The sequence below is a fragment of the Actinoplanes subtropicus genome, assembly GCF_000721705.1.
GTDB classification, from domain to species: domain Bacteria; phylum Actinomycetota; class Actinomycetes; order Mycobacteriales; family Micromonosporaceae; genus Actinoplanes; species Actinoplanes subtropicus.
This window is the reverse complement of record NZ_JOJL01000011.1, coordinates 113282-168524: the sequence shown is the minus strand read 5'-3', so window position 1 is coordinate 168524 and position 55243 is coordinate 113282. Positions and strand designations below refer to the sequence as shown.

At 72.6% G+C, this 55243-nt stretch carries 54 protein-coding genes and 3 pseudogenes (2 of these 57 cut by a window edge); 29 read left to right on the top strand and 28 right to left on the bottom strand.

The genetic code is table 11. The annotated features are described in order from the left end of the window. From IH26_RS55885 to IH26_RS0117205, 6 genes and pseudogenes are all read right to left on the bottom strand, one after another. Positions 1-124 carry the 5' portion of a YidB family protein gene (locus IH26_RS55885; RefSeq protein ID WP_051808221.1) on the bottom strand. The gene continues 284 nt to the left of window position 1, outside the view, so 124 of the gene's 408 nt are visible here — the first part of the coding sequence; it begins with the start codon at positions 122-124; its stop codon lies beyond the left edge, outside the window. A 35-nt stretch (positions 125-159) separates the two neighbouring features. After that, positions 160-717, bottom strand: coding sequence for a GTP-binding protein (locus IH26_RS0117220; protein ID WP_425394385.1), 558 nt, complete (start codon positions 715-717; stop codon positions 160-162). Positions 718-1542: 825 nt separating this feature from the next. Next, positions 1543-2979, bottom strand: a pseudogene (locus tag IH26_RS63900) (SAV_2336 N-terminal domain-related protein); the annotation flags it as partial. Positions 2980-2981: 2 nt separating this feature from the next. Then, the gene (locus IH26_RS0117215) at positions 2982-3974 is read right to left on the bottom strand and encodes an AAA family ATPase (protein ID WP_030437219.1); all 993 of its coding nucleotides are present in this window, start codon (positions 3972-3974) and stop codon (positions 2982-2984) included. Beyond that, positions 3964-5808 (bottom strand): VMAP-C domain-containing protein, encoded by a 1845-nt coding sequence (locus IH26_RS0117210; protein WP_030437218.1) that lies wholly within the window; start codon positions 5806-5808, stop codon positions 3964-3966. The genes IH26_RS0117215 and IH26_RS0117210 overlap by 11 nt, the downstream gene beginning before the upstream one ends. 13 nt (positions 5809-5821) lie before the next feature. Continuing rightward, on the bottom strand, positions 5822-6133 hold the full coding sequence (locus tag IH26_RS0117205; RefSeq protein WP_051808220.1) for a CU044_2847 family protein: 312 nt from the start codon (positions 6131-6133) through the stop codon (positions 5822-5824). A gap of 184 nt (positions 6134-6317) precedes the next feature. Here IH26_RS0117205 and IH26_RS0117200 point away from each other — a divergent pair, with 184 nt between their 5' ends. Continuing rightward, positions 6318-6641 (top strand): hypothetical protein, encoded by a 324-nt coding sequence (locus IH26_RS0117200; protein WP_030437216.1) that lies wholly within the window; start codon positions 6318-6320, stop codon positions 6639-6641. Between the two features lies 1 nt (position 6642). Here the strand turns inward: IH26_RS0117200 and IH26_RS64220 are convergent, their stop codons facing one another. Next, entirely contained in the window at positions 6643-6735 is a 93-nt protein-coding gene (locus IH26_RS64220) for a DUF6766 family protein (protein ID WP_342668288.1), read from the bottom strand. Between the two features lie 7 nt (positions 6736-6742). Between IH26_RS64220 and IH26_RS64215 the strand changes: the two are divergent. Continuing rightward, positions 6743-6994: pseudogene (locus tag IH26_RS64215) on the top strand (alcohol dehydrogenase catalytic domain-containing protein); the annotation flags it as partial. 89 nt (positions 6995-7083) lie between these two features. Here IH26_RS64215 and IH26_RS53635 read toward each other — a convergent pair. Continuing rightward, positions 7084-7584, bottom strand: a complete 501-nt coding sequence (locus IH26_RS53635; protein WP_051808219.1) for a MarR family winged helix-turn-helix transcriptional regulator — start codon at positions 7582-7584, stop codon at positions 7084-7086. Positions 7585-7666: 82 nt separating this feature from the next. Between IH26_RS53635 and IH26_RS0117180 the strand changes: the two genes are divergently transcribed. From IH26_RS0117180 to IH26_RS0117160, 5 genes are read left to right on the top strand one after another with little or no spacing between them, the layout of a single operon-like run. Further along, on the top strand, positions 7667-8089 hold the full coding sequence (locus tag IH26_RS0117180) for a nitroreductase family deazaflavin-dependent oxidoreductase (protein ID WP_030437214.1): 423 nt from the start codon (positions 7667-7669) through the stop codon (positions 8087-8089). Positions 8090-8131: 42 nt separating this feature from the next. Next, on the top strand, positions 8132-8434 hold the full coding sequence (locus tag IH26_RS0117175) for a hypothetical protein (protein WP_030437213.1): 303 nt from the start codon (positions 8132-8134) through the stop codon (positions 8432-8434). After that, complete coding sequence (locus tag IH26_RS0117170) at positions 8434-8847, top strand: MerR family transcriptional regulator (RefSeq protein WP_030437212.1); 414 nt, start codon at positions 8434-8436, stop codon at positions 8845-8847. The genes IH26_RS0117175 and IH26_RS0117170 overlap by 1 nt, the downstream gene beginning before the upstream one ends. After that, positions 8844-9107 carry a hypothetical protein gene (locus IH26_RS0117165; protein WP_030437211.1) on the top strand — a complete coding sequence of 88 codons (264 nt, stop codon included), beginning with the start codon at positions 8844-8846 and terminating at the stop codon, positions 9105-9107. The genes IH26_RS0117170 and IH26_RS0117165 overlap by 4 nt, the downstream gene beginning before the upstream one ends. Then, complete coding sequence (locus IH26_RS0117160; protein WP_030437210.1) at positions 9104-9436, top strand: YnfA family protein; 333 nt, start codon at positions 9104-9106, stop codon at positions 9434-9436. Before IH26_RS0117165 ends, IH26_RS0117160 begins: the two co-directional genes overlap by 4 nt. A 1-nt stretch (position 9437) precedes the next feature. Here the strand turns inward: IH26_RS0117160 and IH26_RS0117155 are convergent, their stop codons facing one another. Further along, positions 9438-10451, bottom strand: coding sequence for an NADPH:quinone reductase (locus IH26_RS0117155; RefSeq protein ID WP_030437209.1), 1014 nt, complete (start codon positions 10449-10451; stop codon positions 9438-9440). Between the two features lie 50 nt (positions 10452-10501). Continuing rightward, positions 10502-10738, bottom strand: a complete 237-nt coding sequence (locus IH26_RS0117150; RefSeq protein ID WP_157437229.1) for a hypothetical protein — start codon at positions 10736-10738, stop codon at positions 10502-10504. Positions 10739-10945: 207 nt separating this feature from the next. Between IH26_RS0117150 and IH26_RS57930 the strand changes: the two genes are divergently transcribed. Continuing rightward, positions 10946-11524: a YciI family protein gene (locus IH26_RS57930; RefSeq protein WP_084598875.1), complete on the top strand. Its 579-nt coding sequence runs from the start codon at positions 10946-10948 to the stop codon at positions 11522-11524. Here the strand turns inward: IH26_RS57930 and IH26_RS0117135 are convergent. Next, on the bottom strand, positions 11487-13460 hold the full coding sequence (locus IH26_RS0117135) for a glycoside hydrolase family 32 protein (RefSeq protein WP_030437207.1): 1974 nt from the start codon (positions 13458-13460) through the stop codon (positions 11487-11489). The genes IH26_RS57930 and IH26_RS0117135 overlap by 38 nt on opposite strands. A gap of 150 nt (positions 13461-13610) precedes the next feature. On the opposite strand from IH26_RS0117135, the gene IH26_RS0117130 reads away from it, so the two are divergent. The 7 genes from IH26_RS0117130 (at position 13611) to IH26_RS0117100 (ending at position 20954) form a co-directional block, all read left to right on the top strand. Further along, the gene (locus tag IH26_RS0117130; RefSeq protein ID WP_030437206.1) at positions 13611-14624 is read left to right on the top strand and encodes a LacI family DNA-binding transcriptional regulator; all 1014 of its coding nucleotides are present in this window, start codon (positions 13611-13613) and stop codon (positions 14622-14624) included. Positions 14625-14711: 87 nt separating this feature from the next. Continuing rightward, positions 14712-16088, top strand: coding sequence for an ABC transporter substrate-binding protein (locus IH26_RS0117125; RefSeq protein ID WP_030437205.1), 1377 nt, complete (start codon positions 14712-14714; stop codon positions 16086-16088). Further along, positions 16088-17038 (top strand): carbohydrate ABC transporter permease, encoded by a 951-nt coding sequence (locus IH26_RS0117120; protein ID WP_030437204.1) that lies wholly within the window; start codon positions 16088-16090, stop codon positions 17036-17038. The genes IH26_RS0117125 and IH26_RS0117120 overlap by 1 nt, the downstream gene beginning before the upstream one ends. After that, positions 17035-17853 (top strand): carbohydrate ABC transporter permease, encoded by an 819-nt coding sequence (locus tag IH26_RS0117115; protein ID WP_030437203.1) that lies wholly within the window; start codon positions 17035-17037, stop codon positions 17851-17853. Before IH26_RS0117120 ends, IH26_RS0117115 begins: the two co-directional genes overlap by 4 nt. 29 nt (positions 17854-17882) lie before the next feature. After that, entirely contained in the window at positions 17883-19277 is a 1395-nt protein-coding gene (locus IH26_RS0117110; RefSeq protein WP_051808218.1) for a glycoside hydrolase family 32 protein, read from the top strand. After that, a complete protein-coding gene (locus IH26_RS0117105) occupies positions 19261-20196 on the top strand; it encodes an ATP-binding cassette domain-containing protein (RefSeq protein WP_030437201.1) in 936 nt (311 codons plus the stop codon). Before IH26_RS0117110 ends, IH26_RS0117105 begins: the two co-directional genes overlap by 17 nt. Continuing rightward, on the top strand, positions 20193-20954 hold the full coding sequence (locus IH26_RS0117100) for an ABC transporter permease (protein WP_030437200.1): 762 nt from the start codon (positions 20193-20195) through the stop codon (positions 20952-20954). The genes IH26_RS0117105 and IH26_RS0117100 overlap by 4 nt, the downstream gene beginning before the upstream one ends. Here IH26_RS0117100 and IH26_RS0117095 read toward each other — a convergent pair. Beyond that, positions 20938-24063 (bottom strand): ATP-binding protein, encoded by a 3126-nt coding sequence (locus IH26_RS0117095; protein WP_030437199.1) that lies wholly within the window; start codon positions 24061-24063, stop codon positions 20938-20940. The genes IH26_RS0117100 and IH26_RS0117095 overlap by 17 nt on opposite strands. A 194-nt stretch (positions 24064-24257) precedes the next feature. Between IH26_RS0117095 and IH26_RS0117085 the strand changes: the two genes are divergently transcribed. Both IH26_RS0117085 and IH26_RS0117080 read left to right on the top strand, forming a co-directional pair. Beyond that, positions 24258-25145 (top strand): helix-turn-helix domain-containing protein, encoded by an 888-nt coding sequence (locus IH26_RS0117085; protein WP_030437198.1) that lies wholly within the window; start codon positions 24258-24260, stop codon positions 25143-25145. A gap of 84 nt (positions 25146-25229) precedes the next feature. Next, entirely contained in the window at positions 25230-26981 is a 1752-nt protein-coding gene (locus IH26_RS0117080) for an FAD-dependent oxidoreductase (RefSeq protein ID WP_030437197.1), read from the top strand. Here IH26_RS0117080 and IH26_RS0117075 read toward each other — a convergent pair. The 3 genes from IH26_RS0117075 to IH26_RS0117065 all read right to left on the bottom strand — a co-directional run bounded on the left by IH26_RS0117075 (position 26956) and on the right by IH26_RS0117065 (position 29562). Continuing rightward, positions 26956-27594 (bottom strand): 3-oxoacid CoA-transferase subunit B, encoded by a 639-nt coding sequence (locus IH26_RS0117075; RefSeq protein ID WP_030437196.1) that lies wholly within the window; start codon positions 27592-27594, stop codon positions 26956-26958. The genes IH26_RS0117080 and IH26_RS0117075 overlap by 26 nt on opposite strands. 127 nt (positions 27595-27721) lie before the next feature. After that, a complete protein-coding gene (locus IH26_RS0117070; protein WP_030437195.1) occupies positions 27722-28381 on the bottom strand; it encodes a 3-oxoacid CoA-transferase subunit A in 660 nt (219 codons plus the stop codon). Continuing rightward, complete coding sequence (locus tag IH26_RS0117065; RefSeq protein WP_030437194.1) at positions 28378-29562, bottom strand: thiolase family protein; 1185 nt, start codon at positions 29560-29562, stop codon at positions 28378-28380. Before IH26_RS0117065 ends, IH26_RS0117070 begins: the two co-directional genes overlap by 4 nt. Before the next feature lie 70 nt (positions 29563-29632). On the opposite strand from IH26_RS0117065, the gene IH26_RS0117060 reads away from it, so the two are divergent. From IH26_RS0117060 to ku, 3 genes and pseudogenes are all read left to right on the top strand, one after another. After that, positions 29633-30520 (top strand): LysR family transcriptional regulator, encoded by an 888-nt coding sequence (locus tag IH26_RS0117060; protein ID WP_030437193.1) that lies wholly within the window; start codon positions 29633-29635, stop codon positions 30518-30520. Between the two features lie 44 nt (positions 30521-30564). Continuing rightward, positions 30565-31155 (top strand): DNA polymerase ligase N-terminal domain-containing protein, encoded by a 591-nt coding sequence (locus IH26_RS0117055; protein WP_030437192.1) that lies wholly within the window; start codon positions 30565-30567, stop codon positions 31153-31155. A gap of 46 nt (positions 31156-31201) precedes the next feature. Continuing rightward, a pseudogene (gene ku / locus IH26_RS0117050) lies at positions 31202-31954 on the top strand (non-homologous end joining protein Ku); the annotation flags it as partial. Between the two features lie 202 nt (positions 31955-32156). Here the strand turns inward: ku and IH26_RS0117045 are convergent. The 3 genes from IH26_RS0117045 to IH26_RS0117035 all read right to left on the bottom strand — a co-directional run bounded on the left by IH26_RS0117045 (position 32157) and on the right by IH26_RS0117035 (position 34547). Next, positions 32157-32477, bottom strand: a complete 321-nt coding sequence (locus IH26_RS0117045) for a GlsB/YeaQ/YmgE family stress response membrane protein (RefSeq protein ID WP_245665253.1) — start codon at positions 32475-32477, stop codon at positions 32157-32159. 104 nt (positions 32478-32581) lie between these two features. After that, positions 32582-33496, bottom strand: a complete 915-nt coding sequence (locus tag IH26_RS0117040) for an EamA family transporter (protein WP_034215451.1) — start codon at positions 33494-33496, stop codon at positions 32582-32584. A 55-nt stretch (positions 33497-33551) separates the two neighbouring features. Next, entirely contained in the window at positions 33552-34547 is a 996-nt protein-coding gene (locus IH26_RS0117035; protein WP_030437188.1) for a radical SAM protein, read from the bottom strand. A gap of 43 nt (positions 34548-34590) precedes the next feature. On the opposite strand from IH26_RS0117035, the gene IH26_RS0117030 reads away from it, so the two are divergent. The 4 genes from IH26_RS0117030 to IH26_RS0117015 are packed head-to-tail and all read left to right on the top strand — an operon-like array spanning position 34591 to position 40529. Further along, a complete protein-coding gene (locus IH26_RS0117030; RefSeq protein WP_030437187.1) occupies positions 34591-35346 on the top strand; it encodes a glycosyltransferase family 2 protein in 756 nt (251 codons plus the stop codon). Beyond that, complete coding sequence (locus IH26_RS0117025; RefSeq protein WP_084598897.1) at positions 35343-36044, top strand: SDR family NAD(P)-dependent oxidoreductase; 702 nt, start codon at positions 35343-35345, stop codon at positions 36042-36044. Before IH26_RS0117030 ends, IH26_RS0117025 begins: the two co-directional genes overlap by 4 nt. A gap of 47 nt (positions 36045-36091) precedes the next feature. Then, positions 36092-39115 carry an ATP-binding protein gene (locus tag IH26_RS55880; protein ID WP_051808216.1) on the top strand — a complete coding sequence of 1008 codons (3024 nt, stop codon included), beginning with the start codon at positions 36092-36094 and terminating at the stop codon, positions 39113-39115. Positions 39116-39140: 25 nt separating this feature from the next. Further along, positions 39141-40529: an FAD-binding oxidoreductase gene (locus tag IH26_RS0117015; RefSeq protein WP_030437184.1), complete on the top strand. Its 1389-nt coding sequence runs from the start codon at positions 39141-39143 to the stop codon at positions 40527-40529. A gap of 42 nt (positions 40530-40571) precedes the next feature. Here the strand turns inward: IH26_RS0117015 and IH26_RS53630 are convergent, their stop codons facing one another. The 3 genes from IH26_RS53630 to IH26_RS0117000 are packed head-to-tail and all read right to left on the bottom strand — an operon-like array spanning position 40572 to position 41546. Beyond that, positions 40572-40829, bottom strand: a complete 258-nt coding sequence (locus IH26_RS53630; protein ID WP_034215448.1) for a YtxH domain-containing protein — start codon at positions 40827-40829, stop codon at positions 40572-40574. 25 nt (positions 40830-40854) lie between these two features. Continuing rightward, on the bottom strand, positions 40855-41124 hold the full coding sequence (locus IH26_RS0117005) for a DUF3618 domain-containing protein (RefSeq protein ID WP_030437182.1): 270 nt from the start codon (positions 41122-41124) through the stop codon (positions 40855-40857). Next, on the bottom strand, positions 41121-41546 hold the full coding sequence (locus tag IH26_RS0117000) for a phage holin family protein (protein WP_051808215.1): 426 nt from the start codon (positions 41544-41546) through the stop codon (positions 41121-41123). Before IH26_RS0117000 ends, IH26_RS0117005 begins: the two co-directional genes overlap by 4 nt. A 57-nt stretch (positions 41547-41603) precedes the next feature. On the opposite strand from IH26_RS0117000, the gene IH26_RS0116995 reads away from it, so the two are divergent. From IH26_RS0116995 to IH26_RS0116985, 3 genes are read left to right on the top strand one after another with little or no spacing between them, the layout of a single operon-like run. Continuing rightward, entirely contained in the window at positions 41604-43562 is a 1959-nt protein-coding gene (locus IH26_RS0116995; RefSeq protein ID WP_030437180.1) for an SGNH/GDSL hydrolase family protein, read from the top strand. A gap of 28 nt (positions 43563-43590) precedes the next feature. After that, positions 43591-45045 carry a peptide MFS transporter gene (locus tag IH26_RS0116990; protein WP_030437179.1) on the top strand — a complete coding sequence of 485 codons (1455 nt, stop codon included), beginning with the start codon at positions 43591-43593 and terminating at the stop codon, positions 45043-45045. Positions 45046-45100: 55 nt separating this feature from the next. After that, the gene (locus IH26_RS0116985) at positions 45101-47698 is read left to right on the top strand and encodes an EAL domain-containing protein (RefSeq protein WP_051808214.1); all 2598 of its coding nucleotides are present in this window, start codon (positions 45101-45103) and stop codon (positions 47696-47698) included. Positions 47699-47712: 14 nt separating this feature from the next. On the opposite strand, the gene IH26_RS0116980 is transcribed toward IH26_RS0116985, so the two are convergent. Then, positions 47713-48891, bottom strand: coding sequence for an amidohydrolase family protein (locus IH26_RS0116980; RefSeq protein ID WP_030437177.1), 1179 nt, complete (start codon positions 48889-48891; stop codon positions 47713-47715). 181 nt (positions 48892-49072) lie between these two features. Between IH26_RS0116980 and IH26_RS53625 the strand changes: the two genes are divergently transcribed. Then, on the top strand, positions 49073-49384 hold the full coding sequence (locus tag IH26_RS53625) for a Gfo/Idh/MocA family protein (protein ID WP_051808213.1): 312 nt from the start codon (positions 49073-49075) through the stop codon (positions 49382-49384). Between the two features lie 308 nt (positions 49385-49692). On the opposite strand, the gene IH26_RS0116970 is transcribed toward IH26_RS53625, so the two are convergent. The 6 genes from IH26_RS0116970 to IH26_RS0116945 form a co-directional block, all read right to left on the bottom strand. Continuing rightward, positions 49693-50178, bottom strand: a complete 486-nt coding sequence (locus IH26_RS0116970) for a GNAT family N-acetyltransferase (protein WP_030437176.1) — start codon at positions 50176-50178, stop codon at positions 49693-49695. Positions 50179-50239: 61 nt separating this feature from the next. Then, positions 50240-51013 (bottom strand): ABC transporter permease, encoded by a 774-nt coding sequence (locus IH26_RS0116965; protein ID WP_030437175.1) that lies wholly within the window; start codon positions 51011-51013, stop codon positions 50240-50242. Next, on the bottom strand, positions 51010-52020 hold the full coding sequence (locus IH26_RS0116960) for an ATP-binding cassette domain-containing protein (protein ID WP_342668285.1): 1011 nt from the start codon (positions 52018-52020) through the stop codon (positions 51010-51012). The genes IH26_RS0116965 and IH26_RS0116960 overlap by 4 nt, the downstream gene beginning before the upstream one ends. 138 nt (positions 52021-52158) lie before the next feature. After that, entirely contained in the window at positions 52159-53037 is an 879-nt protein-coding gene (locus tag IH26_RS0116955; protein WP_030437173.1) for a permease prefix domain 1-containing protein, read from the bottom strand. Beyond that, the gene (locus IH26_RS0116950; protein ID WP_034215444.1) at positions 53034-53408 is read right to left on the bottom strand and encodes a PadR family transcriptional regulator; all 375 of its coding nucleotides are present in this window, start codon (positions 53406-53408) and stop codon (positions 53034-53036) included. Before IH26_RS0116950 ends, IH26_RS0116955 begins: the two co-directional genes overlap by 4 nt. A gap of 99 nt (positions 53409-53507) precedes the next feature. Next, on the bottom strand, positions 53508-54392 hold the full coding sequence (locus IH26_RS0116945) for a LysR family transcriptional regulator (protein ID WP_030437171.1): 885 nt from the start codon (positions 54390-54392) through the stop codon (positions 53508-53510). Between the two features lie 84 nt (positions 54393-54476). Here IH26_RS0116945 and IH26_RS0116940 point away from each other — a divergent pair, with 84 nt between their 5' ends. Continuing rightward, positions 54477-55243 carry the 5' portion of an MFS transporter gene (locus IH26_RS0116940; protein WP_051808212.1) on the top strand. 496 nt of this gene lie beyond the right edge of the window, so the window shows 767 of its 1263 coding nt (coding positions 1-767); it begins with the start codon at positions 54477-54479; its stop codon lies beyond the right edge, outside the window.

Below are 55243 nucleotides of genomic sequence, written 5' to 3'. Positions count from 1 at the left end.
TGGTCACGGCCAGCTCCAGCACGATCGCCCGCAGCCGGGCCGGCCGGTTGCCGGCCAGCCCGCGCACCAGGTCACGCACCTCGGGGTCGTCCAGCAGGGTGGCGAGCTTGCGGACGTCACTCATGATCGGTCTCCATTCGGTACGGGCTGCGTCGCCCGTCAAGACCGGACAGGCCCCCGATCTGTGACATCGCCGGATACCGGCACCGGGCGCAGGACGTGCTGGAGCAGCGTGATCAGCACGCGCCGCACCGCGGACCGGTCGCGGGCGTCGAAGGCGACCACCGGGACCTCCGGGGTGATGGCCAGCGCCTCACGGACATCCTCGAGCGTGTGGAGCTGCCGGCCGTCGAAGCAGTTGACGGCGATCGCGAAGGGCAGGTTTCGCTGCTCCACGTAGTCGATGAAGGGGAAGGAGTCGGCCAGTCGCCGGGTGTCGACGAGAACCACCGCACCCAGGCATCCGCGAATGATCTCGTCCCAGCTGAACCAGAAGCGGGTCGAGCCGGGCAGGCCGAAAAGGTAGACGACGATGTCGCGGTCCAGGGTCAACCGGCCGAAATCCATCGCGACCGTAGTGGTCACCTTGGCCGGCACATGACGATTGTCTTCCATGCCGTAGGAGGCGTTGGTCATGACGGCCTCGGTGGTGAGCGGCGTGATCTCGGAGATCGCGCCGATCGACGTGGTCTTGCCCACACCGAATCCGCCCAAGATCGTGACCTTGCAGGAGACCGTCTCGGACGGGCTCTCCGGCGGTTCCGGCGGCTGTTCCGCCCGGTTGGGGACGATGACGATGCGGTTCCCGGAACCGACCCGGGACGGCGGCACGCGGCCGCCGATCAGCGAAGCCCCGTGCAGACCGCTGTAGATGTCCTCGATCGAGAGCTGCGGCGGGCCGCCGGCCAGACCGTGGATCAGGAGGTGCTCGAAGTCGGCGATGTGGTGCGGCCGCGTGGACAGCTGATAGACCTTGCCGGACACGACGCCGCCCGGGCGCAACCGGAGGCCGTCGCCGGTGTGCATGACGACGGCGGCGCCGGTGACGCTTCGTTCCAGCTCGTCGAGCACCTCGTCCCAGTCGGCCGAGCCGTCACTGGTCGCGATCAGCCGGCGGCCGTCGCCCTGGTGCGCCGCCGGTGCGCTCCAGTGCACGAAGAGCAGACCCGAGGTCTCGCGGGCCGCCCGGCGCAGGCGATCGAGGAGCTGTGCCGTGGTGAGACCGGTCAACTGGGTGATCGCCTCCGGCCGGACCTGCGCGTGCTCGATCATCGTCTCCGGCAGCAGCCGCGGATACGTCGCGCTGTCGCCGATCAGCAGGACGCGGGAGCCGGGGTGCTGCAGGCTGGTGACCGGCGGCCCGGGCCGGCGTTCCGGTGTGGCCGCCACCTCCTCGGCGGCCTGGGCTTCCGTCCTGCCGTCGAGCCGCTGCAGAACCTGCGCCCGGACCCGGGCGAAGGGCCGGCTGAGCGGCGAGATCCGCAATGGTCCGTCCGGGCCGGGTGTCGCGATGGCCGGCGCGTCGGTCGCGGACCTGTCGATGTAGGACGACACGTCGTCGAGGACCTGGGCCACCTCGTCGGTGCGAAGCGTCCCGAGCAGGACGTCGCGTACGCCGGGAAGGAAGTCGTACATCGGCTCGGGGCCGGCGAACGGCACCGGCGTGACCAGGCCGCCGTAGAGCACCTCGGCGAGATGAGCGGGGTCCGGCGCGGGCAGCATGATGCCGTGGACCAGGTGCATGACCGCCGGGTGCAAGGGGGCGGCGGCCAGGTACCCGGCGAGTTTGTAGGCCTCCGGCGACGCCTCGGCGCGGAACCGCAGGACGCGCTGCAGGGGCGGCGTCCGCGGCGCCGGCAGCGGTGCGATGGCGAGGCTGCCGCCGGCCGGCTTGACAATCGCCACGGCGGTGTCGACGCCGCCCTCGGCGACGCCGGCGACCAGCCTCGCCCACGGGTTCAACCAGGAGGGGCTGATCTCCAGTACCGGGATGGCGTAGCGCTCCCGGCGCGGCCGCCGCCACGGGTAGTCCCGGCGCCGCACGGTGAGTTCCCCGTTGGGGCGGGCGAACCCGGTCGCGGTGACGTGGGTCGCAACGGGTGGCAGACAGGTGCGCGACCAGAGCCGTTCGGGCAGAGGCTGCAGGATCGCCACCGGCCCCCGGCGCGCCCACCGGCGCAGGACCCGATGGATGCCGGGGTGCTGCCATCCCGCTGCGACGCAGTCGCTGACCACCAGGACGACGGTGCGCCGGGCCGGGTCGAGCAACTGGTGTGGGCTGTGCACGGCGCCGGAACGCCGGTCCGGCGTGACCTGGCTGTGCCCGGTGGGATCCACCACCAGCGTGTGGACGGACACCGTGCGGAACGCGCCGAGCCGGCGGCACAGCTCGGCGAGCTCGGCGCTCAGGCCGGTCCAGAGCCCGGCCGGGTCCTTCTCCACCACGAGCGCCAGATCCAGCGCCCGGTCGCCGGTCGGCCGGGTGACCGGGCGCCACCGGCGGTGCTCGGCGTACCACTGGGCGGTCGCGTCCTCGTCCAGTTCCGTGGCGTCGCGCGCCACCACCGTCCGTTTGAGCGGCCGCAACGCCCGCAACAACTCCAGCGTGGACAGGCTCGTCCGGTGCGGGGACACCCGCACGGTGTGCGCCGGCGCGGCGTCCGCCTGTTCGGAGGGCGGCTCCTCGCCGACACCGGTGACCTCCGGGGGGCGCCTCGGGAGCAGAGCATGCAACGCCGCGGCGTCGGCCGGATCGTCGGGCCCGGCCGGATCGGCCGCCGGCGACGGGGGCTCCGTCGCCGCCGGTGGCTGCTGGGCACCGCCGGCCCGCGGCACGTCCACGCCACCGGGCCCTCGCGGTGCGGTGACCGCCTCCGTCCGCGGGAGGTGCCCGGCGAGCCAGAGCGCGTCGCTGAGCTGATAGGGGTCCAGCTCGAGGCCGGCGGCGGCGAGGACCAGCCGCAGTTGGTCGATCGACATCGTCAGGCGGTCGAGTTCAGTTGGCGCAGGATGAGGTCGGCCAGGTGCCGTCGGGCGCCGTGGTCGTTGCCGGCCGCCCGGTCGAGCAGGTAGACGGCGTTGAGCAGCTGGTCGGTGGCCATCTCGCCGGTCTCCCGGCGGGCGAGGAACGTGGCGATGAGGTCCTCGCTGCTGCGGGCCCGGTCGGGGCCCAGGTGCGCGGCGACGATCGCGCCGAGTCGCGCGTGGTCCGGGGACGGCAGGTCCAGCCGCACGCACCGGCGCAGGAACGCGGCCGGGAACTCGCGTTCCTGGTTGCTCGTCATGATGATCAGCGGGAACTCCCGGCAGGCCACCAGTCCCTGGTTGACCAGAACCTTCGGGCCCTGGTCGGCGGGCTGCAACCAGACCTGCGGGGTGGTGTCGGCGACCCGGGCCAGCTCGGGAATCTCGTACTCACCCTCCTCGAAGATGTTCAGCAGGTCGTTGGGGAAGTCGAAGTCACTCTTGTCGATCTCATCGACGAGCAGTACGCGGGGGATCGGATAGGGCACGAGGGCGGTGCCGAGCGGACCGAGTCGCAGGTATCGCCCGAGGTGGCCGTCGGCCGCGTCGCCGGTGCTGGCGTCCTCCACCCGCCCGATCGCGTCGTACCGGTAGAGGCCGTCCCGCAGCGTCGACCGGCTGGTGATGGGCCAGCGCAGCACCGCGCCGAGCCGGAGCTCGTGCGCCACCGCGTAGGCGAGGGTGGACTTCCCGACGCCCGGCTCACCCGTGACCAGCAGCGGCCGGCGCAGGTACAACGCGGTGTTGACCAGGTCGATCGTGCTGGGATCGGCCTGATAGGTGGTGGCCAGGGCGGTGCGTCGCTGCCCGTGCGGCGTCGTCGGGGTCCGGTCGAACGCGGCCACCGGCTCCCCGTTGAACCGGCGCCACGGCGGGGGTTCCGGCAGGCGCTCGATCCCGTCGTGGACATCGCCGGTGCCGGTGAAGATCCGCCAGCGGTCAGTCGTCATTGTTCTCCTCAGGGCGGACAAGCCGGTCGCGCGGCGGCCGCCGCGACGGGTCGTCGTACAACAGCACCAGGTCGGCCCCGCAATGGTCGGCCGACGTCGTGCCGGCGGCCTGGGCACGCAGCCGGCGCACACGTTCGGGAAGCTCGGCGAGACCGACGCCGGACAGCGCCTCGCGAAGCCGGCGCACGAACGACTCGCCGGGGCAGCCGTCGTCGGGGCAGTCGGGACAGTGGCCGCGGCGCCACATCATCACCGGAACCCCGCTGTGCAGACCGACCTCCACCGCGGGCCGGTTCCCGGAACCGAACGGGGACGAGGCGAACACCAGGACGCAGCGGCGATAGTCCTCGGCCAGCCAGCCCTCCACCGCCTCGTGACCGCGCCGGTCGGTGCAGGCCACCTGGTCGGCGTCGGCCCCGAGGTCGCGGCCGGCGCCCGCCGCCCACCGCTTCTGCCACTCCGGCGCGATCCGGTCGTTGTCCAGGCGGGACTGGTCGCGGACCAGGACGGCGTGCTTGCGTCCCAGCGCGGACCAGGGCTGTTCCGGCCAGAGCGGCCGGGATTCGAAGTCCTCCTCCAGCTGTTCCGGGGGCAGGAACAGCTCGACCGTGATGTCGCCGCAGTCCGGTGCCATGGCCGCGAGTTGCCGGGGCAGTTCGTCCCGCACCAGCTGGATCGCCTCGGTCATGCCGAGCGGCGTGCTCTCCAGCGGCACCGGGATCACGGCCGACGCGTCGAAGTAACGCCAGATCCGCACCTCGAACCGGGCGTGGTCCGACCCCACCGGCCGGATCCGGACCATCAGGGAGGACGGCCCGTCGAACTCGGCTCCGTCGGCCAACCGGGCGGTCGCCTCCTTCCCGAGCCGCAGCCGTCCAGCCGTGAGCAGAACCCAGTCGCGGATCGCCTGGGCGTCCCTCCCGGTCAGGTCCCTGGCCAGATCGGCGGCGTAACGGAGCACGTAGGGCAGTTCTCCCCGCGGAGGTGGAAGCTGAACCGCCAGCTCGGTGATCACGTCGGCGCTGTCGACCAGCCGCCGCTGCGGGGCGAAGCACTCCCGGCCGACCGCGCGAACGAACCGGTCCTGATGATCCGGCGGCACCGGCAGCCCGGCCAATATCCCGCGCAGCTGACGTTCCTCGTCCTGGTGCAGCCGGTGCGACTTCGCCGGCGCGAGCTTGTCGCTGGCGGCAGACCATTCCCGCTCCTCGGCGAAGAAGCGATCGTGTGCCCGGATCAACCGCCGGTACATCGCGGGGTCGGTCTCGCGCAGCGCCCAGATCGGCACGGCCAGGCCACCCATGGCGGCACCCTTGAGCCGGCTGGCCTTGGCGACACCGCACACCCCGCCGGTCGCCAGGTTCAGCACCGGCCCGCCCGACATGCCCGCCGGTATCTCGCGGTCGCCCAGCATCAGCATCGGGCCACCGAGATCGTGCAGTCCGTCGAACGTCGGCGACGCCGAGGTCTGGCGCAGCTCCGGCTGATAGACATCGGAGAAGCCCACCACCTGCAGATGCGATCGCATCGCCGGCAGCCGTTGGTCCAGCCAGGCGCAGGCTCGGGGGCCGGCGCCGGCCGGTATCTCCACGATCGCCAGGTCCGGGTACGGCCACAGTTCGTTGCGTCCGGGCGGGGCGGACGCGTACCGGACCTCGCCCACCCACTCCGACGTGCCGTGCCGGACGGCGACGGTACGGCGGCGGCCCACCACGTGCGCGCACGTCACCACCAGTCCGGGCGCCGCGAGGAACCCGCTGCCCGTCATCCTCTCGCCGGTGATCCGCACCAGGCAGTCGAGCAGCAACCGTGCGGGGATGTCGGACGCCTCCACGTGGCTCGCCGTCTTACGACTGTGGCGGGTTCGCCGACCAGGTCGCGGTGATCTTCACCGACGCGTTGGCCTGCAGACCGACGAGCGCGGCGACAACGCCACCCTCCGCCAGCGCCAGCTCCACCGCGAACTCGGCGGTGAGCTCGTCCGGCGGCACGCCGTCCAGACCCTTCCGCACATTCGAGACCACCGACCGTACGGTCTCGGTCAGGCCCTTGAGCGGCAACACCCGGTCCCCGATGCCCACATCGCTCGGCCCCTCGGCCGCGACCCTCGCCCACACGATGTCGCCGTCGGGCAACTCGATCTGAATCAGCTCCGTCATCGAAACCCTCACCGTTGAGTTGGGGACGGACAAGGCTATCCAGGCCGCGAATCCACCGCCCTTTTCTGGCGGCTCTCGGACGATTGTCTTGACAACCGGGCACGGCCGCAGGTGGCGATCGACGTTTCAGGCGAGCCGATCCGGGGATCCAGATGGCGTACGACAAGACAACCGGGAGGCGGTCATGCCAGCGGGATCCAGCCCCAAGCGGGAGCGGCAGTACGAGCACATCAAGGACAGCGTCGAGGAGCGGGGCGGCTCCACCAAGCGGGCCAAGGAGATCGCCGCGCGCACCGTGAACAAGGAGCGGGCGCGGGCCGGCGAGTCGAAGACGGCCAGCCGGTCCTCGCTCAAGGACGTGTCGTCCGGGCACCGGGGCGGCAAGCGGTCGCACACCGGCGCCCAGGGACGCACCAAGGAGCAGCTGTACAACGAGGCGAAGAAGCGCAACATCCAGGGCCGCTCGTCGATGACCAAGGCGGAGCTGGAGCGCGCGCTGGCCCGCTGATTCAGTCCTCGTCGCCGGTCACGGCGTTCGCCGCGCCGACCGCCTTGGACTGCGACGAGCCGCGCTGCCGCAGGTAGATCGAGAGGATCGCCATCGACGCGATCGTCGAGGAGGTCGGCACCGGAGTGACCCACATCAAGCCGGCCGACCGGGTGGTGATCCCGTTCAACATCTCTTGCGGCGACTGCTGGATGTGCGCGCGCGGCTATTTCGCGCAGTGCGAGACCACCCAGGTGTACGGGCAGCACAAGGGCGCCGCGCTGTTCGGCTATACCAAGCTCTACGGCCAGGTCCCCGGCGGTCAGGCCGAGTACCTGCGGGTGCCGCAGGCCCACTTCGGCCCGATCAAGGTGCGGGGTCGGCGATCCGGTGACCCATCGGCTGCCGCTGGAGGAGGCGGCGCACGCGGACGAGATCTTCAAGCGCAAGCAGGACGGCCGCGTCAAGGTCGTGCTGAACCCGTGACCGGGTCGGCTCGCGGCGTCGGCGTGGCGGGATCCCAGGCGGCGCAGTGGCCGGCCGCCCCGGCGACGGTGGTCGCGGCGGCCCGGAACGCCGCCCGCTCGCAGGAGGGCAGCGGGTCCAGGTAGGCCGCCAGCTCCGCGGTGACCTCCTGGTGGAAGGCCCGCGCCGCGCGGCGGCCGTCGTCGGTGAGCAGCACCTGGATCGCCCGCCGGTCGCCCGGCACCAGCGAGCGGGCGACCAGCCCGCGCGACTCGGCGCGGTCGATCAGGCCGGTCAGATTCGCCTTGCCGACGCCGAAGACCCGGGCCAGCTCGGCCATCCCGTACGGCTTTCGCGCCAGCACGCACAGCATGCGGCCCTGCACCGGGGTCAACTCGTGCTTGTCGGCCACCCGCGCGAACGTCTCCTGCACCAGCCCGGAGAGCTGGATGAGCGCGAGGGCGTCGGCCTCCGGCTCGGATGGACTGCTCGCGGGCATGGCGCCATCGTACCGCCGAAGTAAGGTTCGTGATCTGTACTATCTAGGGCATGAACTACACCAGAACCGGAGAGATCATCTCATGAGCGACTGGAACACGACCATCATCGCCGAGTTCCGGGCGAACGACGGCCGCGTCGGCGGGAACTTCGACGGCGCCCCCATGGTGCTGATCCACCATCGCGGCCGGAAGAGCGGGCGCGAGCTGGTCAGCCCGCTGATGTACCTCCCGGACGAGGACGACGACGACATCATGTACATCTTCGCCTCCAAGGGCGGCGCGCCGACCCACCCGGACTGGTACCACAACCTGCTCGCGGCCGGCGAGGGCACCGTCGAGCGCGGCACCGAGACCTACCCGGTCAAGGTCCGCGAGCTGACCGGCGCCGAGCGCGACGAGCGCTACGCCGAGCAGGCCCGGCGGTATCCGGGCTTCGCCGAGTACGCGCAGAAGACCGCCGGCGTCCGCACCATCCCGGTCCTGGCGCTCCACCGCGTCCGATAGGGGTTGCATCCGGTACCTGGGTACAGGCTTACCGTCGAGGGCATGGACCCCTGCACCCTGCCCACCGCCGAGCGGCCGTTCCGGCTCGCCGAGTTCGACAACCTGTTCGCCGCGGCCGTGCGCCGGGTCGAGACCCTCGGCCCGGCGCACGCCCGGCTGCACCTGAGCGGGCCGGCCGGCCTCGAGGCGACCGTACGCGACCTGACCGCCCGCGAGACCGAGTGCTGCTCGTTCTTCGCCTTCACGATCACGACCGACGGCGACGACCTGACGCTCGACGTCCGGGTGCCCGACCGGTACGCCGAGATCCTGGCCGCCCTGGTCGCGCGGGCGGTGCCGGCCTGATGCCCGGCGGTCTGCGCACCGGCGAGGTCGCCGAGCGGGCCGGCGTCAACATCCAGACGCTGCGGTACTACGAGCGGCGCGGCCTGGTCGCCGAGCCGGCCCGGTCGAACGGGGGCCACCGGCTCTACCCGCCGGACACGGTCGCCCTGCTCACCGTGATCAAGGCGGCGCAGCGGCTCGGCTTCACCCTCGACGAGGTGGCCGACCTGCTCGCCGCCGGCCGCCGGCACCCCACCCCGGACCTGAGGCAACGGGCGATCGACAAGATCGCCGAGATCGACGCCCGGATAGCGGACCTGACCGCGATCCGGGGCACGCTGACCGCCGTGGTCGACGCGCGCTGCGACAGCCTGACCAACTGCACCTGCGCCGACTGCCCCATCCCGGTCCTGACCATCGGGGCGCCCCGATGAGCGCACCCGTCGCCGGCCGGATCACCGGGGCGCTGGCCGGCCTGGCCTGCGCGGCCTGCTGCGCCCTGCCGCCGCTGATCGCGGCCGGCGTGGTCACGACCACCGGGGCGGCGCTCCTGCGCCAGACGCTGATCGCGGTCGCGGCCGGGCTCGCCGTCGTCGCGCTCGGCCTCTGGTGGCTGCACCGCCGCTGCTCGGCCGGGGCGGCGGCCACCTGCGGCTGCGGTTGCCAGGGAACCGTGTGCTCCCATGAGGCATGACGATCATCCGGTCCCTGCTGCTGTTCGTGGTCGCCGCCGTGGCCGAGATCGGCGGCGCCTGGCTGGTCTGGCAGGGCGTCCGGGAGCATCGCGGCCTCTGGTGGATCGGCGCCGGCGTCGCCGCCCTCGGGGCGTACGGCTTCGTCGCCACCCTGCAGCCGGACGCGAACTTCGGCCGGATCCTCGCCGCGTACGGTGGCGTCTTCGTGGCCGGCTCGCTCGGCTGGGCGATGGCCGTCGACCGCTACCACCCCGACCGCTACGACCTGATCGGCGCGCTGATCTGCCTGGCCGGGGTGGCCGTCATCATGTACGCCCCCAGGTCCTGATTCAGGTCTCGATCAGCACCTTGCCGACGGCGCCGTTCTCCACGGCGCGGTGCGCGTCGGCGGTGCGGGCAAGGGGGAAGCGCACCAGCGGCAGCCCGTGCTCCTCGCCGACCGGCAGCGCCCCGTCGGCGACCGCGGCGGCCACGTCCTCGGCGCCGAACGCCAGCGCCTCCGACCCGAGCGTGTAGAGCACCAGGAACTGGAAGCGGGTGTTCAGCGTCATGTTCTGCCGCACGTCCAGCTCGACGCGTTTGGCGCCGTCGTTCGCGTACGTGGAAATGGTCCCTCTCGTCCGCAGCACCGCCAGGTCGAGGGCCAGATTCGCACCCAGCGCGACCTCGGCGATCAGGTCGACCCCGCCCGGCGCGATCTTGCGGATCTCGGCGGCCGGGTCGCCCTCACGGTAGTTGAGCACGTGGTGGGCGCCGGCGGCGGTGGCCAGCCGGGCCTTCTCCGGGCCGCTGATCGTGGTGAGCACGGTGGCGCCGGCCCAGCGGGCGAGCTGGATCGCGGCGTGGCCGACCGCCCCGGCGCCGCCGGCGACCAGCACCACCTTGCCGTCGAGCGCGCCCGGCCGCAGCCGGCTCGGCCCGCCCTCGGCGACGGTGAGCGCCCGGTGCGCGGTGAGCGCGGGCACGCCCAGCGCCGCGCCCAGCTCGTAGCTCGCGCCGGCGGGCAGCGGCACGGCGCGGTCGCTGGGCACCACGACGGCCTCGGCGACCGTGCCGAACTGGAGGGCGGCGCCGGCCAGGAACAGCCACACCCGCTCGCCGATCCGGCTCCGGTCCTCGCCGGGGCCGACCGCGTCGATCACGCCGGCGCCGTCCAGGCCGGGGGTGACCTCGGCGTACAGCTTCGGGTTGGTGGCGCCGGAGCGGGTCTTCCAGTCGGTCGGGTTCACCCCGGACACCGCGACCCGCACCCGCACCTGGCCGGGGCCGGGCTCGGCCGGCTCGCGATCGACCAGCTCGAGCACCTCGGGGCCGCCGTTGTCGCGGTAGACGATGGCTCTCATCCGTCGCAGGGTACGCAGGTTCGCGCTCCGCCGCGCGCGGAGTCCAGACCCTAGTGGTGCTTGGTGGTCCGCAGCCGGCTGGCCTTCACGGTGGTCAGGCGCGGACCGACCACCCGGCCGTCGGAGGTGACCTCGACCCCCTGCACGTCGTACCAGGTCTCGCCGTCCCGGACCCGCGGGCGGGACCAGTCCACACTCTCGACGATCATCAACAGCGCACCGGCGCCGTAGAGATAGTCGTTCTCGTCGAACGTCCACACCCGCCGTTCCGCATCATCCCGCGCCATGGGAACAGCATTGCACCGGGACGTGCGTCGGCACAGGCGGATGCACGTGCATTTGCACGGCGGGTGCCGGGATCCATCCGGAACGGCACCGATCCTCCTCCGTACGCCCGACCCCGATCGCGCCGGAAAACTTTCTGGCAGGGTGTCGAGTGGGCCGGCCGCCGATCGACGCCTAGGTGAGAGGCATCCCGATCCGAGGAGACAGCAATGCGCTTCATGGTTATCACCAAGGCCACGGCGGACAGCGAGGCGGGTCGCCCCGCGAGCACCGAGGAAATCGCCACGATGGGCGGCTTCCTCCAGGAGCTGACGGACGCCGGGGTGCTCCTGGCCGCCGAGGGCATCCACCTCAGCGCCAAGGGCGCCCGGATCTACTTCGACGGCGAGAAGAAGACCGTGGTGGACGGGCCGTTCGCCGAGACCAAGGAGCTCGTCGGCGGCTTCTTCCTGGTCGAAACCAAGACGCTCGAGGAGTGCGTCGAGTGGTTCAAGCGCTGCCCGATCCAGCCGCCGGGCGCCGCGCCGACCAACATCGAGATCCGGCGGTCTGCTGGACCAACTGGTCGCCCTGCCGGCCCTGCGCAACTACCACCTGCCGTCCAGCGTGCGCGGCGACCTGCTGGCCAGGCTGGGCCGGCCCGCCGAGGCGCGGGTGGAGTTCGAGCGGGCGGCGTCGCTGACCCGCAACGAGCGGGAGCGGACCCTGCTGCTGGACCGCGCGGCCGGCTGCGCCCCGCCCGGCTGAGGGTCAGGGCGAGGTGGTCAGGAGGAACTGGTCGGCGTTGAGGTGGCCCCAGCTGCCGGTGTTGTTGTCGATCAGCTCGATCCGGGCGCTCCTGCCGCGCAGGTCGGCGAGGTCCCAGGTGGTCCAGCGCAGGTATTCCTCGTTGCGGCCGGTGGCGGTGCGGGCGATCTGGTTGCCGACGATGAGGTTGACGGTGGTCGCGTTGCCGGCGCTGTTGGGGTGGTTCCCGCCGCCGAGGAGGAATTTCAGGTAGCGGCGGCTGATCGTGAAGGCGGGCGAGGTGAGGGTGCCGGTGCCGGCGTCGCCGCCGAGGTAGCTGTCGACCAGGCCGCTGCCCAGATAGCCGCTGACCAGTTGCTGGCCGGGGAGGGTTCCGGTGGCGGGCGCGGTGCCGAACGCGGTGCCGGTGCTGGTCCAGCCGCCGTAGCTGCCGTTCTCGAAGTCGCCGAGGACGGTTCCGGTCGGGGTGGCCGGCGTGCTGATCGGGCCGAGGGTCTTGATGGTCAGGTTGCTGAAGGTGGCGCTGCCGCCGTCGGTGTACAGGGCGATGCCGTTGTCGCCGGCCGGGGCGAAGACCTCGCTGGAGTGCACGTAGCGGCCGTCGTCGAGGAAGACCTCGGCGGTGGTGCGGTCGACGAGGATGCGCAGCTTGACATTTTTGCGCCCGGGGTCGACGGGGGTCCGGCTCTCCAGGTAGCGCCCGGAGGTGTCGGGGTTGCCGGTGTTACCGCGGTTGAGGTACGCGTAGTCGTGGTAGACGCCGGTGTCGGCATGCCGGGTGCCGTCGGCGGAGCGGCGTAGCTGGAGCCCGACGTTGTCGAGCTGCGTCCAACTGACGTCCGCGGTGAGCTCGTAGGCGTCGCCCGAGTAGCTCAGCGGGACGTTTCCGTTGACCTGGACGGTGCCCAGGTCGGTGGTGCTGGTGGCGAGGCTGTCGAGTCCGGCGACCGGCTGGGAGACCAGGCTGTAGCTGCCGTCGGCCTGATGCTCGAGCTGGATCTCCCGGACGACCGAATCGGTGCCGTTGAAACCGTCGTTGGCCCAGGTGGGCGTGTTCGCGGCGTAGTCCCAGTCGTTCATCCAGCCGATGGCGTACCGGCTGGTCTTCGGCTTGGCGGGGTTCTCCCAGGTGACGGCGGCATACCAGTCCCAGCCGTGGTCGAGCCACTGCGGCGCCGCGTTGTCCGGCTGGAAGCCGCTCCCGGTGAAGGTGCCGGTCCAGTACGCGTACGTGTTCGGCTGGCCGATCGCCTTGCCGTTGGCGGAGGCGGCGAGGACCCACTTGGTGGTCCCGTCGCCGGCGGTGATGGCGAACAGGTCGGGGCACTCCAGGACGCCGTACCCGGGCATCACCCACTCCCCGACGCTCTGCCAGGTCTTGAGGTTGGTGGAGGTGTAGAAGCCGAGCCGGTCGTTCTCGGCCAGCACGGCGACCCAGCGGCTCCGGGCGGCGTCCCAGATGATCTTGGGATCGCGGAAGTCGGCCCGGCCGGGGTTGGGGATGACCGGCGCCGTCCCGTACGGGCGGAAGCTGGCGCCGCCGTCGGTGGAGTACCAGAGGAACTGGGCCTGGGCGTTGTTCGTCGCGTCCAGCTGGGTGGCCAGCGCGACGACCGCGTTCTTGCCGAAACCGGCGGTGCCGGCGGTGTCCACCACGGGCGAGCCGGACCAGATGCTGCCGTTGACGGTGGTGTCCTTGGGGACCGCGACGCCCTGGTCGGTGAAGTGCACGAGGTCGGTGCTCGTGGCCCGCCGCCAGCTGGTGTGGTCGGTGGCCGGGTAGTCGTCGTTGTACAGGTAGTAGTACTGGAACTGGCCGTTGAGGTAGACCGGGCGCTGCGGGTCGTTCATCCAGTAGCCGGGGACGGTGTTGTGGTACACCGCCCGATAGCTGGTGGTGGTCGCCGCCGCCGCGACGGCCGGCGCCGGCACCGACGGGAGCAGCAGCACGGCCGCCGCGAAGAGAGCTGTCCTCATGCGTACACCTGCCCAAACGTTTTTTCAGTGGAGTGCGTCACACTGTGAACGTGGCAAATCGTTTTGTCAACGGCCGTTAACGGCTGTTGACAGGCGCGGCCGGACGGTGCAATCTCGTCGCAACGGATTGGCAAAACGATTGGGCAGGCGATGGCCGGGCGGGTGACGATCAAGGACGTGGCGGAGGCGGCCGCCGTCTCCGTGACGACCGTGTCGCACATCCTCAACGAAGTGGCGGGCAAGCGGATCAGTCCGGAGACCCGGCGGCGGGTGGTCGACACCGCCAAGCGGCTCGGCTACGCCCCCAACGACCTGGCCCGGGGCCTGCGGCTGCAGCGGTCGAACACGATCGGGTTCGTCAGCGACGAGATAGCCACCACGCCGTTCGCCGGGCGCATCATCCTCGGCGCGCAGGAGGCGGCCGCTGCGCGCGGCCTGCTGCTGCTGATGCTGAACACCGGCGGCGATCCCGAGCTGGAGCGCAAGGAGATCGAGGTGCTGCTGCAGCGCCAGGTCGACGGCGTGCTGTACGCGGCGATGTCGCACCGGGTGGTGCGGGTCCCCGACGGGCTCGGCGCGGTGCCGACGGTGCTGCTGGACTGCCGCTCCGACGATCTGGCGGTGTCGTCCGTGGTGCCCGACGAGGAGCAGGGCGGCTACACCGCGACCCGGGCGGTGCTCGACCACGGCCACCGCCGGGTCGGGCTGGTCAACAACGCGGAGCCGATCCCGGCCACCGGCGGCCGGCTGGCGGGTTACCGGCGGGCCCTGGCCGAGGCGGGCGTCGCCTTCGACCCGGGCCTGGTGGTGACCGACCTGTGCGACACGGCCGGCGGCTACCGCGCGGCGCGCGAGATCCTCCGGCGGGACCCGCGGCCGACCGCGCTGTTCTGCTTCAACGACCGGATGGCGATGGGCGCCTATCGAGCCGCGGCCGAGCTCGGGCTCGCCATTCCCACCGACCTGTCGGTCATCGGATTCGACAATCAGGAACTGATTTGTGAGGGCGTTTTTCCCGCGTTGACCACGGTCGCCCTGCCACATTACGAAATGGGGGCGCGAGCGGTCGAACTGCTGCTCGGCAAGGTCTCCCCCGCCGCGCACGAACTGTTGCGGTGCCCCTTGGTGACAAGGGCATCGGTTGCTCCGCCGCCCCGACTCTGACCTCGGGACGGCGAAGCTCTCACCCAGGCGACCGTCAGCACCGGTCGTCCTCCTGCGATTCCCGAGAGATACGAAAAGGGTACACGCATGACCGCAAAGATCTCCCGGCGCCTGTTGTTGCAGGCCGGCGCCGCCTCGGCCCTGCTGGCCGGTTGTTCCTCCGGATCGTCGTCGGGCTCGTCCGGCGGCAAGACGCTGAACGTCGCGTTCTTCGGCGACCAGAGCGCGGCCGACAAGGCGGCCAAGGCGGCCGGACCGTTCCTGGCGGCGCATCCGGGCGTCACGGTGAAGTTCACCGGGACCTCCGGTACGGACTGGAACGATTTCTTCAGCAAGCTGCTCACCCAGATCGCCGCCGGAAACGCCCCGGACATCGCCTGCGTCGCGACCGAGGGCCTCCAGTTGTTCGCCGCGAAGGGCCTCGCCCAGCCGCTCGACGAGTACGTGAAACGGGACGCGAGCGAGCTCAAGCCGTTCTTCGCCGACGTCCATCCGTCGCTGATCGAGGCGATGATGTACCAGGGGCACCTGTTCGAGCTGCCGACCGACTTCAACGCCGGCAACATGTTCTACAACACCTCGCTGTTCAAGGCCGCGGGCGTGGACCAGCCGGCCGAAACCTGGACCAAGGACGACTTCACCGCCATCGCCCGGAAGATCTCCGCGAAGGGCGGCGGGGTGGTCGGCTGGGACTGGGTCGTCCGGCTGTGGGGCAGTTGGACCTCCTGGATGTACGCCAACGGCGGCAACCTGCTGACCGAGGGCAAATGGGACGGCGGCGACTGGCTGTGGAACACCTTCTACCCCGGCGACCCGGCGGCGGCCGGCCGCGGCGGCGGCTGGAAGTGGGGCGACCCGACCGCGAACTCGGCCGCCACCGTGGAGGCCCTCGACTTCATGATCGAGCTGCAGAAGCAGGGCCTGTCGCCGCAGCCCGACGTCGGCGGCGGCGACACCCTGCAGGGCCTGTTCGCGAGCAACAAGATCGGCGCGGCGATCGGCGGCGGGTTCTGGGCCGGCGGCCTGCACAACGCCGGCATGGCCGACGGCTCCTTCGACGTGCAGTACTTCCCGAAGTGGAAGACCCAGCGGCACCTGTTCGGCACGGCCGGCTACGGCATCTTCCAGTCGTCCAAGAACAAGGACCTGGCCTGGGAGTTCCTCAAGACGCTGGTCCAGCCGGCCACCATCGACCTGCTGATCCCCGGCAACGCCAGCACGCCGACCCGCAAGTCGATGATGACCCCGCAGAAGTACGCCGATACCGGCCCCAAGAACTGGCACGTCTTCTACGACACGCTGACCAAGTTCGACAACACCGCGCCGATCCCGGCCCCGCCGTACTACAACGCCATGGCCATCGCCCTGAACAAGCGCACCACGCAGGCCATGGCCTCGGGCAACGCACAGTCCGCGCTCGACGGGCTGCAGGCCGACCTCGAGACCGCCGCGAAGGCCGGCTGATGTCCACGGTCACCCCGGTCCGCGCGCCGCACACCAGCGGCGCGCGGGCCACCCCGGGCACCTCCCGGCGGCGCGCCGCCCGCCGGGAGGCCGCCTTCGGCTACGCGATGGCCTCGCTGTCCCTGATCGCCGTGTTCGTCTTCACCGCCGGCCCGATCGTCGCCTCGTTCGTCCTGGCGCTGTTCAAGTGGGACGTCATCAGCAGCCCCGAGTTCGTCGGCCTGCGCAACTTCCGGACGCTGGCGCACGACCAGACGGTCACCAAGTCGCTCGCGGTGACCCTCGGCCTGGCGGTGGCCATCGTGGCCCTGCAGGTCGGCCTCGGCCTCGGCCTGGCGCTGCTCGTCGCCCAGCGCCGCTCGAAGATCGCCCGGACCATCTTCCGTACGGCGTTCTTCCTGCCCCTGCTCGCCTCCGCCGCGTCGATCTCGATCGTGATGAGCTACCTGTTCGACCAGCACTTCGGGGTGATCAACTACTACCTCACGATGCTGCACCTGCCGGCCGTGCCGTGGCTGAGCTCGACCGGCGGCGCCACCGCGACGATCGTGCTGGTCGCCGTGTGGCAGCAGCTGGGCTTCACGTTCATCCTGTTCGTCGCCGCGCTCGGCGCCGTGCCGCCGGACATCCTGGAGGCGGCGCGGGTGGACGGGGCCACCCCCACCCGGCTGTTCTGGCGGATCAAACTCCCGCTGATCAGCCCGACGGTGCTCTTCGCGAGCGTGGTCGGCCTGATCAACGCGATGCAGCTGTTCGACCAGCCGTACGTGATGACCAAGGGCGGCCCCGGCGACGCCACCTACACCACCGTGCTGGTCGTCTACCAGACCGCCTTCCAGAACCTCCAGTTCGGCTACGCCTCGGCGATCTCCGTGCTGCTGTTCCTGATCCTGCTGCTCATCACCGCCGTGCAGTTCACGGTGAGCCGGAAGTGGGTGTTCTACTCGTGAGCCGCATCCGAGCCGCGCTCTCCGTGCTCGTCCTGACCGTCGCCGCGCTGCTGGTCGTGGCCCCGATCGCCTGGGCCGTCAGCACCTCGCTGCGCACCCCGGCGAGCTCGTTCGACCTGCCGCCGCACTGGATACCCACCCACCCGGTGTGGTCCAACTACCGGGACGCCTTCGAGAAGGTGCCGCTGGCGACCTTCATCGGGAACAGCGTCGTGGTCACCGGGCTCATCGTGGCCGGCCAGCTGATCACCTCGACGATGAGCGGCTACGCCTTCGCGATGGTGCGCTTCCGCGGGCAGAAGGCGCTCTTCGCGATCATCCTGGCCACCATGATGGTGCCGCTGCAGACCACCATCATCCCGGTGTTCCTGCTGATCAGGTACTTCGGCCTGACCGACAGCCGGCTGTCGCTCGTGCTGCCCGCGGTGGCCGGCGCGTTCGGCACCTTCCTGATGCGGCAGTACTTCCTGCAGATGCCGCGCGAGCTCGGCGAGGCCGCGCGGGTCGACGGCGCCAGCCACTGGCAGGTGTTCTCCCGGATCTACGCCCGGATGGCGTTCGCGCCGATGGCGACGCTCGCGGTGCTGACCTACGCCGCGTACTGGAACGAGTTCTTCCGGCCGTTGATCTTCCTGCAGACCAGCTCCAAGTTCACCCTGCCGCTCGGCCTGGTGTCGCTGCGGGGCTACTTCGGCACCGGCAGCGTCTCGATCGTCCTGGCCGGCGTGGTCATCGCGCTGATCCCCAGTGTGCTCATCTTCGCCGCCGCCCAGCGGTACTTCGTCGAGGGCATCGTGGCCGGCTCCTTCCGCTGAGCCCCTCCATCTTTGTGAAAGGCCCCCGCTTGTCCACCGATCCGCACCTGCCCGCCGTCCACCTGCGACCGCCCCGGAACTGGGTCAACGACCCCAACGGCCTGGTCTTCCACGACGGCTTCTACCACGTGTTCTTCCAGTACAACCCGAACGGCCCCGAGCACCGGGACGTCCATTGGGGCCACTTCCGCAGCCGGGACCTGGTCCGCTGGGAGCTGCTGCCGGTCGCGCTGGCGCCGACGCCCGGCGGCGACGACGCGGACGGCTGCTGGTCCGGCAACGCGATCTCCGACGACGGCCGGATCCTCGCCTTCTACTCGGCCCGGCGCGACGACCGCTGGTGGCAGCCGGTCACCACGGCCGAGTCCCGCGACGGCGGGCACACCTGGGCCAAGCGGCCGCTGCCGCTGCTCGCCCAGCCACCGGCGGGCACCACGATGTTCCGCGACCCGTACGTCTGGCGGCAGGGCGGCCGCTGGCGGATGCTGGTCGGCTCGGCCCTGGCCGACGGGCGCGGCGCGGCGTTCCTCTACGAGTCGCCCGACCTGCGCTCCTGGGCCCCGCGCGGGCCGCTGCACACCGGCCCGACCGGCTGGGAGTGCCCGCAGTACGCGACCTTCGGCGACCGCGGCCTGCTGATCGTCAGCCAGTGGCATCCCGAGCGGGGACCGCAGAACGTGGTCGCCTACCCCGGCCGCGAGCGGGACGGGCGGCTGGCCGGCGCCGAGCCGGTGCCGCTCGACCACGGGCCCGACTTCTACGCACCGGCCCTGCTGCCCGCCCCGGACGGCCGCTGGCTGCTCTGGGGCTGGACCCCGGAGGCCCGAAGCGGCGACTGGGTGCACGAGGCCGGCTGGGCGGGCGCCCTCACCGTGCCCCGCGAGGTGACCCTCACCGCGGACGGCGCCGTCCACCAGCGCCCAGCCCGCGAGCTGCTCGCCCTGCGCGCGAGGCGGATCGTGCACCGCACCGGCCCGGCGGGCGACCTGGGCGAGGTCGGCCCCGCCTTCGACCTCACCGCCACCCTGACCGCCGGCGCCGGCTTGCGGCTCGACACGTCGCCGGACGGCACCGAGCACCTGGACATCCGGTGGGACGCGGCGTCCGGCCGGCTGCTCGTCGACCGTGACCACGCCTCCCGCGACCCCCGGGCCGCCCGGGGCAGCTATGCCCTGCCCTGCCCGTCCGCCGACGATCTGCGGATCATCGTGGACGGCTCGATCGCCGAGGTCTACCTGTCCTCCGGCCGGGTACTCACGCTGCGCTTCTACCCGACCGGCCGGGCGCCCTGGCGGCTGAGCGCCACCGGCCCGGGACACGTCACCGCCGAGGCCTGGGAGCTCCGCGGCCCCGTCGTGTCAGAGGCGTGTCAGAGCGGTGACAGGGCCGCCGCCGATCGTTGCACCCATGAGTTCAGCGATTGAGGTTTCGCAGTTGCGCAAGGCCTTCGGGGACAAGACGGTTCTCGACGGCATCGATCTCGAGGTGCCCACCGGCACGATCTTCTCCCTGCTCGGCCCGAACGGCGCGGGCAAGACCACCACGGTGAACGTGCTGACCACGCTGATCCAGGCGGACGGCGGCTCGGTGCGGGTCGCCGGCCACGACGCCGCCGCCGAGGCGAAGGCGGTGCGCGCCGCGATCGGCGTCACCGGCCAGTTCGCCGCCGTCGACGAGCTGCTGACCGGCGAGGAGAACCTGCGGCTGATGGCCGACCTGCACCGGGCCGGCCCCGGCGCCGCCCGGCTGATCGGCGAGCTGCTGGCGCGGTTCGAGCTGACCGAGTCGGCCGGCAAGCTGACCTCGACCTACTCCGGCGGCATGCGGCGCAAGCTGGACCTGGCGATGACCCTGGTCGGCGACCCGCGGATCATCTTCCTGGACGAGCCGACCACCGGCCTCGACCCGCGCAGCCGGCGCACCATGTGGGGCATCATCCGGGAGCTGGTGGCCGGCGGGGTCACCGTCTTCCTCACCACCCAGTACCTCGAGGAGGCCGACCAGCTGGCCGACCGGATCGCCGTGCTGGACCGGGGCCGCCTGGTCGCGCAGGGCACCGCGGCCGAGCTCAAGCGGCAGATCCCGGGCAGCCACGTGCGGCTGCGCTTCGCCGACCCGGCCACCCTCGACGCCGCCGCCCGGGTGCTGACCGGCGCCGCCCGCGACGACGAGGCGCTCACCCTGCGGGTGGCGAGCGACGGCGGCACCAGGTCGCTGCGCTCGCTGCTGGACCGCCTCGCCGAGTACTCGCTCGACGCCGAGGAACTCTCCGTGCACACGCCGGACCTCGACGACGTCTTCCTCGCCCTCACCGGACACGACACGGAGGTCTCCGCCAAATGAGCACGATCGCATCCCCGCTCGGCGACTCGGCGATCATGCTGCGCCGCAACTTCAAGCACACCCTCCGGAACCCGACCGCCGTCTTCAACGCGGTGCTCTTCCCGGTCGTGATCATGCTGATGTTCGTGTACCTGCTGGGTGACGCGTTCAGCGTCGGCGTCAAGTACGTGGACTACGCGACGCCCGGCATGATCGTCCTCGCCATCTGCTACGGGCTCGGGTCGACCGCCACCGCGGTGAACTCGGACATGACCAAGGGCATCATCAACCGGTTCAAGGTCATGGACGTCTCCCGGGGCGCGGTGCTGACCGGCCAGGTCATCGCCAGCCTGCTGAACAACGTGATCGCCGTGGCGGCCATCGCCGGCACCGCGTTCGCGCTCGGCTTCCGCCCGTCGGCGAGCCCGCTGGACTGGCTCGGCGTGGCCGGGATGGTGGTGCTCGTGGGCTTCTCGATCGGCTGGTTCACCGTGGCGCTGGGCCTGTCGGCCAAGAGCGTGGAGACGGCCGGCCTGGCCACCGTACCGCTGATCATGCTGCCGTTCCTGAGCACCGCGATCGTGCCGGCCGGCAAGATGGGCCCGGGCGCCAAGCAGTTCGCCGAGTACCAGCCGTTCACCCCGATCATCGAGACCTTCCGCGGGCTGCTGACCGGCTCGGTGCACGCCGGCGACGCGATCGCCGCGATCGCCTGGTGCGTAGGGATCGGCGTGGTCGGCTACCTGTGGGCGATCGCCACCTTCAAGAAGCGAGCGTGACCCCGGCCAGCTGATCCCAGCCGGTCCGCTCCCCCTCCGCGACTGCCTCGGCGTATCCGGCGCCGAGGCGGTCGCGCGTTTCGCGATCGATCCGGTCCTCGTCCGGAAGAGCGAGATCCCGCAGGCCGCGTACGCCGCGGGCCGCCGCGATCAAGCGCGCCGCCTGCGCGAAGTCGGCCGACCGCAGAGCCAGGTCGGCCACCCCGACGAGCGCCCGGGCGACGGTCGGCGCGTGCCCGGCCTCGGTCGCCGCCCGGAAGGCGGCGGCCCGGTGCCGGCGGGACTCGTCCAGGTCCTCGGTGAGGTAGCCGAGCAGGTCCTCCAGCAGGGCGCGGGAGTTCGCCTCCTCCCCCAGCATCGCGGCGGCGGCGGTGACCTGCCGGCGAGCCTCGCCGGCCTCGCCCCGCCACCGGGCGAGCTCCGCCTTCGCCAGGGCCAGCTCGGCCAGCGAGGCCGGCCAGGCGACCCGCTCGGCGTACCGCTGGGCCTGCGCCATCGCAGCCACGCTCGCCGGCCCGTCCCCGGCCAGCCAGTACAGCTGCGCCTGCCGCGAGCGGATCGGCACCACGTCCTCGATCGCGCCGACCTCGGTGACCACGGCGCAGGCCCGGTCCAGGCGCGCGCACGCGGCGCCGAACTCGCCCCGGGTGGCCAGGCGGCCGGCCAGCTCGGTCAGCGCGAAGGAGATCCCCCACCGTTCGCCGAGCGCGCCGAACTCGGCCAGGGCCGCCTCCAGGAAGGCGTCCGTCCCGGCGCCGCCCTGTCCGGTGATCACCCGCATCTTGCCCATCTGCAGCCGGGCGAGCGCGCGGGCCCACGGGTCGTCGTCGGTGAGCAGCGGCTCGTACGCGCTCAGTGCCTCGGCCGGCGCGCGCAGCATGCGTTCCAGCGCGGCGATGAACCGGACCGCCGGATGGGCGCCCTCGATCCGCCGGCCGAGCTCGTACGCCCGATGGATCCACTCCTGCGCCCTGTACTGGTCGGCATGCCCGGAGGTGAGGAACATGGTGACGAAGGCGTAGACCACGGCCCGGGTCTCGTCGGCGACCGCACCGGGGAGGGCAGCGGCGGCCATGATGAGCTCGTTGCCCTCGGTCTTGTGCCCGCCGAGCCACCAGTACCAGCCGGCCTCGGCCGCCAGGCGCATCGCCGCGCCCGCCTCGCCGGCCGCGAGGGCGCCACGCATGGCGGCGGCGATGTTGTCGTGCTCGGCCTCCAGCACGGCGAGCCACTCCAGCTGCTCGGCCCGGCGCAGGTGCGGCTCGGCGGTCGCGGCCAGCTCGGTGAAGTAGGCGAGGTGGGCCCGGCGGGCGTGCTCGGTCTCCCCGGCCTCGGCGAGGCGCTGCTGGGCGTACTCCTTGATGGTGCCGAGCATGCGATAGCGCTCGCCCACGGCGACCACCAGGGATTTCTCGGTCAGCGCGGTGAGCAGGTCCAGCACCTCCGCGGAGTCGTCCCCGCCGCAGACCCGCTCGGCGGCCTCCAGGCTCGCGCCGCCGGAGAAGATGGAGAGCCGGCGCAGCACGGTCCGCTCGGCGTCGGTGATCAGCCCCCAGCTCCAGTCGATCACCGCGCGCAGCGTGCGGTGCCGGGGCAGCGCGGTCCGGCTGCCGCCGGTGAGCAGGCGGAACCGGTCGTCGAGCCGGTTGGCCAGCTGGTCCAGGGTCATCGTGCGCAGCCGGGCGGCGGCCAGTTCGATGGCGAGGGGCATCCCGTCCAGGGCCCGGCAGATGCGGGCCATGGTGGCGAGCGCGGCCGCGTCGGTGACGAGATCCGGGCGTACGGCCGAGGCCCGGTCGATCAGCAGCCGGACGGCCGGCGCCGCCTCGATCTTGATCGGGTCGGCGGCCGGATCGGGCAGGACCAGCGGGACGACCGGCCACAGGGCCTCGCCGGTGATACCGAGCGGCTCCCGGCTGGTGGCCAGGATCCGCAGCCGCCGGCACTCGCCGAGCACGCGGTGCGCGAAGGCGGCCGCCGCCTCGATCACATGCTCGCAGTTGTCCAGGATGAGCAGCGCCTCCCGGTCGCGGAGGGCGGCGATCACCCGGTCGATCGGCTCGGCGTCCGGCGCCTCGCCGAGCAGCGAGTCGCGCAGCCGCAGCGCGCCGAGCGTCGCCAGCGCCACGTCGGAGTCTCTGCCGCCGCCGGCGCCTGGTCCTCCGGACGGCGCGGAGAATCCGGGCCCCGTGGGGGCCAGCTCCACCAGCCACACCCCGTCCGGCACGTCGCCTACGAGGGTCCGCCCGGCCTCGGTGGCCAGCCGGGTCTTGCCGGTGCCGCCCGGCCCGGTCAGCGTGGTCAGCCGGTGCCCGCCGATCAGGTCGCGGACCGCGCCGACGTCCGCCTCCTTGCCGACGTAGCTGGTCAGCTCGGCCCGCAGGTTGGTGGCCCGTTCCTCCTTGCGCGGGCCGCCCTCGCCGCGCAGCAGAGCGACGTGCAGGGCGGAGAGCTCCGGCGACGGGTCGGCGCCGAGCGCGTCGGCGAGGGCCTCGCGGGTGCGCTCGTACGCCAGCAACGCCTCGGCCTGCCGACCGGCGGCGGCCAGCGCCCGCATCAGGGCGACGGTCAGCCGTTCGCGCAGCGGATGCGCCGCCACCAGCGCGGACAGCTCGGTGACCAGCTCCGCGCCGCGGCCGAGCCGGGCCTCCGCGTCGTACCACTGCTCCTGGGCGCTCAGCCGCAGCTCCTCAAGCCGGGTGACGGCCGCGTCGAAGGCGGCGCTGTCGGTGAGGCCGACATCCTGCAGGGCCGGGCCGCGCCACAGCCCGAGGGCCTCCCCCGGCCGGCCGGCGGCGACCAGGCGCTCGAACCGGACGGCGTCGACCGCCTCCGGCGGGACGGCCAGCCGGTAGCCGTCGGTGTGGCCCTCGATCGAGCCGGCCGGCAGGGCCTTGCGCAGCCGGGACACCAGCCGGTGCAGCGCGTTGGCGGCGTCGGCCGGCGGCTGCTCGCCCCAGATCCAGTCGACCAGGGTCGCCTTGCCGACGACCCGGCCGGGCTCGAGGGCGAGCGCGATCAGCAGCGCGCGCAGGCGGGCGCCCGGCACATCGGCGAGGCCGCCGTCGTCCGTACGTACCTCGAACGAGCCCAGCATCCCGATCCGCACGCCGCAGATTTTGCCACGGGCGGCAATCCCGGCGTGTCCGGCGGCATCACGCGGCATCGCGCCGCATCGCCGCATCGCCGCATCGCCGCATCGCCGCATCGCCGCATCGCCGCATCGCCGCATCGCCGCATCGCCGCATCGAGATCGTCGGCTGGCCCTTGACCGCGCGGCCGGTCCGGGGATATGACGTGGCGATGGCGGAGCTGACGGTCGCCGACACCAATGGCATCCTCCGGCAGCCATGGGTGCGGCCCGAGCGGACCAGCCGCGGGCTCGGCTGGGAGCGCCTCTACGTATCCACCCAGAGCGAGCGGGCCTACCAGGCGTCCTTCGGGGGCGCCGCCAGCCACCTGGTGATCCTGCACCTCGACGGCCCGGTCACCGTCCGCCGCGGGCACCTCGGCCTGACCCGGTCGCGGGTGGTCCCGCCCGGCGGGCTGTTCGTGCACCCGGCCGGCAAGGACCTGACCGTCGAGCTGGGCGGGCCGCTGGACACCGTGCACGCCTATCTCACCGACGACGCGCTGCGCGAGGCGCACGACGGCGCGCCGGTGGAACTGGCCGAGGAGCTGGGCGCCCTCGATCCGCTGGTCGAGCAGCTGATGCTGACCCTGGACGGGGTGCTGCGCGGCTGGGAGCCGTCCGCCCGCACGTACGTGGATCATCTCGGTCAGGCCCTGGCCGCGCAGCTGGCCCGGCGGCACAGCGTGCGCCCGGTGCCCGCGCTTGCTCTTTCCGGAACCCGCAGCGGGCTGACCGACCGGCAACTGACCGCCGTGCGGGAGCTGATCGAGGCGCGGCTGGCCGAGCCGCTGCCGCTGCGCGATCTGGCCGCGGCGGCGGGGCTGAGCGTGAGCCAGTTCGGGCGGCAGTTCAAGGCGCGCACGGGGCAGTCGCCGCATCAGTTCCTGATCCAGCTGCGGGTGGACGAGGCGTGCCGGTTGCTGCGGCACAGCCCGTTGCCGATCGTCGAGGTGGCGGCTCGGTGCGGGTTCTCGCACCAGGAGCACCTGACCCGGGTGTTGCGGGCACACCTGCGTACCACGCCGGCGGCGCTCCGGCGCGCATTTCTTGCACCGTGAACGTGCGCTTGCTTTGTGCCGCGCTCGGTTTGTGCAGCGTGAACGTGCAGGCGTGACCCCGGGCGGGACGCCGAGACTGGGCCGATGACGGATGTCGAGACCGATGTGCTGATCGTCGGCAGCGGGCCGGCCGGTGGGGCCGCCGCGCTGTTGCTGAGCACCTATGGCGTACCGAACATCGTGGTGACCAAGTACGGCCGGTTGTCGGACACGCCGCGGGCGCACATCACCAACCAGCGCACGATGGAGGTGCTGCGCGACGCCGGCCTCGAGGACCAGGTGATCGCCCAGGCCACGCCGCAGCGGCTGATGGGCGACACGCCGTTCTGCTCGAGCCTGGCCGGCGAGGAGCTGGGCCGGCTGCACACCTGGTACACCCATCCGTCCCGGCAGGCCGACCACGACCTGGCCTCGCCGTCGAGCATCTGCGACATGCCGCAGCACCTGATGGAGCCGGTGCTGGTGGACAACGCGATCGCCCGGGGCACGTCGTTCCGCTACGAAACGGAATACCTGTCGCTCGAGCAGGATGCGTCCGGCGTCACGGCGACCGTTCGCGATCGGTTGCGCGGCGACGAGTACCGGATCCGGGCGAAGTATCTGATCGGCGCGGACGGCGGGCGCAGCAAGGTGGCCGAGGACATCGGGCTGCCGATGGTCGGCAGGATGGGCGTCGCGGGCAGCATCAACATCGTCTTCGAGGCCGACCTCAGCAAGTACGTCGCGTACCGGCCGAGCACGCTGTACTGGGTGCTGCAGACCGGGTCGGACATCGGCGGGATCGGGATGGGCCTGGTCCGCTGCGTGCGGCCGTGGCACGAGTGGCTGATCGTGTGGGGTTACGACATCAACGGCGAACCCCCGGACCTGACCGAGGAGTACGCCCGGCGGATCGCCCACCATCTGATCGGGGACGACTCGGTGCCGGTGACCATCAAGTCGTCCTCGGCGTGGACGGTCAACCACCTCTACGCCGAGGCGTACCAGAAGGGCCGGGTGTTCTGCGCGGGCGACGCGGTGCACCGGCATCCGCCGTCCAACGGTCTCGGCTCGAACACGTCCATCCAGGACGCCTACAACCTGGCCTGGAAGCTGGCCCTGGTGCTGCGCGGGGTGGCCGGCCCGGAGCTGCTGGACACCTACACCGCCGAGCGGGCGCCGATCGGCAAGCAGATCGTCGACCGGGCCAACCGCAGCATCGGCGAGACCACCCGCATCTTCGAGGCGCTCGGGATGCTCTCCACCGAGGACCCGTCGGAGCTGCGCCGCAACATGGCCAAGCGCAAGGACGCCGGGCCCGAGGCGGAGAAGCAGCGGGCGGCGTTGCGCGAGGCGATCGAGTTCAAGAACTACGAGTTCAACACCCACGGCGTCGAGCTCAATCAGCGGTACGAGTCGAGCGCCGTCCTCCCCGACGGGTCCGCCCCCGCCATGAACCCGCGCGACGACGAGCTCTACCACCACGCCACCACCACGCCGGGCGCGAAGATCCCGCACGCCTGGGTGGTCCGCGACCGGCGTTCGGTGTCCACGCTGGACCTCGGCGGGCAGGGCCGGTTCACGCTCTTCACCGGGGTCGGCGGGGAGCCGTGGGTCTCGGCCGTCTCGTCGGTCGCGGCCGACCTGGGCGTGCCACTGGCAGCGGTGACGATCGGGCCGGGCGCTTCGTACGAGGACGTCTACGGCGACTGGGCACGGCTGCGCGAGGTCGGCGACAGCGGCTGCGTGCTGGTCCGGCCGGACAACCACGTCTGCTACCGCAGCGCGGCCCTGCCCGGCGCGCCGGCCGACGTGTTGCGCGAGGCCCTGATCAGCGTGCTGGGGCGAGCAGTTTGACCGGAACTCGCGCGGCGAGTTCGTCGAACGAGATGCCGAACGTCTCCCGCACCACGACGCCGTCCGGCGTGATCAGAAATGTCGCGTGGTCCGTGTAGACGCGGTCGACGCAGCCGACGCCGGTGAGCGGATACGAACACTTCTCGACCAGTTTGGCCGAGCCGTCCTTCGCGAACAGCGTCATCATCACGAAAACGCTCTTCGCGCCGATCGCCAGGTCCATCGCGCCGCCGACCGCCGGGATCGCCTCCGGCTCGCCGGTGTGCCAGTTGGCCAGGTCGCCGGCGGCCGAGACCTGGAACGCGCCGAGCACGCACACGTCGAGGTGGCCGCCGCGCATCATCGCGAACGAGTCGGCGTGGTGGAAGTACGACGACCCGGGCAGCTCGGTCACCGGGATCTTCCCGGCGTTCATCAGGTCGGGATCGATCTGGTCGCCCGTGGCGGCCGGGCCCATGTTGAGCATCCCGTTCTCGGTGTGCAGCACCACGCCCGAGTCGGCCGGCAGGTGGTCGGCGACCAGCGTGGGCTGGCCGATCCCGAGGTTCACGTACGCGCCGCGCGGGATGTCGTTCGCGATCAGTTCGGCCATCGCGTGCTTGTCGAGGCTCATGCTGCGCCCTCCTCTGGCATGCCCTTCTGGCCCTCGCCTGCGATGCCCCATCCAACCGCCCCGCCCGCCGCCCAAAGACGGACTGAAGGCTTGTCTACTCGGGCTGGGTGCCGCTCGGTGCAGGCGGTCATACCGCCACCACCCGGTCCACGTAGATGCTCGGCGTCACGATCGCTTCGGGATCGAGCCGGCCCGTGTCGACCACCTCGCTCACCTGGGCGATGACCAGCTTGGCGGCGGTCGCCATCACCGGCCCGAAGTTGCGGGCGGTCTTGCGGTAGACGAGGTTGCCCATCCGATCGGAAACGTGCGCGCCGATCAGTGCCACGTCCCCCCGGATCGGGTACTCGAGCACGTAGGTGCGGCCGTCGATCTCGCGCACCTCCTTGCCCTCGGCGAGCGACGTGCCGGCGCCGGTCGGGCAGAAGAACGCGCCGATGCCCGCGCCGGCCGCCCGCATCCGCTCGGCGAGGTTTCCCTGCGGCACCAGGTCGAGCTCGATCTTCCCGGCCCGGTACAGCCCGTCGAAGACCCAGGAATCCGACTGCCGCGGAAAGGAACACACCATCTTGCGTACGCGTCCCTTGGCCAGCAGGGCGGCAAGGCCGGTGTCGCCGTTCCCGGCGTTGTTGGAGACCACGGTGAGGTCCTTGGCGCCCTGCTCGATCAGCGCGTCCACCAGTTCGACCGGCATGCCGGCCATGCCGAACCCGCCGACCAGGATCGTCGAGCCGTCCTCGATCCCGGCGACCGCCTCGGCCGCCGAATCGCAAATGGTCGCGCTCATGACGCCACGCTCTCCAGCACCACGGCGAGGGCCTGGCCGACGCCGATGCAGATCGCGGCGACACCCCAGCGCTCGCCGGACTCCTTCAGGCGGGCCGCGAGCGTGCCCAGGATCCGGCCGCCGGATGCGCCGAGCGGGTGACCGATCGCGATCGCTCCGCCCTTCGCGTTCACGATCGCCGGGTCGATGCCCCAGGCGTCCACGCACGCGATCGATTGGACCGCGAACGCCTCGTTCAGCTCGACCGCGGCCACCTCCGACCAGGTGACACCGGCCCGGCGCAGCGCGCGGTCGGCGGCCTCGACCGGTGCATATCCGAACATCGGCGGCTCGACCGCGGCCACCCCGCGACCGGCGACCCGGGCGAGCGGCGCGCGGCCGATCCGGTCGGCGGCGGCCGCGGAGCCGAGCAGCACGGCGGACGCGCCGTCGTTGAGCGGCGAGGCGTTGCCCGCGGTGATCGTGCCGGCCGTCCGGAACGACGGTTTCAGGGCGGCCAGCTTCTCCGCCGACGACCCCGGGCGGATGCCCTCGTCCCGGGACAGGTCGACGCCCTCGACCGGGACCACCAGGTCGTCGTAGAAACCGGCCGCCCACGCCGCGTCGGCCAGGTTGTGCGACCGCGCGGCGAACTCGTCCTGGCGTACGCGGGAAATGGTGAACTTCTCGGCGAGCAGTTCGTTCGACTCGCCCAGCGAGATCGTCCACTCCTTCGGCATGTTCTCGTTGACCAGGCGCCAGCCGAGCGTGGTCGACACCGCGGTCACGTTCCCGGCCGGGAAGGCGCGGGACGGCTTCGGCAGCACCCACGGCGCCCGGGTCATCGACTCGACCCCGCCGGCCACGACCACGTCGGCGTCGCCGGACTCGATCGTGCGCGAGGCCATCATCGCGGCGTCCAGCGACGAACCGCAGAGCCGGTTGACCGTGGTCGCCGGCACCTCCACGGGCAGGCCGGCGAGCAGCACGGCCATCCGGCCGACGTTCCGGTTGTCCTCGCCGGCCTGGTTGGCGCAGCCCCACACCACGTCGCCGATCGCCGCCGGGTCGAGGCCGGGCGCCTTGCCCAGCACCCCCTTGAGCGCGATCGCGGCCAGGTCGTCCGGGCGGACCTCGGCGAGGGCGCCGCCGAACCGGCCGAACGGCGTGCGAGCAGCGGCGTACAGGAAAGCATCGGTCACGTTCCCACCCTACGTTTCGCGGACCGATTGGTTCCAATACTGAATTGCCTATGATTGATAATGTCCGATTATGGAACTGCGTCACCTGCGTGCCTTCGCCGCCCTCGCCGAGGAGGGACATTTCGGGCGGGCGGCCGAGCGCCTGCACATCGCCCAGCCTGCGCTCTCCCAGCAGGTCAAGCAGCTGGAACGGGAGTTCGGCGTGGAGTTGGTCAGCCGCACCACGCGCCGGGTGGAGCTGACCGGGGCGGGCCGGCGCTTCGCCGAGCACTGCCATGCGGTGCTCGGGTCGGTCGACCGGGCCTCGACCGACATGGCGCAGGTCGCGTCGGGGCAGGCCGGGCGGGTGTCGGTCGGCTTCATCGGCACGGCGACGTACGACCTGTTGCCGCTCGCCGCCCGCCAAGTGCGCGACGCGTTGCCGGGGGTGCGGCTCGAGCTGCACGGCGAGCTGCTCAGCCCGGCGCTGCTCGACGGGCTGCTGGACGGGTCTTACGACCTGGTGGTGCTGCGGCCGGACGGCCTCGCACGGCCCGCGGTCGACCTGCGGGTGCTGCGCACCGAGCGGATGGTCGCGGTGCTGCCCGACCATCACCCGCTGGCCGGGCGGGCCCGGATCGACCTGGCGGAGCTGGCCGGGGAGCCGTTCGTGATGCACTATTCCGGGCACCGGTCGTCGATGCACGAGCGCGTGCTGGCGGCGTGTGCGGCGGCCGGGTTCCGGCCGCCGTCGATCACCGAGGTGGGCGAGACGGCGACGCTGGTCGTGTTCGTCGCGGCCGGCCTGGGCGTGGCGCTGGTGCCGTCGCCGGTGCGCAGCCTGGCCCTGGCCGGCGTCGCGTATGTCGAGCTCACCGACGCCGCCACCATCGATCTGGCCCTGGCCACCCGCTCGGGCGAGACGTCCCCGGCCGTCCACCGGGTCGCCGGCATCGTCGCCGGCCTGGCCGCCCGCTGAGGCGCCGCTGGTGAAAGACGACGAGGAGCGGGTATACCGGCGGCATGGCGTCCGCTGATCCGCTCGGCCGGTACCGCGACAAGCGTGACTTCGCTCGTACGCCCGAACCGGCCGGCGCCGGCGGCGGCGAGACCGCCACCCGCCGGTTCGTGGTCCAGCGGCACCGGGCGCGGCGGCTGCACTACGACTTCCGCCTCGAGGTCGGCGGCGTCCTGGCGAGCTGGGCGGTGCCGAAGGGCCCGACCCTGGACCCGAAGGTGCGCCGCGCCGCCTACCACGTCGAGGACCATCCGCTCGACTACGCCGGCTTCGAGGGCGTGATCCCGGGCGGCCAGTACGGCAGCGGCGACGTGATCGTCTGGGACAACGGGACCTGGCAGCCGGCCTCCGCGGCGGACCCGGACGCCTCTCTCGCCGCCGGTGAGCTCCATTTCGATCTGTTCGGAGCTAAGTTGCGCGGCCGGTTCGTTCTCGTGCGCACCCGGGTCGACGCGCGCGGCAAGGAGGAATGGCTGCTGCTGCACAAACGCGATCAGTTCGCGGTCAGCGGCTGGGACCCGGAGGAGCACCCGCGATCGGTTCTGAGCGACCGCACCAACGACGAGGTGCAGGCCGATCCGGATCGAGCGTCGTAGCCAGTCGTAACCGGTCGTATCCAGTCGTAACCGAGAGGGGGGAGCCATGGCACGACCGATCTGGACCGGGGCGATCACCTTCGGCCTGGTCTCCGTGCCGGTCGCGATGTATTCCGCGACCCACGAGCACGAGGTGTCGTTCCACCAGTTCGAGCGGGACACGTCCGATCGCATCCGATACCGGCGGGTCAACGAGCGCACCGGCAAGGAGGTCGACTACGACGACATCGTCAAGGGCGCGGACGTCGGCGGCGGCGAGTACGTCCTGCTCGACCAGGACGAACTGGACGCGGTGGCGCCGGGGCGCTCCCGCAGCCTGGCGATCGACCGCTTCGTCGACCTGGACGACATCGATCCGATCTACTACCAGAAGACCTACTATCTCTGCCCGGGCGGCGAGGACACCGCCAAGGTGTACGGGCTGCTGCGGGACGCGATGACCGACGCCAACCGGGCCGCGATCGGCACCCTGGTGATGCGCGGCAAGGAGTATCTGGCGGCGATCCGTCCCGACGGCGACCTCCTGGTGCTGCAGACGATGTTCTTCGCCGACGAGGTGCGCGACCCGAAGGAGGAGATCGAGGGGCTGCCGCGCCCGGGCGCCGCCAGGAAGAACGAGCTGAGCATGGCCCAGCAGCTGATCGACTCGATGGCCGGCCCGTGGCGCCCGCGGGACTTCCGGGACACCTACACCGACCGGGTCAACGAGCTGATCAAGCAGAAGCGGGCCGGCAGGAAGGTCACGGTCGCCGAGCCGGCGCCCGAGCCGACGAACGTCACCGACCTGTTCGAGGTGCTCAAGCGCAGCGTCGAGAACGCGCAGAAGCGCCGCTCGGCCCCGTCGCGGAAGTCCCCGGCGAAGGAGACGCCCGCCAAGAAAGCGCCCGCCAAGAAGGCCGCGGCCAAGAAGACACCGGCCAAGAAAGCCGCGGCCAAGAAGACACCGGCCAAAGAAAGCCGCGGCCGAGAAAGCGCCGGCGAGGAAGAAGGCCTCCTGAGCGTCACCGGCGGCGCCGCTCGCCCTCCGCGGGTTCGGTCGAGAACGCCTTGGCCAGCATCGCCGCGATCGCGATGCCCACCACGGCGATCCCGAGCTGCACCGCGAGCACCTCCCAGTCGTACCGGTGATGCCACACCGTGAGCATCTTTCCGCTGCGCAGGTCCCACCGATCGGCGGCCCAGGTGCCGGCGACCGCCGCTCCCATCCCGATCAGGACGGTCAGGATGATCCCGATCCCCTGCCGCCCGGGCAGCAGGATCCGGGCCACCACCCCGATGACCGCCCCGAACACGACGGCCGCCACGTAGTCGTGAGCGCTCACGAAACCTCCCAGGTCCACCCGACATCACCGCCCCGATTCCCGGATCGGCGACCCCCGCAAACGTCAGCGTGGCCAGCGGTGTCAAATCTGAGCGGGACTCCGCCTCACCGTCCCCTGCCCCGCGCCGGGGCCGGCACCGCCGGTTCGTCCGATGAATCGGACTCGCCGGTACGGGCGGGGAACAGCACGATCAGGGCGACCCCGGCGGCGATGACCGCGGTGCCGATCAGGACGCGGGCGTCCAGCCGCTCGCCGAGCAGCCACCAGCCGAGCAGCACGGCGACGACCGGGTTGACGAACGCGTACGTGCCGGCGACCCGCGGCGCGACGTGATCGAGCAGCCAGGTGTACGCGGTGTACGCGATCACACTGCCGAACACGATCAGGTAGCCGAGGGCCAGCAGCGATCGGCCGGACACCCCGATCCGCCCGTACTCCCCGGCGACCCCGGCCAGCGCCGCCAGGATCGCTCCCGCGCTCACCATCTCCACCGCGCTCGCCAGCAGGGCGTGCGACGGCCGGGGCGCGTGCACCGCGTAGACCGAGCCGAGTCCCCAGCACATCGCCCCGCCCAGCGCGACCGCGGTGGCGAGCGCGTCGTTCGCGCCGCCCGGCCGGACCAGGACGGCCACCCCGGCGATGCCCGCGACCAGGCCGATGCCGATCGGGACGGTGATGCGCTCACGATCGATCACGCGCCGGCCGAGCACGATCCACAGCGGGATCGTGGCCAGGAAGAGCGCGGTCGTGCCGGACGGCAGGGTCTGCTCGGCCCAGCACGCCCCGCCGGTGCCCGCGGCCGGCAGGAGCAGCCCCTGGATCGCGCCGGCCCGCCATTCCCGCCGGTCCGGCATCGTCCAGCGCCGGTAGCGGCAGTAGGCGAACAGCAGCGCGCCCGCGACCAGGAACCGGGCCGCGTTGAGGGTGAACGGCGGGAACGTCTCGAGTCCGACCTTGAGCCCCAGGTAGGTCGATCCCCAGACGACATAGACGATCAGGAGCGGTCCGGCAGCGCCCATACCGGTCCTCTACCCCCGTCGCGGCGCTTTTCTCACCCGTACGCCCGCATGGGTTCTAGAAGGTGTGGCGGTAGAGGGAGCAGCCGCGGCAGACGTCGGGCGGGTCGGCGCTGTCGAGCCGGCGGCGGAAGTCCTGGTACGCCTCGCCGCACCAGATCTCGGCGAAACTCGATCGGTTCAGATCGCCGAGAACGACCCGGTCGTCGCCCATCACCATGCAGCACGGCTGCACCAGGCCGGCGCTGGTCACATACGCCGCGTCCCAGGGCCACGTGCAGTTGCCGCCGCCCTCGTCGGCCAGGGCGGGCACCCGCAGCCTCAGGCCGGCCGGCGCCGCGACCCGGGCGGCCTCGGCGAACATCGAGCGGGCCCGCTCGGTGTCCTGGTCGCTCCACAGTGCCTGGCCGGCGGTGAACTCGCGGATCTCCCGGTAGGCGCCGGCCGGATCGGTGTCGGCGAAGTCGTGCGAGAGATTCTGCACGCGCAACTCGTCCACCCCGATCCGGGCCAGCAGCCGGGCCAGCCCCGGCAGGTCGGCGACGTTGTCACGCATCGCCACGAACACCACCCGGATCCACGGCGTCGCGCTGCCGAGCTCCCGCTTGGCCCGCACCAGGCCCGCCAGGTTGCCGACCACCCGATCGAACGACGCGCCCTCGCGGATCGCCTCGTAGACGGCCGGACCGGCGCCGTCGAGCGAGACGTGCAGCCAGTCGAGACCCGACTCGACCAGTTCGCGGGCGCGCCGGCCGGTCAGCAGCGTGGCGTTGGAGTTGAAGCCGACCCGGATGCCGCGGCCGACGGCGGTCGCGATCATTTCCGGCAGGTACGGCGACAGCAGCGGCTCGCCGAGGCCCTGCAGGGTGAGCCGGCGCACCGGCACCTCGTCGACCAGCCGCCGGAACAGCTCCGGCCGCATCGCCCCGGCCAGCTTGTTCACCGGCGGGCGGTAGCGGACAAGACACATCGTGCAGCGCAGGTTGCAGGCCGAGGTGATTTCGACCTGCAGATGTTCGGGCAGCGGCGGGCCGGTCACCGGCGCGTGGTCCATGCCGGGCCGAGTACCACGGGAGCCGCGGGGTACACCACGCTTCGTGGAGCGGATCGGAGTCGTCGTGATCACTCATGAACGCCGGCCGGAGGCGCTCGGCGCGGTCGCCCGCCTCGTGGAACTGCCCGAGCGGCCGCCGATCGTGCTGGTCGACAACGGCTCCACCGACGGCACGGCCGACGCCGTCCGGAAAAGGTTTCCCGAAGTCGAGGTGCTCGCCCTCGATCGCAACGCCGGCGCGGTCGGCCGCAACCTGGGCGTCGAGCGGCTCCGGACGCCCTACGTCGCCTTCTGCGACGACGACACCTGGTGGGAGCCGGGCAGTCTGGCCCGCGCGGCCGCCCTGCTGGACGCGCACCCGCGGCTGGCCGTGCTGAACGCCCGGATCGTCGTCGAGCCGGGCGGCGAGGACGATCCGATCGTCGCCGAACTGCGCGACTCCCCCGTTCCGGGCCCGGGCTGGCTGCCCGGACCGGCGCTCGGCAGCTTCCTGGCCGGCGCGTCCGTCGTACGGCGGGAGGCCTTCCGCGCGGCCGGCGGGTTCAGCGCCCGGCTGTGGCTCGGCGGCGAGGAGGAACTGCTCGCGACCGATCTGCTCGCCGCCGGCTGGGAGCTCTGCTACCGGGCCGACCTGGTCGTGCACCACGCCGCGTCGCCGGTGCGGGACCGCTCGAGGCGCCGGCGCGACGGCCTGCGCAACACGCTCCCCCCCGGGCGCCCCCGCCCGCGCGGGGTCGGGCCCCGGCTGGCCCCGCTGGACCCCCCCCGCGGCCCCGCGGCGCCCCGCCGCTACATCTGACCGAGGACGCGGCGGTCGAGCAGGCCGCCGCCGGCCTGCGGCGGGACGGCGGGACCTCGGTGGTCGCGGTCCGCGCGGACCTCGCGACCTACCAGGGCGTGGAGCAGGTGTACGCGTCGATCCTGGAGACCGGCCGGCCGGTCGACGCGATCGCGCTCAACGCGGGCCGGGGGATCGGCGGCGACTTCACGACCGGGACCGATCTGGACGACGAACTGAATGTGATCGCGGTGAACGTCACCTCCACCGTGCACCTCGCCAAGCGGGTGCTGCCGGACATGGTGGACCGGGCCACCGGGCCGGTGCTGTTCACGTCGTCGATCGCGTCCACCATGCCCGGCATGTACCAGGCCGTCCACAACGCGTCGAAGTCGTTCGTGCAGTCGTTCGCCGAGGCGTTGCGGGCCGAGCTGAAGGGCACCGGCGCGACCGTCAGCTCGCTGATGCCCGGCCCGACCGACACGAACTTCTTCCACCGCGCCGAGATGGACGACACGAAGGTCGGCGCGGGCCCGAAGGACGACCCGGCGCTCGTCGCCGAGCAGGGTTTCCGGGCGCTGATGAAGGACAAGCAGAAAGTGGTCGCCGGCTCGGCCAGGACCAGGGCACAGGGGGTGGCGGGAAAGGTGCTGCCGGACAAGGCGAAGGCCGAGATGCACCGCCGGATGGCCGAGCCCGGCTCGGCATCCGATCAGTGACGCGCACCTGACGGACCGGCCGGGCGTGCGTCGTTACGCTGGGCCGCGTGCTCATCCGCCTGCTCGGCGGCTTCGAGGTGGACCGGGACGGGGCGCCCGTCCCCGCCCGCGAGTGGCGCCTGCGCAAGGCCCGTACGCTGGTGAAACTCCTCGCCCTCGCGCCCGGCCGGCAGATGCACCGGGACGTGCTGCTGGAGCTGCTGTGGCCGGGGCGTGATCCCGCGTCGGCGGCGAACAACCTGCACCAGGCCCTGCACGTCGCCCGCCGGGTGCTGGGCGACGTGCTCACGTTGCGGGAGGACGTGGTCACGCTCGGGCCGGTCGAGGTCGACGTGCTCGAGTTCGAGCGGCTGGCCCGCGAGGGCCGGTCCCGGGCCGCCGTGGCCGCCTACACCGGTGACCTGCTGCCCGAGGACCGGTTCGAGGATTGGGCGACCGAGCGGCGTGAGCAGTTGAGATCGCTTTTCTGCGCGGCGCTGGTCGACCTCGACGACCTGGACGCCGCGGAACGAGCGCTCGCGATCGACGCGCGGCACGAGGGCGCGGTGCGGGTCGTCATGCGTCATCTCGCCGCCGCCGGCCGCCGATCGGAGGCGCTCGCCCGCTACGAACGGCTCCGCGACGATCTGCTCGCCGATTTCGGCACCGACCCCGACCCGGAGACCCGGCGGCTCTACCGCAGGATGCTGACCGACGAGCCGGGCACGCCGGGCAACAACCTCGGATCGCCGCTGACCAGTTTCGTCGGCCGGGAGCGGGAGATCGCCGACGTGCACCGCCTGCTCGTCCGCGGCGGCCTGCTGACCTTCACCGGGGTCGGCGGCGCCGGCAAGACGCGGCTCGCCGAGGAGGCCGCCCGCCGGCTGATCGGCTCCTATCCCGACGGGGTCTGGTTCGCCGACCTGGCCCGGGTCACCGACCCGCACCTGGTCGCCGACACGGTCGCCGCCGCCCTGGGCCTGGAACCGGCGGCGGGCTCCGATCCGCTGCGTACGCTGGTCGGCCGCCTGGCCACCGGGACCCTGCTGCTGATCCTGGACAACTGCGAGCACCTGCTCACCGCCTGCGCCGCCCTGGCCGTCGCGGTCCGCCGGTCCTGCCCGGGCGTGACCCTGCTGGCCACCAGCCGGGAGCCGCTGCACGTCCCGGGCGAGGTCACCTTCCGGGTGCCGTCGCTGGAGGTGCCGGCCGACGACGACCGGCCGGCCGCGCTGTCCTCGGTGCGGCTGTTCGTGGAGCGGGCCCGGGACGTACGCCCCGGGTTCGCCCTCGACGACACCAACGCGCCCGCGATCGCCGAGATCTGCCGCCGGCTCGACGGCATCCCGCTGGCCCTGGAGCTCGCCGCGGCCCGGATGTCGCACCTGGAACCGGCCGAGATCGCCGAGCGGCTGACCGGCGCGCTGTCGCTGCTGGGCCGCCGCGGCGAGGTCACCCGGCACGCCACGCTGCGGGCCGCGCTGGAGTGGAGCCACGCCCTGCTCGACCCGGACGAGCAGATCCTGCTGCGCCGGCTCGCGGTCTTCGCCGGCAGCTTCTCGCTGACCGCGGCCGAGCGGGTCTGCGCCGGCGACGACGTGAACGTTCTCGACTGCCTGGGCCGGATCGTCGACAAGTCGCTGGTCCAGATCGAGCCGGCCGGCGATCGCTCCCGGTACCGGCTGCTCGAGACGATCCGGCAGCTCGCCCGGGAGCGCCTGGCCGCCGCCGGCGAGGAGGCGGCGTTCGAGGCCGCGCACAGCCGGTACTTCGCCCGGCTGGCGGCCGAGAGCGACCCGGACGACGCCCCGGGCATCGTGGCCGAGCGGCCACAACTGCTCGACATCGATCACGACAACCTACGGGCCGCGCTGACCTGGGCGCTGCGGCACGACCCGGCGCGGGCGCTGCAGCTGACGGTCAGCCTGTGGCGGTACTGGCTCTCCCGCGGTCACTTCGTCGAGGGCGCCGGCTGGCTGGAACGCGCCCTCGCGGCCGCCGCCGCCCCGTCGCCGGAGCGATCGCGGGCGGTCTTCGCGCTCGCCGTGCTGACGGGCCGGCTCGGCATCGGCCGGCGGCTGTCCGAGCTGGGCGACGCCGGAGTGGCGGACGCGGAACGGTCGGGCACGGCCGTCGACGTGGCCCGGGCCTGGCTCATGCGCGGCATCCTGCTGGTCGGCGTGGCCGAGGTGGACGAGGCCGAGCGGATCGCGCTGACCGCGCCCACGCCGGACCCGCCGCTGACCGCCACCGCCCGCTGGCTGGCCGCCCTGGCCGCGCTGTTCCGCGAGGACACCGGTCTCGCCCGCGAGCGCTTCGCGGAGTGCCTGCGGGCGCTCGGCCGGGTCGACGCCGCGGCCGGGCCGTTCCTGCCGGCCGTGACCGTGTGCCTGCCGCTCGCCCCGATCGGCGACACCACCGTGCCGGTCTTCGAGGAGTCGTGGCTGCTCGGCCGCCGGGTCGGCGCGGTACAGGGGCACGCCTACGCGCTGTCGGCCGCCGGCTACGCCCACCGGCTGGCCGGGGACCTGACCGCCGCCCGGGACACCGTCGAACGCGCCGCCGACGGGTTCGCCCGGATCGACGACACCGCGGGGCTAGCCCACGCCCTCAACCACCTCGGCTGCGTCGAGCGGGACGCGCGGCTGTTCGACGCCGCCGACAAGCACCTGCGCGAGGCGCTGCGCCTGCGCGAGCAGCTCGGCGACCGCCGCGGCGAGAACCTCAGCCTGGCCAACCTCGGCCTGCTCGCCGCCGCGGCCGGCGATGTCGCCGGGGGCCGCCGGTACGCCCGGATGGCCCTCGACCGCAGCACGGCGGTCGACGACGCGCCGGGCGTCGGCGGCGCGCTGCTCGACCTCGCGGTGATCGAGCTGTACGGCGGCGACCGGCACCGCGCGCGAGTGCTCACCGAGCGGGCGGTCGCGGCGTTCGAGCCGCAGGGCTTCCTCCGGCTCGAGGCCTGGTCCCGGCTGCTCGCCGCCGAGCTGGGCGCCCCCGGCGAGCACCTGCGGGCGGCGCACGCGCTGTTCGGCCGCCTCGGCTGCCGGATCGGCTCACCGCGCGCTGAGGCGTTGCTAAGCGGCGGCTAAGAGCGCGTTCCTAGCGTCGGTCGGCATGAACACCTTTGGCGAAGCCACGCTCGGCGAGCTGGCGCAGGCCCTGCGGGGCGATCTGATCCGCCCGGACGACCCGGGTTACGACGAGGCGCGGTCGATCTGGAACGGCGCGCACGACCGGCGACCGGCCCTGATCCTCCGCTGCCAAGGGGTGGCGGACGTGCTCAAGGGGGTCGAGTTCGCCCGCAGCGAGGGCCTGCCGCTCGCGGTCCGCGGCGGCGGGCACAGCATTCCCGGCTTCTCGACCGTGGACGGCGGCCTCGTGCTCGACCTCTCCCCGATGAACGGCATCCGGGTCGACCCCGGCCGCGGCACCGTCGTGGCGCAGGGTGGCTGCCTGTGGCGCGACGTTGACGCCGAGACGCAGGCGTTCGGGCTTGCGGTGACAGGCGGCATCATCTCCTCGACCGGCATCGGCGGCTTCACGCTCGGCGGCGGCATCGGCTGGCTGGTCCGCAAGTGCGGTCTGACCTGCGACAACCTGATCGCCGCGGACATCGTGACCGCGGACGGCCAGTATCTGCACACCAGCGAGCAGGAACGACCGGAACTGCTCTGGTCGCTGCGCGGCGGCGGCGGGAACTTCGGCGTGGTCACCTCGCTCGAGCTGCGCCTGCACGAGGTCGGCCCGACCATCTTCGGCGGCCTGGTCTTCTACCCCGGCGAGCACGCCGAGCAGATCCTGCACGGGTTCCGCGCGGCCACCGCGAATGCGCCGGACGACCTGACCGCGCTGATCAACATGACCACCGCGCCGCCGGCCCCGTTCCTCCCCGAGGAGGTGCACGGCAAGCCGATCGTGGCGGTCGGCGCGATGTGGGCGGGCCGCCCCGAGGACGGCGACGCGGCCACCCGGTCGCTGCGGGGTCTCGCCCCGGTGGTGACCGATCTCTTCGGACCGATGCCGTACGCGGCGCAGCAGGCCCTGCTCGACCCGCTCTACCCGCGCGGCATGTGGAACTACTTCCGGTCGGCGTTCTTCGACGACCTGGACGACGCGGCCGGCCGGATCGTCGAGGAGTTCCACCGGATCCCGAACCCGATCACCGAGATCCACATCCACCACCTCGGCGGGGCGATGGGCCGCGTCCCCGGCGACGCGACCGCGTTCGGCACCCGGGACCGCGAGTTCATCCTGAACGTGGTGGCCCGCTCGGCCGACGCCGACTCGTTCCCGCCGGCGGTCGCCTGGGCCCGCGGCGCGACCGACGCGCTCGGCGCGGACGCCGCGACCTATGTGAACTTCACCGGCGAGGGCACCGAGGAGCGGGTCCGGGCCGCCTACCCGAAGACCACCTATGAGCGTCTGGTGACGGTCAAGGACGAGTACGACCCGACCAACCTGTTCCGCCTCAACCAGAACATCGCGCCCTCGAAGGCGATCTGACCGGCGTCCGGCCGGCCGCCCACACGGCCGGCCGGGCCCGGATCACACCGGCGACGTGAGGTCGACCGGCTCCACCGGTTCCACCGGCTTGGGCCTGGGCCGCCGGCGGTCCATCTTCGCCTTGGCCGTGTCCACGCCGGCGCCCACCACGTCCTTGGCCTTGTGCTGGGCCTGCTGGACGGTCGGGTTGCCGCGCATCCGGCGGGCCGCCTCGGCGATCTGCTCGTACTTCTCCCGCCCGGCCTTGGAGCCGAGCACGTAACCCGCCGCGAATCCGGCGGCGAACTTGACGATCCGCATGATGGGTCCTTCCCCTCGAAACTGTTCAGCGTCGGCGACCGCGAACCACCAGGACGATGCCGGTCGCCAGCGCCACCGCGGCGACGGCCGGCGGCGCGGCCCGGCGCACGGCCGCGCTGTCCCGCAGCCGGGTCCACACGTCGGTCGCGCTGTCCCGCAGCCGGGCCCGCACGTCGGCCACGCTGTCTTGGAGCCGCGCCCGCAGGTCGGCCTTGGCGGCCAGCGCCTCGACCGTCTCGCCCAACTCCGCGCGGGTCCGCTCGATCTCCGCCCGCAACTCCGGCTCGATGCTCATGAGCGCCGTCCCTCCTGGGCCGCGGCCCGCACCGTTCGTACGTCCGCCTGCACCTCACCAATCGCTTGCTCGGGCAGCGGCGGCGTCGCGCGCTTGAGCTGACCGCGGCCGATCAGCGCGGCCACACCGGCGGCCGCGACGACCACCGCCATCACGACCAGCACGGACAGCCACAGCGGCCAGGCCAGATCGAGCAGAACGACCGCGAGGGTCAGCAGCAGCGCGAGCCCGTAGAGCGCCAGCACCGCGGCGGCCCCGAACAGGCCGCCGCCGAGCCCGGCACGCTTCCCCTTCTCGGCGAGCTCGGACTTGGCCAGGGCCAGCTCATCGCGCACAAGTGTCGCTATCTGCGCGGTGGCCTGATTGACCAGTTCCGAGGTCGGCGTTGAAGTAGATGTAGTCACGAGATTCGAGGTGCCCACCGCACGGACGGGCAAACCCCGTTTACCTCCATCCACATCGGGTATCCTGCCGCCCTTATGTCTGATTTGAACCGATCCCGGTCGGCTCTCGGTTACCGCCCGGCGCTCGATGGTCTCCGGGCCTTCGCCGTCGCCGCCGTCGTGCTGTTCCACGCCGGGGTCGGCGGCGTCGGCGGCGGTTTCCTCGGCGTGGACACGTTCTTCGTCCTCTCCGGCTTCCTGATCACGTCCCTGCTGCTCGCGGACCGATCGAAAATCACCACCTTCTGGGTACGCCGAGCGCGCCGCCTGCTGCCCGCCCTGCTGGCGACCCTGCTCGCCACCGTGGTCGCCGGGCGGTTCCTGCTGGCCGGCGACCCGGACGCGCTGGGCCTGCTGCGCACCGACGCGTTCGCCGCCCTCGGCTATGCCGCGAACTGGCGGATGATGTTCCGCGGCACCGGGTACGCCGCCGCCACGGCGACCGCCTCGCCCCTGCAGCACACCTGGTCGCTCGGCATCGAGGAGCAGTTCTACCTGCTCTGGCCCCTGCTGGTGGCCGGCCTGCTGACCTGGCTCGCGGCCCGCCGGGCGCGCGCGGCGCTGCTGGCGTTCTGCCTGGCCGGCGCGGCCGGGTCGCAGGTGCTCTGCGTCGTCCTGTACCGCCCGGACGCGATCGGCCGCGACTACTACGGCACCGACACCCGGGCGCAGGCCCTGCTGATCGGCGCCGCTCTCGCCGCGCTCGGCGGCGCGTCCCTCCCCCGGCGGCTCGGCCTCCCGGCCGCCCTCGCCGCCGGGCTCACCCTCTGGCTGTGGCACGCCGCCGACGACCACGCCGCTTGGCTGTACCACGGCGGGCTGACCGTCGCCGCGCTGGCCACCGCCGTGGTGGTCGCGCATGTGATCGCCGAGCCGCACGCCCCGATCGCCCGCGCGCTGAGCGTGCCGCCGCTGGCCGGGCTCGGGCGGATCTCGTACGGCGTCTATCTCTGGCATTGGCCGTTGTTCTGTTTCGTCACCGCGGATCGCACCGGGCTGTCCCGCTGGCCGCTGCTGGCCGTGCGGCTGGGCGGCACGCTGGCCGTCGCGCTCGTCAGCTACTACGCGATCGAGCAGCCGATCCGCCGCGGCGCGCTCGGGCGCCACCTCCCCCGGCTGGTGCCGAGCGCCGTCACCGCGAGCGCGCTGGCCGCGATGGTCGCGGTCATCGCCGTCGCCGCCACCCCGCCGCCGCCCGCGCGGCCGGTCGCCGCCGCGCCGCCGGTGGTCGTCGAGCCGCCGAGCGTCGCCCGGCAGCCGGCCGCGGCGAACCGGAAGGTCAATCCGATCGAGGCCCGCGACGACCTGACCGAGCGGCCGCACGAGCCACGGGTCACCTTCTTCGGCGACTCGGTCTCCTGGGTGATCGGCACGTATCTGCCCGCCCACCCCGGCCTGTGGACCAGCGTCCGCGCCATCCAGGGCTGCGGCATCGCGACCCTGCCGGACATCCTCGAGCAGGGCACACCGCACACCAACTACCCCGGCTGTACGTCGTGGCCGGCCCGCTGGCAGCGCGGTATCGATCAGGACCGGCCCGATGTGGCGGTCATCGAACTCAACCGGTGGGAGCTGATGGACCGTCGCTACCAGGGCAGCTACCAGCACGTCGGCGAGCCGGGCTACGACGCCTACCTGATCGGGCAGTTGCGCGCCGCGATCGGGATCGCCGGCTCGCGCGGGGCCGCCGTGGTGCTGCTGACCGCCGCGTACACCCATCGCGCCGAGCGGCCCGACGGCAGCCTCTACCCCGAGGACCAGCCGCAGCGCGTCGACGCGTGGAACCGCCTGCTCCGTACGGTCGCGGCGGAGCGCCCCGATCAGGTGTCCGTCCTGGACATCGACCCGCTGGTCTGCCCCGGCGGCAGGTTCACCTGGCGGATCGGCGGCCTGCGGGTCCGCAGCGACGGCCTGCACTACACCCCGGAGGCGGTCCAGCGGCTCATCGCGCCCTGGTTGCTGCCGAGGCTGGCGCGCATCGCCGAGCAGCAATGAACCCGGCGATCCGGGGTAAGCGTGAGTCATGACGGTGACGGTGGAGAAGCGGGAGAAGACCTTCTTCGGGCAGCCGCGGGCGCTCGCCAACCTGTTCGGCGTCGAGCTCTGGGAACGGTTCTCGTTCTACGGCATGCAGGGCATCCTGCTGATCTACCTGTACTACGAGGCCGGCCGCGGCGGCCTCGGCATCGATCAGGACACCGCGACCAGCATCGTCGGCGCGTACGGCGGGTCGGTCTATCTGGCCACCGTGATCGGCGCATGGCTCGCCGACCGGATGTTCGGCCCCGAGCGGGTGCTGTTCGGCAGCGCGATCCTGGTCATGTGCGGTCACCTCGCGCTCGCGCTGATCCCCGGGCTGACCGGGGTCGCGATCGGACTGATCCTGATCGCTCTCGGCAGCGGCGGCGTGAAGGCCACCGCGACCAGTATCGTCGGCACCCTCTACGGCGAGCACGACCCGCGCCGGGACGCCGGGTTCTCCCTGTTCTACCTCGGCATCAACCTCGGGGCACTGCTCGGCCCGCTGCTCACCGGCCTGCTCCAGCAGGACGCCGGCTTCCACTACGGCTTCGGCGCCGCCGCGGTGGGCATGGCGATCGGGCTCACCCAGTACGCGCTGAGCCGCCGCAACCTGCCCGGCTCCGCGCGTACGGTCGCCAACCCGCTCCCCCGCCGCCGGCTGCCCCTGGTCGTGGCGCTCGCCGGGGTGGCGATCGTGCTGATCGCCGTGCTCGCGCTGACCGGGCTGCTGCCCGCCGCGCACCTGTCCACGATCGTCGTGCTGCTGAGCATCCTGGTGGCGATCGCCTACTTCGCGGTGATCCTGTCCAGCCACCGGGTCGATGGCACGGAACGCCGCCGGGTGTTCGCCTTCATCCCGCTGTTCATCGCGAGCGCCGCGTTCTGGTCTCTCTACCAGCAGCAGTTCACGGTCGTCACGATCTACTCGGACAAGCGGCTGGACCGGGACCTGTTCGGCTGGACGATGCCGGTCTCCTGGGTCCAGTCGATCAACCCAGTCATGATCATCGTCCTGTCCGGCGTGTTCGCCGCGATCTGGCTGCGCCTCGGCGACCGGCAGCCGTCCACGCCGGTCAAGTTCGCGGCCGGCACGATCGTGATGGGCATCGCGTTCCTGCTGTTCCTGCCGTTCGCGGGCAGCGGCCCGAACAGCGTCCCGCTGCTCGGGCTGACCGGCATCATCCTGGTCTTCACCATCGCCGAGCTGCTGCTCTCCCCGGTCGGCCTGTCGGTGTCGACCAAGCTCGCGCCGGCCGCCTTCCGGACCCAGATGGTCGCGCTGTTCTTCCTGTCGGTGGCGCTCGGCACCGCGCTCTCCGGGACGCTGGCCGGCTACTACAGCGAGGACCACGAGACGGCGTACTTCGGCATCCTGGGCGCGATCGCGATCGTGATCGGCCTGCTGCTCTGGCTGATCAGCAAGCCGTTGCAGCGGCTGATGAGCGGTGTGCGGTGAAATTTTCCCGCCCGAGCCCGTAACCGCCAGCCGGCCTCCGTCGTTGAACCGGCCGATGTACGGCGGACCCCCCTCCCGCCCGATCGGCCGGCCCTCGGGCCGATCGGTGCTGCTCGCCTCGTGCGCGATCGTGGTCGTGATCGCGCTGCTCGCCGTGCTCCCGGCCCGGGCCGGCGCCGGCCTGCTGGCGGCCTGCTCGGGCGCCTTCGGCGTGGCCATGATCCGAGCGGTCCTGACCGGGCGGTCGGCCGGTCCGCGATTCCGGGCCCTTGCGCTGGCCGGCGGCATCCTGCTCACCGCCGTGATCGGCGCGGCGAGCGGGATCGCCGTCCTGGTCGCCCCCGGCGTCCGGGTCGCCGGGGTGCCATTACCGGCCGAGATCCCGCTGGTCGGCCTGTTCTTCGTGGCCGGCGCCTGCCTGCCGGCGATCCTGCGGCCGCCGCAGCGCCGCGACCTGCTGGCCCGGCTGCGCCTGACGCTGGACGCGATCGGCGTCGCCGCCTGCCTGATCTTCCTGCCCTGGCTGTTCCTGTTCGACCACCGCGGCGGCGCGGTCACCGCGCTCATCTTCGGCGGCGCCGCGGCGGCGACCGTGGCAGTGGCCGGCGTGCACGCGATCCGGCACCGTTCGGCGCTGCGCTGGTGCGCGCCGGGAGCCGCGCTGTCGCTGGTCTGCCTGGCCGCGTTCACGATCGGTCAGGACTTCACCGGCCAGCCGAACGCCGTCCTCGCCGCGATCGCGGCCGGTCTCGCGAGCACCGTTGCCGCCGCGCTGATGTGGCACGGAACGACCCGGATCCGCCCCGACGCGCGGCCGATCCCGCCGGCCGGCAGCGAGCCCTCGGCCGGCTTCCCGCTGCTCACCCTGCCGGTGCTCGGCGCGGCGCTGATCACGGTCTACCACCTGGTCAACGGCGGCCGGCTGGACGCCATGTCGATCGTCCTCGGCAGCACCGCGATCGCCGCCGTGGGCGCCCGTGAATGGGTGTCGGCGATCGCCCTGCGCCGGCACGCCGACCATCTCACCGTGCAGGGCAACCGGCTGCGCAGCCTGGTCTTCGGCTCGGCGGACGTGGCGATGGTGCTGGACGCCGACCTCGCGGTGCGCTGGCAGTCGCCGGCCGCGGCCCGCCAGTTCGGCCTCTCCGACCAGGACGTGCTGGGCCGATCGGCGACCGCCCTGGTCCATCCCGATCAGTCCGACGCCGTGCACGCCGCCCTGACCGTCCGGATGGCGGGCCGGGCCGACGCCGGGAGCCTCGCCGTCCGGCTGCGCGACGGCTTCGGCGCCTGGCGGGACACCGAGTGGACGACCGACGGCGCGGACCCCGCCGAACCCGGGGAGAGCCTGGTCGTGCACGTCCGCGACGTGAGCAACGTCCGCAGTCTCGAACGGGCGCTGCAGGAGACGACCCATCTCGACCGGCAGACCAGCCTGGCCAACTCCGACGGGCTGCGGCGGGCGAGCGAGCTGATCCCGGACGCGGGCGCGCTGATCGTGATCGAGCTGGGCGGCCTGACCGCGATCGCCGACCTGCACGGCCCGGACCTGGCCGAGGTGGTCGTGGTCGAGGCGGCCGGCCGGTTGCGGGCCCGGGTGACCGGCGGCGACGTGCCGGCCCGGCTGGGCGAGCACCGGTTCGCGGTGCTGACCCGCCGCGGCGCGGTCCGGGCCCATCTGCTCGCCAGCCAGCTGGTCAACGCGCTGTCCGCGCCGTACGAGATCACCGGCACGGTCGCCCACGTGTCCGGCTGGGCCGGGCTGACCGATCTGGTCCCGGACGCCGGCATCGACGAGGTGATCCGCCGGGCGACCCTGGCGGTGCGCTCGGTCCGGTCCGAGCCGCCGGGCGCGGTCGACTGGTACGAGGAGCAGATGGAGGCCCGCCTGCTGCGCCGCTCCACACTGGAGCAGGACCTGCCCGGCGCGGTCGCGCGCGGCGAACTCCGGCTGACCTTCCAGCCGATCGCCGAGCTGACCGGCGACCGGCCGGCCGGCGTCGAGGCGCTGCCCGCCTGGCGGCATCCGGCACTCGGCGCGGTCCCCGCCGGCGAGCTGCTCGCGCTGGCCGAGGACCTGGGCCTGCTCGGCCGGATCGGCGACTGGGCGCTGCAGCAGTCCTGCCGCCTGCTGGCCGGCTGGCGCCGTCAGCACGAGGAGCTCTGGCTGGCCCTCGCCATGCGCCCGCGCGGCCTCGCCGACGCCTCGTTCCAGGCGTCCCTGCGGACCGCGCTGGAGCTGTACCGGCTCCCGCCGGCGGCCCTGGTGATCGAGGTGACCGAGCAGGACCTGCACGAGGATGTCGCCGCCGAGCTGGGCCGGCTGCGCGCCGACGGCCTCCGCACCGCGGTCGACGACTTCGGGGCCGGGCCCACCTCGCTGAGCCGCCTGCGGGTGCTGCCGATCGACCTGCTCAAGATCGATCGGAAGGTGTTCGACGAGGCCGGCATGTTCCTGGAGGTCACCATGACGCTGGGCCGCCGGCTGGGCGTCGAAGTGATCGCCGGCGGCCTGCGGGAGCCCGGTGACCTGGAGACCGTACGCGCGGCCGGTTGCCGGCTCGGCCAGGGCGAGCTGCTCGGGGCGCCGATGCCGGCCGAGCACCTCGAGGCCTACCTCGAGCAGCACCGCGGCTCCCGCCGCCGGTCGTGAGGCGGGTGCGGGCCTCAGCGCACCCGCACGCCCGCGCGGAACACCGCACGTACCGCGGTGAGCGCGGCCGGATCGGCCAGCGGATCGCCGTCCACCGCGAGCAGATCGGCGTCGTAGCCCCGTGCGACCCGGCCCTTGGTGTCGCCGAGCCAGCACGCCCGGGCGGCGAGCGAGGTGACCGCGCGCAGCGCCTCGGCCGGTGGGTCGCCGAGCAGCGTCGTCATCATCGCCGGACCGAACCGCAGGACGTCCGCCGGTTTGGTCGGCGCGATCCCGGAATCGCTGCTGCACACCAGCGGGATCTCGGCCGTGCGCAGGTCCCGGAAGACCGCGAGCAACAGCGGCAGCATCTTGGCGATCCGCGGCGGCGGCGCGATGCCCGGCGCCGACCGCAGCGCGATGGTCGCACCGATCGGGATGCCGGCCCGCGCGACCGCCTCGACCACCACCGGATCGGCCGCGGCGCCGTCGGCGGTCATGAAGGTGCCGTGTTCGACCATGTCCACCCCCGCCGCGACCGCGTTGGCGATGCCGCCGGCGCCGTGCGCGTGCGCGGTCGCCGGCAGGTCGTGCCGGTGCGCCTCGTCCACCGCCGCCCGCAGCTCGGCGATCTCGAACGGCGGCACGTGCGACGCGGTGCCCGCGGTCAGCTCGCCGCCGGTGGCCATCAGCTTGATCACGTCGACGCCGCGCTCGGCGTGCTCGCGCACCGCCGCGCGGATCGCGTCGACGCCGCCGATCGCCTCGCCGCCCAGGTACCAGCAGTGACCGCGATCGGTGGTGATCGGCGGACCGGCCGCGAGGATCCGCGGCCCGGCCGTGGGGTCGGCGGCCAGCTCGTCCCGCAGCTTGACCGCCAGGTAGCCGCGATCGCCCAGGTCGCGGACGGTGGTGATGCCGGCGGCCAGCGCGCTGCGGGCGCGGGCGCGCATCGCGACGAGAACGTCCGCGTCGCTCGCCCCGTCCAGATGCCCGACCGGGTCGGCGCTCGCGTCGAAGACGAGGTGGGCGTGCGAGTCGATGAGCCCGGGCAGCAGCGTCGCCGTGCCCAGGTCGACCACTTCCGCGCCGGCCGGTGGCTCCGTGCCGGACCGTACGGCGAGGATCCGGCCATTTTCGATCAGCACCAGCGGGCACTCGACCGCGGCGGCGTCGACGCCGTCGAAGAGGCGGCCGGCTCGGATGGCGAGCATGAGCACATCAGACCGGGTGCGCGCGGAATTGTCGATCGGGTGGCCGTCGCATTCAGCCGACCGTGCGCGTTGATTGTGGGGACGGCCGTCCGCTGGGGAATGCTGTCCGCCGCCGCGATCGGGCGGGTCGTCGCCGCGGCGATCCGGGATCTGCCGGCTGCCGAAACTCGCCCGGACGCTGGTGACCGACGGCGCGATCGGCCGGCTCGCGCACATCCGCGCCGCGCTCGCCGGCGACGTGCCGCCCGGCGACATCCGCCGGATCGGCCGGCTCGGCGGCGGGGCCGTGCTCGATCTCGGCTGCCACCGCGTCAGCGCGATCCGGCTCTTCGGCGGCGAGCCGCTGCACGTCGCCGCCGACCAGGTAACCGACCCGGCCGAGGGCGCCGCCGGGTCGGACCTGCGGCCGGCCGCCACGCTCGCGCTGTCCGGCGACGTCCTGGCCCAGTTCGACGTGGCGCTCGGCTTCCCCGCCGCGACGAGCTCGAACTGATCGGGACGCACGGCCGGATCACCATTCCCGATCCGTGGATCTGCCGCTTCGGCCACGTCGAGCCGGACCGCCACGGCCACACCGAGCGGCTGCTGGCCGACCCGACCGGAAAGCGCCACCTCGCGCCCGGCCCGGACAGCACCGACGCGTACCGGCTGGAGTTCACCGCGGCCTCGCACGCGATCGAAACCGGAGACGAGCCGCCGTTCCGTTCGGCCGCGCCGACGCGATCGCCCAGGCCGCCGCGATCGAGGCCGTCCGCGAGGCCGCCCGCACCGGCGCCCGGGCCACGCCCGCCCGGTGACCGCTCAGAACTCCAGGTACATCAGGTGCAGACCGACCCGCCCGAGCGCCGGATGGGCGAAGGCCCGCGGCACCGTGCCGAGGATCCGGAACCCCAGCCGCTGATAGAGCTCGACCGCCGGCCGGTTGCTCTCGGCGACCGCGTTGAACTGCATGCCCGCGTACCCGCCGGCCCGCGCCCAATCGATCGCGAAGCGGCACAGCGCGGTCCCGGCACCCCGCCCGCGCGCGTCGGCCGCCACCATGAAGCTCGCGGTCGAGACGTGCGAACCCGGCCCCGATCGGTTGGGACCCATCTTGGCCGTTCCGACCACCCGATCGCCCTCGGTCGCGACCACGGTCAGCCCGGGCGGCCGCTCGATCCAGACGGCCCGCGCGTCGTCCTCGCTCATCTCCGGGTCGTAGACGAACGTCTCCTGGGCCCGGACGACGTCGCGGACGATCGCCCAGACCGCCGGCCAGTCGGCCGCTCGAAACTCGCGTACCCGCACCGCCGAACCGTAGCGGCTGGGATCGGTGGTCGCACCGGCGACCACCGATCCCGGCACAGCGTTACAGCGATCGCTGATAGGTGCGGTAGGCCCGCGCCGCCAGCCATCCCATCAGCAGGGCCAGCGCCGCCAGCAACCCGACCCGCTCGAACACCAGCCCCCAGTCGGGCGTGGCGCGCAGCGCCTCCCGGCTGGCCACCGCCGCCCAGTCGACCGGGTTGAACCGAGCCACCCGGGCCACCCAGCCCGGCATCAGCTCCGGCGCGATCATGATCGAGGACAGGAACGCCAGCGGCAGCACCAGGAACTGCGCCACCGCGATCAGCGCCTCCTGCTGGCGCACCAGCAGGGCGACCGCGTTGGACAGCCCGGCGAACACCATCGCGATCAGAATCGCGCACAACAGGACCACCAGCAGCCCGGCGCTCCCGCCCGGATACCGCGCGCCGGCCGCCAGCCCGGTCCCGAACATGATGAGCGACTGAACGATCGTGATCAGGGCCTGATGGGTCAGCCCCGCGACGACCAGGGCCGGCCGCTTGATCGGCGAGGTGAGCGTCCGGTCCATCACCCCGCGCTCCATGTCCTGCACGATCGCGGTGCCCGCCCAGCCGGCGCTCATCATCGCCGTCATCACGACCACGCCCGGGGTGAGGTAGGCGAGGTAGTCGCCGCCGAACCCCGGCAGCTCGGCGATCCGCCGGAACAGCTGCCCGAAGAGCAGCAGCCAGACCATCGGCTGCACCAGCGTGAACAGCAGGTACGCCGGCTGACGCGACAGCGTCCGCAGCGACCGTCCGGTCAACAGTCGAGCATGCGTGATCGCGGCCGTCATGCCGCCACCGCCTCGGACGAGCGGGACGCATCCGTTCCGAGCCGGTCCGCCTCGTCGAAGCTGCGGCCGGCGTAGTGCAGGTACACGTCGTCGAGCGAGGGCTGCGCGACACTGATCGACGCCAGCGCGACGCCCGCGTACTCCAAGGCGGCCAACGCGGTCGGCAGCACGGCCGCGCCGTTGCCGACCCGCGCGTGCAGCGCCCCGCCCTCGGTGACGACCGTGCCGACGCCCGGGAGCGCCTCGATGGCCGCCCGGGCCCGATCGGCGTCGGCCGGCCGGGCGAGACCGGCCCGGATCGTGTCGCCGCCGAGCTCGGTCTTGAGCTCGTCCGGCGTACCGGTCGCCACCACCCGGCCGGCGTCGACGATCGCCAGCCGCGCCGCCAGGTGGTCGGCCTCCTCCAGATAGTGCGTCGTGAGCAGCACGGTCAGCCCGTCCTCCCGGGCCAGTCGCCCGATCTCCGCCCACAGGTCGAGGCGCGCCTGCGGGTCGAGCCCGGTGGTCGGCTCGTCCAGGAACAACACCCGCGGCCGGTGCATGAGCCCCATCGCCACGTCGAGCTTGCGCTGCATGCCGCCGGACCAGGTGCCGGCCCGCCGGCGACCGGCTCCGCTCAGGTCGAACCGGTCGAGCAACGACGTGGCCCGCGCCCGGGCGTCCCGGGCCGAGGCGCCGTGGATCCGGCCCTGGAGCACCAGGTTCTCGAGACCGGTCGCGACCGGGTCGAAACCGGGTTTCTGCGACACGTACCCGATCAGCCGGCGCACTCGATCGGGCTGCCGGACCACGTCGATGCCGTGCACCCGCGCCTGGCCCCGATCGGGTCGGGCGAGCGTGGTGAGAATGCGAACGGTCGTGGACTTCCCGGCGCCGTTCGGGCCGAGCAGCCCGAAGACGATGCCGGGCTGGACCGTGAAACTCAGGCCGGTCAGGGCGTGCACGGTCCTGCCGTACGTCTTGCCCAGCTCCACCGCCTCGATGGCGGGTTCCGGTAGGTACATCATGCGCTCTGCGCTCCTTCGCAGGGAGGCGTGAGCTACCGTGTTGCTGCGGGCACGCACGGTCGCTCGGCCGCCTCGGTCGACAATTCCGGTGTGTCATCCGTGGCCGCGGTGTTGGCGCACCGCGGCCACGGCTGTTCCCTAGGTGCGGGTCGTATCGGTGGGGATGAACAGCATGCGGGCGACCAGGACCATCATCAGGACGACCCCGCCGACGATCGCGAGCCACGACCACAGCCAGCCGACGGTGAGCGTGAGCAGCACGAACCCGGCCAGCGCGACGATCCAGACGATCACGGTGTAGATGCCGAACCGGGCCGCGGCCGACGGATCCTCGGTGAACCGGTTGCCGACCGCGGCGTGTGACTCGGCCATCCGCATCACCCACTGCTTGTGCCGGTTGGTCTGCGTCGCGCCGAGATAGCTCAGGAGCCCGGCGCCGGCCAGCACCGGCGCGATCCCGCCGAGCACCCAGCCGATGCCGCCGCCGCGCACATACAGCCACCCGCAAGCGAGCCCGGCCAGCACGAGGAACACGCCCACGCCGTAACCGGCCGCACGATCGGCCGGCATCGGGTGGTTGCTGGTCGTCTCCTGCCGGAGCGCGTCCGCGGTCACCGCGCCCACCGCGAGCGCGACCACGAACGCCGCCACCGCCTCGGCCGCGAGCGGAACGCCCCCGGCCGTCGCGGCCAGCGCCAGCACGGCCGTCGCGGTCACCCCGACCGCCGAGAGCAGGACGGTCCGCAGCACGAAATCCGGTCGCGGCCGCACCCTCGGCGGCAGCGCCTGGCCGGACGAGTCGGTGCCCTCCAGGATCGTGCGCACGTCGCCGAGCTCGCCGATCGCCTGGCGCGCCGCCGCCTCCGCGGCCATCCCGCCGGCCTCGAGCTCGGCGGCGCGAGCGATCAGGTTCGCTCGCACCTCCTCCTTCAGGTCCTGCCGCTCGGGGGTCATCTCGATCCCCATGAACGCCTCGTCGAGCAGACGGTGCACGTCGGTGTCATGCGAGTTGGTCACGATGACCGCCTTCCCGGTGCCGAGTCGCCGGCCTTCTGGTCGAGGTCGAGCAGGGAGTCGATGAGGTCGCGGGTGAGCGCCCAGGCCGCCACGTTCCGCCGATAGACGGCCCGCCCGGCATCGGTGATCTTGTAATACTTGCGCCGGCCGCCCTGGCTCTCGTCGCCCCAGTAGGCCTCGATGAGCCCGTCCTTCAGCAGCCGCCGATAGGTCGCATAGAGAGTCGCCTCTTTGATCTCGTGCCGCCCCCCGGTCGCATCCCGGATGCGCTTGAAGATCTCGAAGCCATACCGGTCGTCATCGCGCAGCACCCCCAACACGATCGTGTCGGTATGCCCCCGCAACAGGTCGGCGGCGAACACATCCTCCATCACGCCGACTACTGTATCAGGTCCAGTACCTGACGCGACAGAGCTCTCCGCCGGGGACCTTTATCCGTCCCGCCCCGAGATCGACAATCGGACTACGGCTCAGCGAAGGGTCTCGTACGGGCCGGCTTGCCCGACCAGATCCCGGAACCGCGCGGCGGCCGGCCCGAGCGTGCGATCGGCCCGCCAGGTCAGGCCGACCACCCGCTCGGCGCCGGGAGCGGACACCGGCAGCCCGACCGTCCCCGACGCGCCGGCGAACTGGGACGGCACGAGCGCGACCCCGAGCCCGGTGCCGACCAGGCCCTCGACCGTCGCGAGGTCGCCGATCTCGAAGGCGACCCGCGGCACCACCCCGGCCGCCGCGAACAGGTCGTCCACCAGCTCCCGGAAGCCGAACCCGCCCGGAATGGTCACGAAGTCCTCCCCCGCCACGTCGGCCAGCCGGGCGTTGCGGCGCGACGCCAGCCGGTGACCGGGCGGGACGATCAGCACGAGCCGCTGCCGTTGCAGAGCGATCCACCCGTACGGCCCCTGCGGTGGTCCCGCGGTGACCGCCAGCTCGCTGACCCCCGACGCGAGGTCGCGCAGCATCTCGTGGCCCGGCTCCTGGCGCAGCTCGATCCGCATCCGGGGCGCCCGCCGCCGCACGTCGTGCAGGATCCGCGGCACCAGCGACGTGGCCATCGAGTCGAGGAACGCGAGCCGCACCGTCCCAGCCTCGGGATCGAGCAGCCCGGACAGGTCGCGCCGCAGCCGGTCGTACCGGTCGACGATGTCGCGGGCCGCCGCCAGCGTCAGCTCGCCCAGCGGATTCGGATGCGCGCCCCTGGCATCCCGCTCGAACAGCCGCGCCTCGACCTCGCTCTCGATCCGCGCGAGCAGCCGGGACAGCGTCGGCTGGCTGAGGCCGAGCGCCGTCGCCGCCTCGGTGACGTGGCGATGCTCACCGAGCGCCAGCAGGGCCCGCAACTCCTCGATCTCCATGACCAGACATCATACGTACGGCGTATTGAAAGCACCTTTCTTATGCATTGGACGTATGCACTCGGAACGCGGACCGTGGCGGGAGTGATCGGATATCGCGCCGGGGAGCCCGGCTACCGCCGCGTCGTGCTCGCCCTGTTCGCCGCGGGCTTGGCGACGTTCGCCCTGCTCTACAGCGTTCAGGCCCTGCTGCCCGAGTTCGCCGGCACGTTCCACGTCACGCCCGCGCAGAGTTCCTGGTCCCTGTCGCTGGCGACGATCGGACTCGGCGTCACCCTGCTGGTCACCGGCCCGCTGTCCGAGCGGATCGGCCGCACCCGCCTGATCCACCTGTCGCTGAGCCTGTCCGGGCTCGCCGGGCTCGCCTGCGCGGCCGCGCCCGGCTGGCACGCGCTCCTGGTCCTACGGCTGCTGCAAGGCGTCACGCTGGCCGGCCTGCCCGCGGTCGCCACCGCCTATCTGCGCGAGGAGTTGCACGCCGAGACCCACGCGCGGGCGGCCGGCCTGTACATCGGCGGGACCGCGCTCGGCGGGATGGCCGGCCGGCTGATCACCGGCGGGGTCGCCGAGGCGCTCGGCTGGCGGTGGGCGCTGGCCGCGGTCGCCGCCGTCGGACTGGCCTGCGCCGCCGTCGTGGCCGCGCTGCTGCCGGCGTCGCGCAACTTCGTCGCGCGGCCGACCGCCGTGATGACCCGCCGCGCGCTCACCGACCCTGCACTTCTGATCCTGTACGCGATCGGAGCGTGCGCGATGGGCGCGTTCGTGTCGGTGTACAACGCGATCGGTTTCCGGCTCACCAGCACCCCGTTCGCGCTGGGCGCGGGCGCGGCCGGCGCGGTGTTCCTGGTCTA

What these genes read in the sequence shown, in the direction of transcription:
- IH26_RS0117135 (WP_030437207.1), bottom strand. Translation starts at nt 13,460, where the DNA reads ATGAGGACAGCTCTCTTCGCGGCGGCCGTGCTGCTGCTCCCGTCGGTG.
- IH26_RS0117215 (WP_030437219.1), bottom strand. Translation starts at nt 3,974, where the DNA reads ATGACGACTGACCGCTGGCGGATCTTCACCGGCACCGGCGATGTCCAC.
- IH26_RS0117175 (WP_030437213.1), top strand. Translation starts at nt 8,132, where the DNA reads ATGGACCCCTGCACCCTGCCCACCGCCGAGCGGCCGTTCCGGCTCGCC.
- IH26_RS53630 (WP_034215448.1), bottom strand. Translation starts at nt 40,829, where the DNA reads ATGCGGATCGTCAAGTTCGCCGCCGGATTCGCGGCGGGTTACGTGCTC.
- IH26_RS0116985 (WP_051808214.1), top strand. Translation starts at nt 45,101, where the DNA reads ATGTACGGCGGACCCCCCTCCCGCCCGATCGGCCGGCCCTCGGGCCGA.
- IH26_RS0117005 (WP_030437182.1), bottom strand. Translation starts at nt 41,124, where the DNA reads ATGAGCATCGAGCCGGAGTTGCGGGCGGAGATCGAGCGGACCCGCGCG.
- IH26_RS0117085 (WP_030437198.1), top strand. Translation starts at nt 24,258, where the DNA reads ATGGCGGAGCTGACGGTCGCCGACACCAATGGCATCCTCCGGCAGCCA.
- IH26_RS0116965 (WP_030437175.1), bottom strand. Translation starts at nt 51,013, where the DNA reads ATGACGGCCGCGATCACGCATGCTCGACTGTTGACCGGACGGTCGCTG.
- IH26_RS0116945 (WP_030437171.1), bottom strand. Translation starts at nt 54,392, where the DNA reads ATGGAGATCGAGGAGTTGCGGGCCCTGCTGGCGCTCGGTGAGCATCGC.
- IH26_RS53635 (WP_051808219.1), bottom strand. Translation starts at nt 7,584, where the DNA reads ATGCCCGCGAGCAGTCCATCCGAGCCGGAGGCCGACGCCCTCGCGCTC.
- IH26_RS0117060 (WP_030437193.1), top strand. Translation starts at nt 29,633, where the DNA reads ATGGAACTGCGTCACCTGCGTGCCTTCGCCGCCCTCGCCGAGGAGGGA.
- IH26_RS0117075 (WP_030437196.1), bottom strand. Translation starts at nt 27,594, where the DNA reads ATGAGCCTCGACAAGCACGCGATGGCCGAACTGATCGCGAACGACATC.
- IH26_RS0117105 (WP_030437201.1), top strand. Translation starts at nt 19,261, where the DNA reads ATGAGTTCAGCGATTGAGGTTTCGCAGTTGCGCAAGGCCTTCGGGGAC.
- IH26_RS0116980 (WP_030437177.1), bottom strand. Translation starts at nt 48,891, where the DNA reads ATGCTCGCCATCCGAGCCGGCCGCCTCTTCGACGGCGTCGACGCCGCC.
- IH26_RS0117155 (WP_030437209.1), bottom strand. Translation starts at nt 10,451, where the DNA reads ATGAGAGCCATCGTCTACCGCGACAACGGCGGCCCCGAGGTGCTCGAG.
- IH26_RS0117180 (WP_030437214.1), top strand. Translation starts at nt 7,667, where the DNA reads ATGAGCGACTGGAACACGACCATCATCGCCGAGTTCCGGGCGAACGAC.
- IH26_RS0117040 (WP_034215451.1), bottom strand. Translation starts at nt 33,496, where the DNA reads ATGGGCGCTGCCGGACCGCTCCTGATCGTCTATGTCGTCTGGGGATCG.
- IH26_RS0117100 (WP_030437200.1), top strand. Translation starts at nt 20,193, where the DNA reads ATGAGCACGATCGCATCCCCGCTCGGCGACTCGGCGATCATGCTGCGC.
- IH26_RS0117200 (WP_030437216.1), top strand. Translation starts at nt 6,318, where the DNA reads ATGCCAGCGGGATCCAGCCCCAAGCGGGAGCGGCAGTACGAGCACATC.
- IH26_RS0117160 (WP_030437210.1), top strand. Translation starts at nt 9,104, where the DNA reads ATGACGATCATCCGGTCCCTGCTGCTGTTCGTGGTCGCCGCCGTGGCC.
- IH26_RS0117055 (WP_030437192.1), top strand. Translation starts at nt 30,565, where the DNA reads ATGGCGTCCGCTGATCCGCTCGGCCGGTACCGCGACAAGCGTGACTTC.
- IH26_RS64220 (WP_342668288.1), bottom strand. Translation starts at nt 6,735, where the DNA reads ATGGCGATCCTCTCGATCTACCTGCGGCAGCGCGGCTCGTCGCAGTCC.
- IH26_RS0117080 (WP_030437197.1), top strand. Translation starts at nt 25,230, where the DNA reads ATGACGGATGTCGAGACCGATGTGCTGATCGTCGGCAGCGGGCCGGCC.
- IH26_RS0117035 (WP_030437188.1), bottom strand. Translation starts at nt 34,547, where the DNA reads ATGGACCACGCGCCGGTGACCGGCCCGCCGCTGCCCGAACATCTGCAG.
- IH26_RS0116995 (WP_030437180.1), top strand. Translation starts at nt 41,604, where the DNA reads ATGTCTGATTTGAACCGATCCCGGTCGGCTCTCGGTTACCGCCCGGCG.
- IH26_RS0117150 (WP_157437229.1), bottom strand. Translation starts at nt 10,738, where the DNA reads ATGGCGCGGGATGATGCGGAACGGCGGGTGTGGACGTTCGACGAGAAC.
- IH26_RS0117070 (WP_030437195.1), bottom strand. Translation starts at nt 28,381, where the DNA reads ATGAGCGCGACCATTTGCGATTCGGCGGCCGAGGCGGTCGCCGGGATC.
- IH26_RS0116960 (WP_342668285.1), bottom strand. Translation starts at nt 52,020, where the DNA reads ATGATGTACCTACCGGAACCCGCCATCGAGGCGGTGGAGCTGGGCAAG.
- IH26_RS0117170 (WP_030437212.1), top strand. Translation starts at nt 8,434, where the DNA reads ATGCCCGGCGGTCTGCGCACCGGCGAGGTCGCCGAGCGGGCCGGCGTC.
- IH26_RS0117130 (WP_030437206.1), top strand. Translation starts at nt 13,611, where the DNA reads ATGGCCGGGCGGGTGACGATCAAGGACGTGGCGGAGGCGGCCGCCGTC.
- IH26_RS0117015 (WP_030437184.1), top strand. Translation starts at nt 39,141, where the DNA reads ATGAACACCTTTGGCGAAGCCACGCTCGGCGAGCTGGCGCAGGCCCTG.
- IH26_RS57930 (WP_084598875.1), top strand. Translation starts at nt 10,946, where the DNA reads ATGCGCTTCATGGTTATCACCAAGGCCACGGCGGACAGCGAGGCGGGT.
- IH26_RS0117120 (WP_030437204.1), top strand. Translation starts at nt 16,088, where the DNA reads ATGTCCACGGTCACCCCGGTCCGCGCGCCGCACACCAGCGGCGCGCGG.
- IH26_RS0117125 (WP_030437205.1), top strand. Translation starts at nt 14,712, where the DNA reads ATGACCGCAAAGATCTCCCGGCGCCTGTTGTTGCAGGCCGGCGCCGCC.
- IH26_RS0116950 (WP_034215444.1), bottom strand. Translation starts at nt 53,408, where the DNA reads ATGGAGGATGTGTTCGCCGCCGACCTGTTGCGGGGGCATACCGACACG.
- IH26_RS0117205 (WP_051808220.1), bottom strand. Translation starts at nt 6,133, where the DNA reads ATGACGGAGCTGATTCAGATCGAGTTGCCCGACGGCGACATCGTGTGG.
- IH26_RS0116990 (WP_030437179.1), top strand. Translation starts at nt 43,591, where the DNA reads ATGACGGTGACGGTGGAGAAGCGGGAGAAGACCTTCTTCGGGCAGCCG.
- IH26_RS0117165 (WP_030437211.1), top strand. Translation starts at nt 8,844, where the DNA reads ATGAGCGCACCCGTCGCCGGCCGGATCACCGGGGCGCTGGCCGGCCTG.